Genomic DNA, 54,212 nt, shown 5'->3' with positions numbered 1-54,212 from the left:
AACGGGAGACTGCCTGCCTCTTCCAGTGGGCACCAAGGGTAGTGGAGAGTGCCTTTCCAGAAAGAGAGATGCGGGAAGACCCTTCATACCCAGAAACGCACCGGAGGTCTTCAACAGAGGGCATAAAGATTGGAAGACAATGTTCTGGGATGCAAGGGTAGAGCTTAAAAACGGGCAGTTGCGTACTCCCGCAGGCAGTCAATTACCTCAAGGTCTGGAGAACGTCCTTCAGGCACAGGCTATCTTTCCCATCACCTCAAGGGATGAGATGAGAGGTAGGAAGGGAGACATAGCCTCGGACGGGAGTGTGAACGATCTTGCCCTTATTGACGATGACCAGTACGCACAGATATGGCAGGCTGTTATGAACCGTGTCTTATCCATCCCTGAATACAGGGATATGTTCAAAAAGGCTTTCGGTGATAGAAACTACACTATCGTGGACTTCGGGAAAGCTATAGCTGAATTTGAAACGGAAGCTTTCACGCTTACCGATAGCCCCTGGGACAGGTATTTGAGAGGAGATAAAGGTGCTCTATCCTACGAGGCAAAGCGGGGAGCCCTTCTCTTTTACGGAAAAGCAAAGTGCTATACCTGCCACAGCGGAACGCTTTTCACAGACCAGAAGTTTCACAACATAGGAGTCCCCCAGTTTGGACCCGGAAAGAATGCAAACGGGCTTGACCTTGGCAGGTACAACGTGAGTGGTAAGGAAGAAGACAAGTTCAAGTTCAGGACACCTCCTCTCAGGAACGTGGCAGTCACATCACCCTACTTCCACAACGGAGCCTACAGAGACCTTAAAAAGGTGGTTCTTCACCACCTTAACCCTGAAAAGTATTTAAGAAATTACGACCCTACAGCCAACGGACTACCTCCGGAGCTCGCCTCAACTCTAAAAAATGATGAAAGCACCATAAATCAGATACTCTCAACCCTTGATATAGAGCCGGTTCACCTGACCGAAGAAGAGGTAGATTATCTAATAGCCTTCCTGAAATCACTGACCAGCCCTCAGGTTTATACCCTTCACAAGGTAATACCTGATAGAGTCCCGAGTGGACTGCCGGTAAAATGACTCCCATGCCTTACCTCCTCTTTCTCCTCGTCTTCACACTCTCCTGTTCTCCCAAGACCTTCAACCCACCCTCCGCAGAGGGATACCGCCTTGAGATAAAGACCCTTCAAACGAGAGGAACTCAGATGGACTACCTCCTCGCCCGCAGGGAGGGAGTCGTCAGGTTCAAGAAGGTACTCATCCTATTTCCCGGAGGTGACGGGACTTGTCACTTCGGCGATCACCATAGCCTCTGCCAGAAGAGGAGAAACTACCTGAACGGCGTATGGGTCAGCAACAACTTCCTCGCAAGGAATATTCTACGCTTTGCCCGAAGAGGAGACCTCGTAGTCCTTGTGGATATGCCGAGAGACGTAAAGAGGATCTTTGCGGACGGAAACTCTAAGCTCCTCGCCAGCGCCCACAGGGTATCGGAAAGGCATCTGGAGGACATAAGGAATTTGGTTTTTAAGTTGAAGTACGCCTTCGGCGTGGAGGAGTTCTACCTCATAGGAACGAGCAGAGGGACTCTCTCGGTTGCGTACCTCACAGACAGAATACCGGAGGTCAAGGGATCGGTCCTGACCGCCACCCTCTCCTCAGACCCGCACTTTGCCGAATACTGCCGAGGTGGTGACTTCCTAAAATGCACAGGCTTTGAAGGGACGGACAAGAGGGTTTTATTTCTACACCACAGGTTGGACGGGTGCGTATCCTCAAGTTATTCTCTCACCCGAAGGGTCTTTCAAAAAATAAAATCTAAAGAAAAGGAGTTTATAACCTTGCAGGAAGGTTCTGAGCCTGCGGACAACCCTTGCTCCGGGCTCACCTACCACGGCTTTTTCGGAAAGGACAGAGAGGCGGTGGAGAGGATACTCTCTTGGATTCACTCGGGAGGGTAAAGCGCCCGCCGAGAGGATATAATCATATCCCATGGGTTACAGGGTAGCGATAGTCGGTGCCACAGGAGAGGTTGGAAGGACTTTTCTCAAGGTTTTTGAAGAGAGGGACTTTCCCATAGACGATCTGATACTCTTTGCCTCCGAGCGTTCGGAAGGGACTAAGCTTACCTTCAAAGGGCAGGAGCACGAGGTAAGAGCCCTCAACAAACAGCCCAACTTCAAGGGCATAGACATAGCCCTCTTCTCCGCGGGAGGGTCTATAAGCAAGGAGTTTGCTCCCAAGTTCGCTCAGGACGGAGTGGTGGTGGTGGACAACTCCTCCGCTTGGAGGATGGATCCTGAAGTTCCTCTCGTGGTGCCCGAGGTCAACCCTGAAGACGTAAAGATGTTCAAGAACAAGGGCATAATTGCCAATCCCAACTGCTCCACTATACAGATGGTCGTCGCCCTCAAGCCCATATACGACACCGCAGGCATAAACAGGGTGGTAGTCGCCACCTATCAGTCCGTATCCGGTGCGGGTGCAAAGGCTATAAGGGAGTTAGAAGACCAGACCAGGGCATGGTGCGAGGGAAGAGAAATACCTCAGCCCAAACACATAGCCAAGCGGATAGCCTTCAACGCTGTTCCCCACATAGACGTCTTCATGGAAAACGACTACACGAGGGAAGAGCTCAAGATGCTCAACGAGACCAGAAAGATAATGCACGATGAGAACATAAAAGTCTCCGCAACCGCTGTCAGAGTCCCAGTCTTTTACTCCCACGCTGAGGCTGTTCACATAGAGACCCAGAAGCCCATACCTCCCCAGAAAGCTCGTGAGGTGTTATCGGAGGCTCCCGGAGTGGTCGTGGTTGACGACCCGAAAAATGCTGAGTATCCTCTTCCCATAGACGCTCAGGGCAGGGACGAGGTCTTCGTGGGAAGGATAAGGGAGGATATAGCCTTCTCGCCGGGTCTCGCCATGTGGGTGGTGGCGGACAATATAAGGAAGGGCGCAGCGACCAACACGGTTCAGATAGCTGAACTCCTTGTGAAGGAAGGACTTGTGTAAGATATAATTTATCTTATGATCTCTCAAAGGGTATCCCAGTTAAAGCCCTCCGCCACACTCACCATAACCGCCAAGGCTAAGGAACTCCGTGCCAAGGGCATAGACGTCATAGGATTCGGTGCGGGAGAGCCGGACTTTGACACGCCGGACTTCGTAAAGGAAGCCTGCGCAAAGGCTCTCATGGAGGGCAGAACCAAATATGCTCCCTCCGCAGGGATACCGGAACTTAGAGAGGCTCTGGCGGAGAAACTGCTCAAAGAGAACAAGGTGGAGTACAAACCCTCCGAGATAGTGGTCTCCACGGGCGCCAAGATGGTGCTCTTTCTGATATTCATGAGCATACTCAACGAGGGAGACGAGGTCTTACTGCCCTCACCCTACTGGGTGACCTATCCCGAGCAGATAAAACTCCTCGGCGGCGTGCCCGTTGAGGTGCCTCTGAAAGAAGAGGAGGGCTTCTCGCCCACCGCAGAGCTCATAGAAAGGTACATAACACCCAAGACAAAGGCTCTTGTGATCAACTCTCCCAACAACCCTACGGGTGCGGTGTATCCCACACAAGATCTGAAGCGCATAGCCGAGCTGTGCGTTGAGAGGAACATCTTCATAATCACCGACGAGTGCTACGAGGCTTTCCTCTACGAGGAGGACTTCACGAGTGTGGCTTCCTTCTCAGAAGAGGTTAAGAAGATAACCTTCACCGTAAACGCCTTCTCCAAGACCTTCTCAATGACCGGGTGGAGGGTGGGCTACGTTGCCTGTCCGGAGGAATACGCAAAGGTCATAGCCAGTATAAACAGCCAGACGGTCTCCAACGTGACCACTTTCGCCCAGTACGGAGCCTTAGAAGCCCTCAAGAACCCACAGGCTAAGGACTACGTCCTGAAGATGAAGGGAGAGTTCAAGAAGAGGAGAGACAGGGCTCACGAACTCCTCTCCTCAATACCGGAGGTGAAGGTCTTCAAGCCCGGAGGTGCCTTCTACATATTCCCCAACTTCTCCTACTACTCGGAGAAGATCGGCGGTGATCTCAAGCTCGCCCAGTACTTGTTAGAGGAGGGTAAGGTCGCCTGCGTTCCGGGTTCGCCCTTCGGTGCGGAGGGTTATCTGAGACTCTCCTACGCCACCAGCATGGAGAACATAGAGAGAGGGATAGAGAGAATTTCCCATACCCTTGAGAAGTTGGGTCTCACGACCTAAATCTTAATTTAGTCAGGAGGAATGCGCTGATGAGAACCCTTTTAAGCCTTGTTGTCCTGCTTGGAGTTATGGGGCTCCTTTCCTGTGAAGGTCAGAAGGGTGCTTCCGTCCCTGAGGCTCCGACTACGGAGAACCGTGTGGAGAAGAAGAGCCTTATACCCAAGAAGGAGTATGCGCTCCTTATAGTTGAGAGCAAGAGCTGTATATACTGCAAGCAGCTGGACAGGGATATAAAGAAAGAGAAGAGCCTCCAGGAAGCCCTCAAGGACATAGACCTTTACAAGGTTCTCTACGAGAGCTACACACCTGTGGAGGCTAACTTCGGCGGCAAGATCGTGGAGATGTCCGAGAACGAACTCGCCAAGACGCTGAACGCCCTATCCTTCCCCAACCTCATATTCTATGACAAGCAAGGGAACATAATTCTTCAGATACCCGGTTACGTCTATCCCACCCAGCTCGTCTGCATAATTGATTACGTGAAGACGGGGGCTTACAAGGAGGAAGACGTAAACACCTACGTAAAGAAGAAAGGCTGTGCATGAAGGCTGTCCTCTTTGACCTTGACGGAACTCTCATAGACTCAGCCGACGACATAGCCCTTGCCCTTCGTCTTACCCTTGAGGAGCTCGGAATGGAGGAAAAAATGCCGCCGAGTGTCAGGAGTTTGATAGGGGGAGGTGTCAAGGCGCTCCTTGAGAGGGTGCTCGGTGATGACTTCAGAGAGCAACACGTCAAGGTCTTCAGGAGGCATTACATAGGTAATCCGGTCGTCAATACGACGCCCTATCCGGGCGTAATGGAAACACTCAGAGCTCTGAGAGGTAGGGGGATAAACCTTGTGGTAGTTACAAACAAGCTTGAGGAGCTCTCGGTGGAGATACTGAAGAGGCTCGGTATGCTGGAGTTCTTTGACCTCGTCGTGGGGGGCGATACTTTTCCTGAGAAGAAGCCGTCGCCCTTGCCTGTACTGAAGTCCCTTGAATTCGTTGGGGTTGAGAGTAGTCAAGCTTTGATGGTGGGGGATACCTCGGCGGACATAGAGGCGGGTAAGAGGGCGGGTGTCAGGACAGCCCTTGCCGCGTGGGGATATGTCAAACTCAACTCCGTCAAACCGGACTACATCTTCAATTCGCCTGCAGACATCCTCAGTTTAGCATCCCAAGTATCTGGTGCCTGAGGACGTGGGCTGGTTTGTATTCTGGGTCTATCTTGAGGGCTTCCTCTACCTCTCTTAGGGCATCGTAGAGCTTGCCCATGGCGGTGTATATCCTTGCGAGGTTTATCCTGGGAAAGTGCCTCGGTTCATAGTTCTTTGCGACTATAGCCTGTTTCAGCCAGGGGATAGCTTCTTCAAACCTGCCCTGTTCAATCAGGTATGCGCCTATGTCGTTATAGGGGTTTCCGAAGTCCGGGTCTATCTCTATAGCTTTCTTGCAGTACTCTATAGCCTTGTCGTAGTCCTTCTTCATGCTGTAAGCCCAGCCGAGGAAGGTGTAGGCTTTGGCGGTAGGCTGAACCTCTATGGACTGTTTGTAGAGCTCTATAGCCTTATCTATATCTCCCAACATGTGATGGGTGTAGGCTTCCTCAAAGAGCCTCTCGGCTTCCTTTTCCGTGTACTCCATGTCTCTATCCTCCACGCTATTAATATAATCCCGCTTATATAACTTGACAACAAAACACTCAATCTGTGTCTTTTCTCCCTCTGATGTATAATTAACGGACTCTGAGGAGATTATTGAAATGTATTACGAATATGAGAAAAAACTCCTGGAGCTTAAGGAGAAGATAGACAACCTCCGCGCCCTCTACAGAGCTGGCAACCGTGAGGTGGAGAGGGAGCTACGGGAGCTTCAGAGGGAGTTCAGGGAGAAGGCGAAGAAGACCTACGCTAACCTGTCCCCCTGGGAACGTGTCCAGCTGGCGAGACACCCAAAAAGACCCCACACCTCGGATTACATAAAGCTCCTCATAAAGGACTTCGTTGAACTGCACGGGGACAGGAGGTTCGGGGATGACAAAGCTGTCATAGCAGGTATGGGATACCTCAAGGGGCAGCCCGTTTGCGTTATAGGACACGAGAAGGGTAAGGGCACCCAGGAAAAGATAGAGAGGAACTTCGGAATGCCCCACCCGGAGGGTTACAGGAAGGCTATAAGGGTAATGAAGCTCGCCGAAAGGTTCAGGATGCCTGTCGTAACCTTCATAGATACACCGGGAGCTTTCCCGGGTATAGGTGCAGAGGAGAGGGGTCAGTCGGAGGCTATAGCAGAGAGTATGCTCACCATGGGTTACTTGAAGGTTCCCACGGTAGCTGTGGTGATAGGTGAGGGCGGAAGCGGTGGTGCCTTGGCGCTGGGTGTGGCAGATAGGGTCTGCATAATGGAGAACGCCTACTACTCGGTTATATCACCCGAAGGATGTGCAGCGATACTCTGGAAGGAGCAGGACAGGGTGAAGGATGCTGCAAGGGCTCTCAGGCTAACGGCGGCAGACCTTAAAGAGCTCGGTGTGGTTGACTGCGTCATAAGGGAACCCTTCGGGGCTGCCCACTGGGACTACCGAAGGAGTGCTTACGTTCTCGGTTATCACTTAAGGAAGTGTTTGGGTGAACTCTGCTCAAAGGACGTAGAAACCCTCCTGAGCGAGAGGCTGGGCAAGTTTAAGAACTTGGGGGCTTACGTGGAAGGTTGAGCCTTCTCCCTGCACTGGGGGCATAGTCCATACACGTTCACAGAGTAACCTGCCGTCTCAAAACCCTCAAGTTCCTGAGGTATGTCTATCTTCTTGTCCATGTATATATCCCGTATAGCACCACAGCTCACGCATATAAGGTGATGGTGGTCGTCCGTGTTGGCATCGTATCTGGCGGAGCTTCCCCAGTAGCAGACCTTCTTGGCAAGACCCATCTGCTCAAGGGTCTCTACGGTTCTGTAAACGGTGGCGAGGGACACGAAGGGATACCTCTTCTTGACCTCCTCGTATATCTCCTCAACGGTGGGGTGGTTGTGTGAGTTCAGGAGTATTTCATAGACCGCAACCCTCTGGGGAGTTATCTTAAGTCCAGCCTCACGGCACCTCTCTATAAAACTTTCAAGCATACTCTCTCTGAGCTCCATAGCAATTAATATAACAGAACAGTCTTATTTTTCAATAATGCTTTTCAAGTGGTATTCAATATATAGTTGTAATCTTCCCGCTCTCTTATCAACCTGTAGGAACCATTCTCAACGAGAACCTCCGCCGGACGAGGTCTTACATTGTAGTGGGAAGCCATCGCAAAGCCATAAGCTCCTGCTGAGAGAACGGCTATGTAGTCTCCCCTCTCAAGGAACTCTATCCTCCTGTCCTTGGCGAGGAAGTCTCCCGTCTCGCATATAGGTCCCACTATGTCCGCTATGATGTGTTCCCTTCCCTTACTCTCCACCGGGACGACGTGGTGGTAAGCGTCGTATATTGCCGGTCTAACGAGGTCGTTCATGCCCGCGTCAACTATTATGAAGTGCTTGATCTCCTTGTCCTTTAAGAACTGAACCTGTGCTATTAAAAGACCGGCGTTGCCGGTTATTGACCTTCCCGGCTCAAGTATTATCTGGGCGGACACTCCTTCAAGCAGAGGCAGGACTTCCCTGGCAAGCTCCTCCGGAGAGGGTTCCCTGTCCTCGGGCTTGTACTTTATCCCCAAACCACCACCTATGTCCAGGTAATTTATCTCAAAACCCTCGTCCGTAAGGTCTCTGTAAAGCTCAACAACCTTCTGAACAGCCTCTCTGTAAGGTGAAACGTCAAGGAGTTGTGAACCTATGTGGCAGTGTATACCGACGACCTCAAGGTTCTTCAGCTCCCTGGCGAGCCTGTACTCCTCCCTTGCGGTCTCAAAGTCAACCCCGAACTTACTCTTCTTCATACCTGTTGATATGTAGGGGTGGGTCTTGGGATCAACGTCAGGGTTTACCCTTATGGCTATGCGTGCCCTCTTGCCGAGCCTTCCCGCTATCTCGTCCAGGACGTAAAGCTCGTCTCTGGACTCCACGTTGAACATGAGTATCTCTTTCTCTATCGCAAGCTCAAGCTCTGGAACGGTCTTCCCCACTCCCGCGTAGACTATCCTGGAAGGGTCTATGCCTCCCTTTAGGGCTGCCACAAGCTCTCCGCCGGAGACTATGTCCGCTCCCGCGCCTTCCTCACCCGCTACCCTGACCACCTCCGGGTTGAAGTTCGCCTTGACCGCGTAGCAAACGAGCGCGCCCGGGAAAGCCTTTTGATAGGCTCTTATCCTCTCCCTTATATAGGAGGCGCTGTAAACGTATAGGGGTGTTCCGAACTCCTGGGCAAGCTCCTTCAGGGACAGTCCCTCAAGGTGAAGTTTGCCGTTTTTGACCCCTATATACGGGTTGAACTCTTTGAGAAGTTCAGCCTGTGTGCTGTCCATCCGAACCTCCTTTTATAGGGAGGAATATTTTAAGGTAAGAACCATGTCCTGTGAGCTTGAAGGTTTGGGACTGCGCGGTAAATATCCTTTCGTGTTCTTGCTGTACCTTATCCCTCCGCTCGCCCTGAGCTACACACTTCTTCCCTCCTTGGCGCTGGGTTTCATAATGTCCAAGAGCTCTACAAACTATATTGCCAGTGTGAGTTTCTTCCTCGTATTCTTCTTAGCGGGTTTCCTTTTCTTCAACCGTCTCCACAGGTACTATTACGGGGTAGGCGCTTTTAAACTCGCAGGCGTCTTGCTGAAGGGAGTGCGCTCAGCCTTCTCACGGATATACCTTGAGAAAGACCGCCTCGTTCAGGAATATCCTACGAGCGTTAGAGAGGTTGAGTTGAGAGGAGGAAAGATACTTTTGTTATGGACGGTGTCGCCCGTTCTGCTCTTTCTGGAAGGAGGCTCGTCCCTGAATGGTGGAATAGTGCTGTTAAGGGCTGGTTTCGGGAAGAGGGAGCTTGAGGAGTTTATGTCCTGCTTGTCCCGGGAACTCGGAATTCCAGAGGAGAAGATAAACTTGAGTTACTTCAGGGGCTTTATACTTTCGGGGTTTAGCTACAGAAGGGAGATAAAACTCTCTGGAGAATTTGATAAAGACGAACTTCTTCCTTAAATTATTACATTCGGAGGTTGGAAGATGGCAGGACACAGTCACTGGGCTCAGATAAAGCACAAGAAGGCTAAGGTTGACGCTCAGAGAGGAAAACTCTTCAGCAAGCTGATAAGGGAGATAACCGTTGCGGCGAGGCTTGGCGGTTCAAACCCCGAGTTCAATCCGAGGCTCAGGACAGCGATAGAGCAGGCTAAGAAGGCTAACATGCCCCTTGAGACCATAGAGAGGGCTATAAAGAAGGGAAGCGGAGAGCTTGAGGGCGAGACCTACGAGGAGGTTATCTACGAAGGCTATGCTCCTGGCGGGGTGGCGGTTATGGTGCTTGCCACCACCGACAACAGGAACAGAACCTCCGCCGAGGTCAAGCACGCCTTCTCAAAGCATGGGGGAAGTCTCGGCTCTTCTGGGTGCGTTTCCTACCTCTTTGAGAGGAAAGGTGCCATAGAAGTCCCTGCCTCCGAGGTGTCCGAGGATGAGCTCTTTGAAAAGGCGGTGGAGGCGGGCGCAGAGGATATCCAGAGCGGTAGCGAGGTTCACCTCGTTTACACGTCCCCCGAGGAGCTGTATCAGGTAAAGGAAGGTTTGGAGAAAGCAGGTGTCCCCGTTGAGAAGGCTCACATAACTTGGATACCAGTTTCAACGGTATCCGTGGAAGATGCGGAAACCGCAAAGAAGGTTCTGAGGCTGATAGACGCCCTTGATGATCTGGAGGATGTGCAGCAGGTCATAGCGAACTTTGAGATACCCGAGGAGGTTCTCCAGAAGGTAGAAGCCTGATGCTGGGAGAGCTCTTCAAGGTATTCTTTCACTACGTTGCCGATATACTGCCCTATTTCTTTATAGCCTCCTTTCTTGGGGCTACTCTGCAGGTTCTTATGGGGCGCAGGTTGATGAAGAGATCCTTCATGTCCAGACCTTACGCTCCCCTGATCACAGCTACTCTCGGCGCGAGTGTTCCCGTGTGCTCCTGTTCCATGATACCCGTTGCTAGAACCCTTGACAGCTTTTCACCCCGCAGTTACGCCCCGGTTATGGCGTTCCTCGTTACGGCTCCGGTGCTATCTCCTGTGGTGGTGGTCTTGACCTTCGGTATGCTGGGATACGAGCTGACGGTGATGAGGGTTTTATCATCCTTGGCGTTTGCCCTGGTGGTCGCCTACCTTTCCTCCTTTATCTTTGTGAAAAGGGCTACCCTTCCCCTCGTGCAGGGTGCATCTTCCGCGCGCCAGAGCTGGCTCAAAGAGTTCACTCAGAACTTTCTCAGCCTCCTTACCACAACGGGTAAGTACGTTCTCCTCGGGCTGTTCATAGCTTCCCTCGTCAAGGTTCTGGTTCCGGAAGGTCTCATAGTCTCCTTCTCCTCAAGCCCCCTGTCTTACCCACTGATAAGCCTCCTTTCCATACCGGTGTACGTCTGCTCGGGTGAGGAGGTTCCCATAGCGAGATCACTGCAGGAGCTCGGTTTTACACAGGGTCAAGTCCTCACCTTCATGCTCGCCTCCTCGGGTATATGTGTGCCTACTATAACCGCCCTATTCAGCTTTCTGCCCAAAGGTCTCATCCTTATGTACGTTGTCGGGTGGTTCCTGTTCGCTACCCTCTCGGGTGTGTTTATGGACCTTCTTGTAGTAACTTGAATACTTGGTATGTTCGTGAAGATACTCCCGCACCAGGTAAGGAGCAAGATCGCAGCTGGGGAGGTAATTGAATCACCAGCCGATGTGGTCAAGGAGCTCGTGGAGAACTCGCTTGATGCCAACGCTACAAGGGTAGAGGTAGACATATCCAAAGGGGGCAAGAGGCTTATCCTTGTCAGGGACAACGGGACGGGGATACATCCCGAGGATATAGATAAGGTCGTCCTTGAAGGGGCAACCAGCAAGATAGGTAGTGAAAAAGACCTGATGAACATATCAAGCTACGGCTTCAGAGGAGAGGCTCTCTACTCCATAGCGAGCGTGAGCAGGCTTACCATAAGGTCAAGGTACTTTCAGGAGAAGGAGGGCTACGAGGTAGAGGTTGAGGGAGGGGAGGTTGTATCCAAGAGTAAGGTCGGTATGCCCGTGGGTACGGAGGTAGAGGTCAGAGACCTCTTTTTCAACCTCCCAGCCCGCAGGAAGTTCCTCAAGAGGGAGGACACGGAGAGGCGCAGGGTTATAAACCTCATCAGAGAGTATGCCCTGGCAAACCCCGATGTTGGATTCATTCTCTTTTCCAACGCACGGGAGGTTCTCAACCTGCGCCCGGCTTCCGAAAGGGAGCGCGCTGAAGATGTCCTGGGGGAAAGGCTTGAGCCTATAAGAGGGGAGAGGGAGTTCTTGAGGCTGAGGGCTTATGTAAAGAGGAACGTCTCCAGGGGGGAATTCCACCTCTTTGTGAACTCAAGACCCGTGAGCTCTAAGGGCATGAAGGACTTCCTGAGGAAAACTCTCGGCTACAAGACCCTCGGAGTTGTGTTCTTGGAACTCCCACCCTTCATGGTTGACTTCAACGTCCACCCTAAGAAGAGGGAGGTTAAGTTCCTCAAGGAGAGAAAGGTCCTTGCACTGATGAGGAGTATGCTCGGCGGAAGGGAGACGGAGTTCTTCACCCTTGAACAGGAGATAGCACCTTACGAAACGGAGTTCAGGATACTCGGGCAGCTCAACGACACAGTCATATTAGCCCAAAGGGGTGACTACCTTTACTTCTTTGACCAGCACCTCATATCTGAGAGGGCTAACTACGAGAAGCTTAAGGGTAAGCCCGAGGCGGATCAGATAGCCTGCAGGTCTGCCATAAAGTCTGGAGAGAAACTGAGCGAGAAGGAGATGAAGGAGCTCGTGGAGCTATGGAAAGGTCTTGAAAACCCACACGTGTGCCCTCACGGGAGACCCATATACTACAGGCTTCACATCAAGGATATTTACGAGAAGCTGGGGAGGAGTTTTTAGAGTTATATTTATTAATCATGGTAGACAGGGATTGGGTAAAGAAGATAGCCCTTCTGGCGAGGTTGGAGCTTACCGAGGAGGAGGTAGAACTGTTCAGCAGACAGCTGGGCGATATACTGGGCTTCGTTGAACAGCTTGGTGAGCTTGACACCACCGGAGTGGAGCCTTACATTCAAAACATTGAAGAGACCCCCATGAGAGAGGATAAACCGGGAGAGTCTCTCACCCAGGAAGAAGCCTTGAAAAACGCGCCCGAGAGGGAAAACGGCTTCTTCGTGGTTCCGAGAATTGTGGAGGTTTAATTTATGGCTCAAGAGACAGCTGAGAAGGTTTTGAACGAGAAGAAGAAAGCCCTTGAGGCTTCCATAGCCAACATTGAGAAGAGGTTCGGCAAGGGCTCCATAATGCCCCTGCACGCCGCGGAAACCGTCAAGGTTGATGTAATACCTACGGGTTCCCTTGCTCTGGACATAGCAACCGGTATAGGAGGCATACCGAGGGGCAGGATAATAGAGGTGTTCGGTGTGGAGTCCTCGGGTAAGACAACCCTCGCCCTTCATGTAATAGCTCAAGCCCAGAAGAAGGGCGGTGTGGCGGTCTTTATAGACGCTGAGCACGCCTTAGACCCCAAGTACGCCAAGAACCTCGGTGTTGATGTGGAGAACCTTTACATATCCCAGCCCGACTACGGAGAGCAGGCTCTTGAGATAGCCGAGAGCTTGATAAACAGCGGTGCGGTTGACGTGATAGTGGTGGACTCGGTCGCAGCCCTCGTCCCGAGAGACGAGCTGGAAGGTGAGATGGGGGAAGCCCAGGTTGGCAAGCAGGCGAGGCTCATGTCCCAGGCTCTTAGAAAGCTGAAGGGTATAGTCCACAAGAGCAACACCTCACTGATATTCATAAACCAGATAAGGGAGAAGATAGGGGTAATGTTCGGAAACCCTGAAACTACGCCCGGAGGGCGTGCTTTAAAGTTCTTCTCCGACATGAGGCTTGAGGTTAGAAGGATAGGAGACATAAAGGAGGGCAACGAGAAGGTAGGCTACCGCGTGAGGGTCAGGGTTGTGAAGAACAAGCTCGCCCCTCCCTTCCAGGAGGCTGAGTTTGACATGATATACGGGGAGGGTATATGCAAGCTCTGTGACCTGATAGACGTGGCTACCGACAAGGGTGTGCTCACCAAGAGCGGTTCGTGGTACAGCTACGGTGATCAGAGGATAGGACAGGGTAAGGAGCAGGTTAAGAGGTACCTTAAAGAAAACCCCGAGCTCGCTCGGGAGATAGAGGAAAAAGTGAGGGAGGTAGCAGGACTTGTTACAGCTGATACTGAAGAAGGCTCTTGACCTTGATGCCTCCGACATACACATAAAGGTCGGGGCGAAGCCCGTTTACAGAATTCACAAGAAGCTCCACGTTGACGAGGAGTTCCCTGTCATAACCGACGAGCACTTCTCTCTCTTCCTGAACGAGGTCATCGGTAAGAGCGAGAAAAAGAAGAAGGAGTTTGAGGAGCTGGGAGAGATAGACCTCTCCTACTCTCTGCCCAAGGTCTCCCGTTTCAGGGTCAACGTTTACAAACAGCGCGGCACGAGCGGTATGGCGTTCAGGGTGATTCCCTTCCAGATACCCCCCTTCAAGACTCTCAACCTGCCTGAGGTAATGCTGAAGACCTCACTATCGCACAGCAAGGGGCTGATACTCGTTACGGGACCAACCGGCTCCGGTAAGTCAACAACCCTCGCCTCCATAATAGAGGAGATAAACAAGAACTTCAGGAGGGTCATAGTTACCATAGAAGACCCGATAGAGTATTTGCTCAGGGACAAGAACTGCTTTATAGTCCAGAGGGAGGTGGGTATAGACACCCAGAGCTTCGCGAGGGGTCTCAGGGCTGCCTTGAGGGAAGACCCGGACGTGATAATGGTCGGTGAGATAAGGGATACGGAGACCGCAGAGATAGCCCTGCAGGCTGCAGAAACGGGTCACCTCGTCTTCTCAACACTGCACACCCTTGATGCCAAGGAGACGGTGAACAGGCTCATAGGGATGTTCAAGCTTGAGGTTAGAGACCAGGTAAGGCAGATGCTCGCCGGAGTTCTGGTAGCCGTATTCTCCCAGAGGCTGCTGCCGAGAGCTGATAAGAAGGGTTCCATACCTGCCGTTGAGGTGATGCTCAACACCGGTGCAATAAAGGAAGCCCTCTTAGACCCGACGAGGATAGACGAGATACCAGACCTCGTCGCCAAGGGTAAGGCGGCTTACGGAACCCAGACCTTTGACCAGCACCTTGAGGAGCTTTACAGGAACGGTCAAATAGACTTCCACACGGCTATACTTTACGCAACGAAGCCCTCAGACCTTGAGCTCAAGCTCAGGGGTATATCTTCGGGTGCGGAGTTTTAAGATATACCCTTATGAAGATCGCCATAGACGGTCCTGCAGGAAGCGGTAAGAGCACCATAGCGCGGAAGCTCTCGGTAAGGCTCGGAATTCCATACCTTGAGACGGGTCTTGCCTACAGGGCAGCTGGATTTCTCGTTCTGAAGCACCTTGGAGCCGTGTCCGAACTTAGCTGGAAAGAGATAGAGCCTCTGCTCCACCGGCTTGAGATAGAGCCTCGTGTGGGGAAAACGGTTGTTCGGGTGGACGGTGAGGAGCTGGGAGAAGAGCTCAAGGGTGAGGACGTAGGCAGGGTCGCTTCCCTGGTCGGGACTGTAGGTAGGTTCAGGGAGTTTATAAACGAGTACTTCAGGAGCTTACTGAAGGGACGTCAGGCTGTAGTTGAGGGTAGGGACGCAGGGACAAACATAATTCCGGACGCGGAGTTAAAGCTCTTCATAACGGCTTCACCAGAAGAGAGGGCTGAGAGAAGGTTCCGGCAGTTGAAGAGAGCGGGAGTTGAAGTCAGCTACGAGGAAATACTGCGTGGCATAGTTGAGAGGGACGAGAGGGACTCTCAGAGGAAAGATTATCCCTTCAAGCCTGCACCGGACGCGGTTATTGTGGACACCACAGGTAAGAGTGTTGATGAGGTTATTCGGGAGATAATATCTATGGTGGAAAGGGTTAGGGAATGAAAAACCTGCCCAACTTTATTACCCTGCTTAGACTTGTGCTGTCACCTTACGTCCTGCTACTCGCCTACAGGGGGCAGGAGAAAGAGTCGGCGGTTCTGTTTCTCATACTTGCACTGAGCGACGCGGTGGACGGTGCTATAGCGAGGATGTTCAGGGCACAGACCACCCTGGGCAAGCTCTTAGACCCTCTGGCGGACAAGCTGCTTCTCTTCTTCGGACTACTGTCTATAACCATATACACCGACATAAAGGCGAGCTTAGTTCTCCTCCAGGCTCTCGTGGTCAGGGACATCTTCCTCGTGGCGGGCTCTCTGTTCCTGAAGAGGTTCGGGTTCATGCCGGAGCCGTCCCTGTTCGGTAAAGCCACCACCTTCTTCCTGTCCCTTACCGTGTTCACGGGTTTCCTTGTTAACCTATACAGGAGTGAACTCTTGCTGAGCGTTTTTGATATGTCCCAGGCTGTATCCCTTGCTCTCGTCGCGGTCTCTGGTGTGGACTACGCCCTAAAGGGCGTGAACTTCCTCGTGAGTAAACTTATAATTGAGAAGCGATGAAAGGCATCTCCGGTAAGGAATGGCAGGTGTTGAGCCATTCTATAGAACCACCCCCGGAACTTGTGGATATATACGGAAGGCTTCTCGCGCAGTTGATAGTGAACAGAGGTTACGAGGACTCCCACGAGGAGCTCTTTGAGTTAAAGCTCAAGTACCTGCTGCCCTATAACCTTCTTCCGAACGTTGAGGAGGGTATTGAGAGGATAGTTGAGTCTGTCCGGAGGGGGGAGAGGATCATCATATTCGGTGATTACGACGTTGACGGAATAACGGGGACTGCCATACTTTACGAAGTCCTCAGAGCTGCGGGTTCAAAGGTCACCCCCGTTCTCCCCAACAGGGGTACAGGTTACGGGCTCAACAGACGACTTATAGAGGTCTTCTCAAGGTATGCGGAGCTTCTAATAACGGTGGACAACGGAACCTCTGCGGTGAGCGAGATAGATAACTCGGGTATGGACGTTGTGGTCATAGATCACCATAACGTTCCTGAGGAGGTTCCCAGAAGGGCTGTCCTGATAAACCCAAAGCTCTCCAACGGAGTTCCCAAAGATATGAAGGAGCTGTCCTCCTCCGCCATGTGCTTTTATATGGCTGCCGTCTTAGTGAGGCGCCTCGGTCTTGATATGGACGTAAGGACGTTACTTGACCTTGCCGCTATGGGTACCGTTGGGGACGTCATGCCCATGAACAGAACCAACAGGATTCTTGTAAGTAAGGGTCTCTCCCTTCTGGAGGGTATCGCCTCGGGGGCTGTGGATAAACCTGGTGTAAGAGCCCTGCTGAGGGTGGCACGGGTCGGTGAACGCATATCCGCAAAGGACATAGCCTACTCAATAGCCCCCAGGATAAACGCACCCGGAAGGGTAAGTAATCCTAAGCTCTCCCTTGAGCTCCTGACGGAGAAAGACCCCAAGAGGGCTGAACTTCTGGCGAGGAAGATAGAGTCCCTGAACATAAAGAGGAGAGCCATAACGGACAACGTTTACAGGGAGGCTTACAGGAAGGTGATGGAGTCTTCCAGCAGGAACTTTATATCTGTCTGGAGTGAGGGCTGGCACGTGGGCGTGCTAGGTATAGTTGCCGGCAGACTCTCCAGCCAGATGGGCAAGCCTGTCGCCGTATTCTCCAGGGGTGCTAACCACTCCGTTGGCTCGGTCAGGTCGGTTGAGGGTATAGACGTCTATGAAGGTCTGAGTAAGCTATCTCACATGTTCCTCAAATGGGGTGGGCATATGCAGGCTGCAGGTCTCACCCTTGAGAGCAGACTTCTGGAAGCCTTCAGCGAAGAGGTTGATGAGCTGTTCAGCCACGTGCCCAAAGAGTTGCCTCCTCTCTATATAGACATGGAACTGCCCCTGTCGGGTGTAACCCCGGACGTGCTCCGGAGTGTGAGCAGGCTTGAACCCTTTGGAGAGAAGAACCCCGTCCCCGTATTCCTCTCGGAGGAGGTTGAGGTAAAGGGAGTTCAGCTCAGGGGTAGCAGGGCGAAGCTCAAGCTGGGTGACCGTGAGGCTGTTTGCTGGGAGCCGTTGCTCTTTAAGTCTCTGAAGACAGGAAACAGGTTTAGGGTTGCCTACTCGCTCGTGGACGGAGACATAAACGTTGTGGACGTAGAGGACAGAGATGGCACTCGGTAGAACCCACGACCTCGTGAACCTCATAGCCCTTCCGGGCTTTCTCTACTTCCTGCCTAAGGAGTTTTATATAACCTTCGGTGCTGGGTACATAGTTGGAACCTTCTTTCTTTCTCCAGACGTTGACCTGCCCAACTCAAAACCGACCCGCAGGTGGAGCTTTCTCAGGTGCCTGTGGTTTCCCTACCAGAGCTTCACCCAGCACAGGGGGGTTTCCCATGTCCCCATAATAGGGAGTCTCCTGAGACTTCTTTATCTGGTGCTTGTGGTCACCTTCCTCTACTTCGTTGCCTTGGGGGTGGTCTCGGTTCTTGATAGGGGGCTCGCCCTGACCCTGACCGGCTTCAACCCCTTCACTTACCTGAACGAACTGTTCAGGAGCGAGGGGAGTCTGTACTTTGTCGCTGGTATAGTTTGTGCGGACGTGGTTCACATAATCCTTGACGGCGTGTCAAGTGCTCTCAAGAGGATCACCTGAGCTTCAGCATCGCCACTGACACTATGGCGAGCAGGGCTGAAACTATCCACATCCTCACCACTATCTTGGGTTCGTCCAGCCCCTTCTCCTCAAGGTGGTGGTGGAAGGGAGCCTTTCTGAAGAGCCTCTTCCCTCCTGTGGCTCTGAAGTAGATTATCTGAAGTATCACGGTTACCGTCTCAAATACGAACACACCTCCGGCAACGGCGAGCAGGAACTCTGACTTGGTCATAATTGAAACCGTGGCGAGGGCAGCCCCGAGACCCAGAGCTCCCACGTCTCCCATGAACACCTGAGCCGGGTAAGTGTTGAACCACAAAAAGCCAAGCCCTGCACCTATTATCGCGAAGCAGAACACCGTTATCTCACCTGCGTAGGGAACGTGCGGGACTCCCAAGTACTGGGCTATCTTTGAGTGACCCACCACGTAGGCTATCACGCCGAAGGCTGTTGCTGTGGTCATTGAAGGACCTATGGCGAGTCCGTCCAGACCGTCGGTAAGGTTCACCGCGTTAGCGGTCCCTACTATGATGAACATTGAGAAGGGTATATATAACCAGCCCAGATCTACGGTGAGCTCCTTGAAGAAGGGAAAGTATAGCTTTGTCTCCAGACCAACCCAGTAAAAGATGAGCAGGGATACGGCTAAAGCGAAGGACATCTGGAAGGCGAGCTTCGCCTTTATTGAGAGACCCTTTTTATTCTTGAGTTTTATCCAGTCGTCCACGAACCCTATGAGGGCAAAGGACAGCGTTGAAAAGACGAGAACCCACGTGTACCTGATATCAAGGCGCATGAGAAGGACTGAGGTTATCAGTATGACCGTTACTATCACAACCCCGCCCATGGTTGGTGTGTACTTCTTGCTCTCGTGGTGTTCGGGTGTGTACTCTCTGACGTACCCTCCGAAGAGTCTCTGTATCTTCGCAAACTTCTTCATGAAGGTGGGGGAAAGTATCAGAGTTATAAAGAAGGCGAGGAGTATTGCCGTGAAAGAACGGAAGGTTATGTACTTGAGCACGTTGAAGGCGAAGAAGTGCTCCCTCAGGAGTATGGCAAGATGGTATATCATCTCTCAACACCTGTTCCTGCTGAACAGTCTGTCCAGTATTATAGCTACGGCGTTCCTGACCGACAGGTGGTTCCAGTCCCCCGCTCCGTATACGGGCTCCAAGATGTAGTCAAAGGTTCTCATCATGTCCGGCGGCAGCCCGTAACCCGTCCCGAAGACGAGGAGGTACTCCCTCTCTCTGCGGGCAATCTCCCTGCTCAGCTCTTCGTAGCCTACCGTGTTTGGGTACTTCCTGGCGTCTGTACCAACGATTATGGGTCTCTTGCCCTTCTCCCTCTCTACGTCCTCAACGACCTCGTCAAGGGTGTACTTCAAACTGACGAGCTGGACTATCTCGTACCTCGTGGGGTTAGACCTCCTTCCCTCTTCCGAGAGCCAGTAGTCTATCTGCCTCTTTATCACGAGCCTCTGAGCGTCTATGGGCTGGACTATGTAAAACTTACGGACATCGTAGGCTCTTGCCGGTCTTGCTATGTCGTGGAGGTCCATCGTGGTGAAGGAGGTAACTATGAGCTTCCCTTCCCTGTCCATCGCCGGGTAGTGGACAAGGGCTATGGAAACGTTTTCGTTTATCATCCGTAAGGATTTTAGCCTATTTGATGGAAAGTGAGCCGGCCGGGGATCGAACCCGGGACCCACGGCTTAAAAGGCCGTTGCTCTACCGACTGAGCTACCGGCTCTTAGAACCAGCCCCTGGTGGAGCCGACGGGACTTGAACCCGTGACCTCCGACATGCCATATCGGCGCTCTCCCAGCTGAGCTACGGCCCCTGCTGGTTGAATTATAAATTTTACACCAGCCCGTCCCTTCTTTCAAGCCCACCTCTTAAGTGCTTTCCCTTCTTTGGGAGAATGAGCCTGACCTTCAAGCCTTCCTTTCTGCGTTTCCTCTCCTCCTTCATCCTGTTGATAGCCTCAACCCTTATAACCTCTAAAAGGTCTCTGATTCCCATATCCCACCTCAGTTCTTAATCTATTCGTGCCGGTGGAAGTAGACAACACTAACTCTTACATTCGTCAGCTTCAGAGGCAAACTTGTAGTGGCAGTGAGGGCACACCTTAGCCTTTCTGTAAGCCTCTTCACAGCACATGGGACACCTCTTCTTTCCTTTGAGCAGTAGAACCACGTTCAGATTGAATATGTACTTGAGCAGAAGGACTACGGCAAATACCGTCAGAACCACCAGCCATGCCTTCAGAGCCACCTTGGGGTCCTGACTCTTCACCCAGAAGTAGGTCGCCCCCACGGAGGATATCCAGAAGGAGAGCCTCCTGTCCACGAATATGCTCGCTATGACGAATATGACCGCAACCCAGAGGAAGAACTGTATGAGAGGTTCGTTTATCAGGGTAAGTATGCTGTTTAGCGCCTCCACCTTAATATCTTACAACTACACGGCTTCTGAGCAAAGTATGAAGCAAGCGGGCGAGTACGTTACCTCCCAGAAAGGGTAGCAGTGCGTTGGCTCCGAACCTGTCAACAACTATAAGGGCTACAGCTCCCGTGAATAGGAGCCTGATAAAGAAGCCCTGCATCGGTCTGCTGTGTGGGAACTTCCGTGACTGCCTGTAAACCTGCTCGTTGTTCACAACGCCGGTTATACAGCCTACTATAAATGAAAGGGCAAGCTCCATGTCCTATAATTTAATCACATGGCTAACTTCATGACCTTCCTGCGCATACTTATCGTTATTCCCATAGTTGCGAGTATACTCAATGGGCAGTTCGGGGTTGCGGTCGTCCTGACTGTACTGGGAGCCGTTACAGACCTCGTGGACGGACGGGTTGCGAGGAAGCAGGGAGGTGGAAAAAACTTTGGAAAACTCTTAGACCCTTTGGCGGACAAGGTTTTTGTTCTCTCCATACTCACGGCACTGGTTGAGGTCGGTAGGGTCGGCTCCGTGCCCGTCATACTCCTAATGCTCCGTGAGTTCAGCGTCTCCTTCCTCAGAAGCCTCTCCGCTTCTCAGGGAACCGTCTTTGGAGCGTCCCAGCTGGGGAAGATCAAAACCCTGACGGAGTTCCTCGCCATAGTTTTCATACTCGCAGGGTACGGCGTGGGCACGCTCTTACTCTGGCTTTCCATCCTCGTTGCCTACGTTTCCTTTTACGAGTACCTTAAGGTCTATCTAAAATCTTCCGCCGGCTTAAATTATCCTTGATGGAAAAGGTCTGCTCTCTGTGCGGTGGAACCGGTTTCGTTAAAGAAGACAGTGGAGTAAAGCTCTGTGAGTGCAGGTTTACCAAGGACGATGTGAACAAACTCCTCAGGATACCCAGACGTTTCTGGAACGCAGAGCTTGACAACTACGAGAGTGAGAACCCCTCCGAGAGCGAAGCCTACAAGGAAGCCTACATATTCGCCTCTTCCTTTGATCCCGAAGAGGGCTTTGGGCTTACCCTCGTGGGACCCCCCGGTGTTGGAAAGACCCACCTTGCGGTGGGTGTTCTCAAAAAGATTTACAGGGAGAAGGGTATAAAGGGCATCTTCTTTGACACTAAGGACTTGATATACAAGCTCAAGTCCCTGATGGAGGAGGGTAAGACCGGCAGGGCTATAAAAGCCATATTAAACAGACCCCTGATAGTGCTGGACGACCTCGGGAGTGAAAGGCTCTCCGAGTGGCAGAGGGAGCTCATATCCTACATAATCTCGTACAGGTATAACAACCTCAAGAGCACCATAATAACCACCAACTTCTCTCTATCGGGTGAGGAGAAGAAGGACAGGAAGATAAAGAAGCTCGCGGAGGGCATAGACCTGCCGAAAGCTCTCATGTCCGAAAGGCTCGGTCAGAGCACCGTTTCAAGGATATATGAGATGTCAAAAGTCGTATATATAAAGGGCAGAGACAGAAGAAGGCTGTAGTAAAATTGTGGAAATGAAAGAGGTTGAGAGCTTAGTAAAGAAGTTCATAAAGCCCGACTACGAGTACGAGATATTCCTCCAGCGAACCAAGAAGATAAAGGTGGAAGTGTCCGACGAGAAGCTTGAGAACCTGTCCTCCTCAGAGGAGTTCGGCGTTGGACTCAGGGTTTTGAAAGAGGAGAGGATGGGGTTCTCCTACACCACGCAGATAGATGAGCCGAGCGTAAAGGACATAGTTGAGAAGGCTATGCAGGTCAGCGAACTCCAGAACCCGGACAGGGGAAATCGCTTCCTTAAAGAGCTTAAAATTTCCAGCGCAGAGTCCGTATTTGATAAAGAGGGGGTAGAGCTTTCCTTGGAGGATAAGATAGATTTCACCCTTGACCTTGAGAGGAGAGCTAAATCCATTGACAGCAGGATAAAGGGTGTGAGAAAGGCGGGCTTTACCGAGGGTGTATTCTCTGTGGAGGTAACAAACTCCTTTGGAGTTGAGTTTGGATATGAGGGTACTTACTTCACGGCCATGATCGCGGCGCTCGCCCAGGAGGGTGAGGATTCGGCTATATCCTGGGAGTTCAGGGGTGAGAGGAGGTTTTCACGGCTTGATGCAGACGACATAGCGAGGGACGTGGTCTTTAAGAGCACATCTCTGCTCAACCCCAGTCCGATTGATACGAGGGTGATGCCCGTTGTCTTCTTCAGGGAGAGCTTTGCTATGCTCATGGAGGCTTTCTCAAGCCTGTTCTTGGGGGACGCTCTTGTGAAGGGTAAAACGCTCCTCAAGGGGCACCTCGGGGAGAGCGTGGCGAGCGAAGAGCTTACCCTTATAGATGACGGTACCCTTGAGGAAGGGTTTCTGACCACCCCCTACGATGCGGAGGGTGTTCCCAGAAGGAAGAACATAGTTATAGACAGGGGAGAGTTCAAGGGCTTCCTGCACAGCCTTTACACCGCTACATTGGCTGGGGAGGAGCCGACGGGAAACTCTGAGAGGAGTGGCTTCAGGTCACTGCCTTCCTCCGGCGTAACGAACCTCTACGTTAAGCCTGGGGACAGAGGACTTGAGGAGCTCCTGTCCGCTGAGAAGGAGGTTTTCCTCGTCATAGACCTGATGGGGCTCCACACGGCAGACCCCGTTTCCGGTGAGTTCTCCCTCGGAGCTTCGGGAGTGCTTTTCAGGGAGGGAAAGCCCGTCCACGCAGTTAGGGGTGTTACGGTAGCTGGAAATATACTTGACCTCTGGAATAAAATAGTTGCCGTGGGAAGCGATCTGAAGTTCTACGGCAACGTAGGATCACCTTCTGTGCTCGTTGCAGATATAACGGTGGGGGGAAGCTGATATGAGAAAGCCCTTTATATTCTTTCTGTGGTTGTTCCTCCTTGTCTTCGTCCTTTCGTCCATATACATATCCTTTACCGCATACCTTTACGACAGGGATGCAAAGATACTTGCGAACGTGAGCTCCTTTTTCCTCGGAGTTAAGGGTGGTGTGGACAGGGTGAGCATCCCCTACCCCAAGTACACGGTGATAATGTATGCGAAGGAACCCTCCGGTAAGTTCGTCAGTTCCAACGTTGGCTCTCCCATAGATAGGGACAAGTACGTGCACGTGGTTATGCCCGTCAAGGACGGGACGGTTTACATGTACGTCAGGAAGGTGCAGCTCCTGGAGTACCTCGCCTTCGTTGGGCAGCACAACCTTTACACGGGGCTCCTCGTGGCGAGCGTCCTTCTCTACTTCAGCATATTCTATTTCACTCTCAAGGAGTTTGAGCTCGCAGAGAGGGGAGGACTTACCGAGGAGCTCCTTAACAGGCTCAAGGCTCTCCGTCTCACTATGGCGACCCTCAAGATAATTCCCGAGGAGAGCATAGACGAGATGAAGAAGTTGGTTGATAACATCCTTAAGCATAGATTAAGCAAGAGGTGAGGTGTGGGGATATGAAGGTATTGATAGTTTCCTTTGACAAGACCCTTACGGAAGACCTTAAGAAAGCCCTCTCCGACCACGAGGTCTATGTAGCCAAGAACAGCGAGGAAGCCATAAAGATGATCCCTTCGGACATAGAGGGAGTTATATACGACGCCATATCCGGTGCCATATCGGAAGAGGATATAAACACCCTCTACACCAAGAAGTTTAGCAACGCAAGGTACGTGGTTCTGTACGACGAGCTCTTCCCCGTTGATGAGAACAACATAATAGTTCCGAGCAAGCTGCTCGTTCCCAGGGATGAGTCTCCGAAGGAGATAGTCAACAAGCTCCTGGAGTTCCCCGTTGAGGAGGCGCCTCCCGCCGTGGAGACCGTCACGGAGGAGATCCCTGAGATTGAGGAGCAGCCCGTTGAGGAGCTCGTTGAGGGCATATCCGAGGAGTCTCCCGAGTTTGAGATAGAGACAACCGCTTACGAGACACCCTCTTACGAGGAGCAGACTCCAGAGGAGCTGGTTGAGGAACCGGTTACAGGCAGCGTTGAGGAGGCTCTACAGGAGCTTGAAGCTACAGGGTTTGAAGCTCCGGAGGAGATAGAGGTTGAGGAACCGGTTTTGGAGGCAGAGGAGAAAGTTGAGGAAGAAAAGGTTGAAGTTGAAGAGCCTGAAGTGAAGGCTGAAGCCCCGGCACCCGCACCAGCAGCTACCACAGGAACCGGTAAGATCCTGATCGTTTCCTTTGACCAGACCCTGATAGACTCCATCAAGGCAGCCTTCGGGCAGAAGTACGGCGTTGAGAGCGTCAAAACGGTAAAACAGGCGATAGAGCACGGTAGGGACGCCTCCGTGGTTGTGTTTGACGCTATATCGGGTGTCATAGCGGAGAAGGGGCTCATAGAGCTCTCCAACGACCAGAGCATGGCGGCAAAGAGTTACGTCATCCTGGTTGATGATCTCTTTCCCATAAACGTTGATGGCATACCCCTTGAGAAAAAAGTCTCCGTATCCAGGGATACAGACCCGAACAGGATAAAGGAGATAATTGAGGAACAGCTCGCCTCCGCCCCAGTCCAACCTGTTGAGGAGGTGCCCGTTGAGGAAGCCCAGCCTCAAGAGGTGGTTGAGGAGGTTCAGGAAGAGGTTCAGGAGCTTGAAGATGTAGAAGTATCCCCTGTGGAGGAGGTTGAGCTTCCCGAAACCGTTGAGGAAGTCCAGCCTGAGGAGACTGTGGAGGCTCTGGAAACTCCCGAGGAGGCACCTCCACCGCCACCAGAAACCGCGGAAGAGGAGCGCATACCTGCTCTGGAAGCCCTTGAGAAGGTCATGGAGGAGCAGGAGATAGAGATTGAGGAGAGCCCCCCGGTGGAAGAGCTTGTTGAGGAGGTTTCCAAAGAGGAAGTTCCCGCTGAACCAGTTGAAGAGGTTTCTGCAGGGGTTCCTGCCTCCGTATCCGTCTCAGGGGAGGAGCTTGACAGGCTCGTTGAGAGCGCCGTTATGAAGGCGCTTTCCGAGGACAGGATCAGGGAGGCTGTGGCAAAAGCCCTTGAGGACAGGATGCTGGACATAAGGGACATGGTGGCGGACGTTGTCAGGAAGGAAGTTGAGAAGGTTTTTGAGGAGCTGGATATAAGGAACCTTATAAGGCAGGCTACCTACCAAGCTCTCAGAGAGCGCCTTGAGGAACTCATAACTTAACCAAATACCTTTGCGAATACGTAGTCCCTGTGTTTCAGGAACTCCCAGGGGTCAAATATACTTTCAAGCTCTTTCCTTGAAAGGAGCTTTGTGACTTCAGGGTCTTCAAGGAGAACTTCCTTAAAACTTTTGTCCGAGTTCCAGCTCTCCATGGCGCACCTCTGAACCAGGTCGTAGGCTCTGTCCCTCGTCATACCTTTTTCTGTTAGAGCAACCAGAACCTTTGAGGAGAAGTAAAGACCTTTGGAGAGTTCCATGTTCTTCAACATCCTCTCCTTGTTAACGACCAGGCCCCTTAGTATCTCGTGGAACAGGTGGAGTATGTAGTCTAAGGCTATGGAAGAGTCCGGCAGTATGACCCTCTCAACCGATGAATGGGATATGTCCCTCTCGTGCCAGAGGACTATGTTTTCAAGGGCTGGAATCAGGTTGGAGCGTATTACCCTGGCGAGACCGCATATCCTCTCGGAGTGTATGGGGTTCTTCTTGTGGGGCATGGCCGAGGAGCCCCTCTGCCCCTTGGTGAAGGGCTCCTGCACCTCAAGGACTTCGGTTCTCTGTAGGTGTCTTATCTCGGTGGCGAACTTGTCAAGGGAGGAGGCGGTTATAGCCATGGCAGCCATGAACTCGGCGTGCCTGTCCCTGTGGACTACCTGGGTGGACGCAGGCTCTATCCTGAGCCCGAGCTCTTCAAGGGCTATCCTTTCAACCTCCGGGGGTACGTTAGAGTAAGTTCCCACCGCACCGGATATCTTTCCGTAAGACACCCTCTCCTTAGCCTGCACAAGCCTCTCTCTGTTCCTCCTCATCTCGTTGTACCACACGGCGAGCTTTATGCCGAAGGTGGTTGGCTCAGCATGGACGCCGTGGGTTCTGCCTATCATCAGGGTATCCTTGTGCTCGTGAGCGAGTTTTTTCAGCTCCTCCAGTACGAGGTCAACGTCCCCGATCAGTATCTCAAGGGCTTCCCTCATCAGGAGGGCGAGGGCGGTGTCTATGACGTCCGAAGAGGTGAGCCCGAGGTGTATGAACCTTCCGTCCTCACCGACCTGTTCTGACACGGCCGAGACGAAGGCGAGGACGTCGTGCTTGTAAACCCTGTCGTACTCCCTTATCTTCTCAAGGGTTTCATCGTCTATGCGTGTGTTCTCCTCAATCCTCCTGAGAGCGTCTCTGGGTATCCTGCCGAGCTCAGCCCAGGCTCTGCAGACGGCTATCTCCACGTCAAGCCACTTCTGAAACTTGTTCTTCTCCGACCATACCTCTCCTATCTCCCTGCGGGTGTACCTCTCTATCATGGCTTTTACATTATACTCATTAGGAAAATGAGATATACCCTGATACTTCTATTTTTCCTCTCAGTAGCCTTTCCAAAGGTGTACATAGAGTCAAACTATCCCCTTAGGGCTAACAACCTCTCGGCTCTGAAGGAAGAGGACATGTTCCTGATACTCTGGGCTCTTCAAAGGCTCAAGGACGTCAGGGACATAAAGATCAGTACCGTTGGGGAGGATACGGTTGTGTACGTTGAGCGCTACCCCATAGTGAGGGAGGTTGATATAGAGGGGAACTGGTTCGTTGACGATGAGGAGGTTAAGAACATAATCCTCGTGAGGGAAGGTGAGCCCCTCGTTGATTTTGACCCGCAGGGTGCAGAAGAAACCCTGCGCCTCTTCTACGCCAGGAAGGGTTTCCTTGATGCCAGGGTTAAGGTAAGTCTGCAAGTGAATGAGGAGGGCTACGCCTATGTGAGACTGAAAATTGAGGAGGGCGACGTTTACTTTACGGGAGGGGCGGAGTTTAAAGGTGCTAAGAGCTTTGACGAAAAGGTGCTCATATACGAGACAGGGCTCAGCATAGGTGATGTCTTCAACGAGGAGGTTGCGAGGAGAGGTGTGCGGAAGATATACTCCTTCTACCGCGGACAGGGCTTCCTTGAGAGCTCCGTTTACTTTGAGGGTGTGAAGAGGAAACGGCTCGCCTCACCCTTCTTCAGGGTTCTCTTCCCGGGTATAGAGGGGGCGGAGAGAAGTCTTCTGCGCACAGTAGTCCCCTTCTTCAGGGGCATATCTAACTTCCTATCCCACCCCATAGCTGTGACGAAGGCGCTCTTCGGTTACGGTTCTGTTGCAGTTCCAAGCTACACGGTGTACGAAGGCAAGAAATACACCATCGCCTTTGAGGGCAATCTTCATTTCGGGAGCGAGAAACTCATGTCACTCATAGACCTGGACACTCCTGGAGTTGATGTGTTCTTTCTTGAGAAGAGCAGGGAGAGCCTGGAGGTTTTTTACAGGGAGAAGGGCTTCTTTGATGTTAAGGTCAGCTACAGGTTTGAGGGTGACAGGATAACCTTTCTGATAGAGGAAGGAGATAGGTACTCCCTCAGAGTTCTCGGTTTTAAAGGTATAAAGCTCCCGAAAGACTACGATAGGAGCCTGATAGAGGAGCGGGTGGATGAGTTCCTTGAAGCTGTCCGCAGGGAAGGGTACATAACCGCGAGGGTTGAGCTCCTTGAGGAGATAGACAGGAGAAAGAAGCTCGTCTACCTGGTGGTTGAGTATATCCCCGGAAAGAGACTCTGGATCAGGGACGTATCTTACAGGGGGGACGATGAGGACTTCAAAGAACTCTTTGAGAGATACCGAGCCAGGATGCCCCTAATATTCAACGAGGGTTTCATAGAGAACCTCAACAGGGACATTAAGAGCTTCCTCAGGGAGAAAGGGTACTTAGACGGGGACTTTTCCGTGAACATAGAGGTTACGGAGGACGAGGATAACATGTTCCTTAGGTACTTTTACTCCGTTGAGAAGGGGGAGCGTTACCGCTACGGTGAGTTGCTCGTGTATGGGAACGACAAGACCCGCTGGCGTGAGATCTACTTCACGGTCGTTAAAGAGGAGTTTTACTCAGCTCTCGCCGAGGAGGAGAGCCTGTGGAACCTCATACAGAGTGAGAACTACACAGGGGTGAGGATTGAGAACTTCGTGGACAGAGAGAGCAAGAAGGTGCACAGGCTCGTGGAGGTCAGGGAGGATAAAAGGGGTGTTCTGGAACTGTCCGCCGGTTACAACACGGAGGAGAAGTTCAAGGTTGAGGGCGGCGTGAAGTTGAAGAACCTCTTCGGTGTGGGTGTGATGCTCAGGCTAAGAGGCTCCAAGAGTCAGAAGTACGAGACCTACGAGGTTGGTCTGTCGGACAAGTTCCTGTTCTCCCGTAAGTACTTCACCGATATGTCTGTGTTCAGGAGGCTGGAGTTCCACAACAGCTACGACTTGGAGAGCGAAGGGTACCTCCTGTCCTTCGGGTACAGGTTGAGCAGGTGGTTCTCCGCCAGCGTGTTCTACTCGGATACGAAGAACAAGGTCTCCGGAGCCGAGGAGGGAACTTTATCGCTGAGGAGGTTCGGCTTCTTTCTTCTGAGGGAAGTAAGGGACGACCCTGTAAACCCAAGAAACCTGACCCACAACAGCCTGCGGGTGTCCAGGGCTGGGGGGGACAGGAGCTATTACAGGGTTGAGGTCAACAACTTTATTCTGAGGGAGCTCGTGAAGGGTCTCTCCTTTGATGCGAAGCTGTCCGGCGGGTGGTCTGGAGAGGGGGCACCGATCTTTGACCGGTTCTTCCTGGGTGGTCTCAAGGATATGAGAGGTTACGACTTTGAGTCCATAGGGGCACCCCTTGGGGGCAGGACTTTTATCTTCGGGCGGCTTGAGCTTCTCCTTGAGGTAAGGGAGCCTCTATGGGTGGGTCTTTATACGGACGTCGGAGGCGTGGCTGACAGGTTCTCTGATTCGGTCAGACAGCTAAAGTACGACCTCGGGACAGCGGTAGGCGTGAACACGCCCGCCGGATTTATCAGGCTTGACGTGGCTAAGCCCTTGAGCAAGCTGGAAGAGCCCACCTCAAGATTCAAGGTCTATCTATCAATTGGTTTTGTGTACTGAGCAGGTTAGCTATGAACTCCCTGAGCTCTGCCCCTATGTCCTCCCTTTTAAGGGCGAACTCAAAGACCGTCTTCAGGTAGTCCAGGGGATTACCCGTGTCGTAAACCTTCCCTTCTATTTGGTATGCATATATTTCCTCTTCTTCAAGGAGGAGTTTCATTGCGTCCGTAAGCTGTATCTCGCCACCCTTACCCGGCTTAGTTTTCCTGAGCTTTTCAAATATCCCGGGGGTGAATATGTACCTGCCCACTATGGCGAGGTTTGAAGGAGCTTCATCGGGGGAGGGCTTCTCCACGAGTTCCTTAACCTTGAGCACCCCCTCCTCCGTCTCCTCCACGTCAACTATGCCGTACTTGTTCACTTCCTCTTCTGGGACTTCAAAGAGGGCTATGACGCTCCTGCCGTATCTGTTGTAAATGTCAAGCATCTTGGAGAGGTTATCGCTCCCCTTCTCTAAGATTATGTCTCCTAAGGAAACTATGAAGGGCTCTTGTCCGACAGCCGGTTCTGCAGTCAGGACTGCGTGTCCGAGCCCGAGCTGGCGTTTCTGTCTGACGTATATGGGGTTTACCATGTGGCTTATCTCTCTGATATTTTTGAGAACCTCGTTCTTGCCAGCTTCCTCAAGGTGTCTCTCAAGGTCTGTGTTTATGTCAAAGTGGTGCTCTATGGGTCTCTTGTGCCTTCCCGTTACGAATATGGCGTTCTCTATGCCGGCCTCAAGGAGCTCCTCAACTATGAACTGAATGACAGGTTTGTCTATTATGGGGAACATCTCCTTGGGCATAGCCTTTGTGGCGGGTAAAAATCTCGTCCCCCAGCCTGCCACGGGTAGAACGGCTTTCCTGACTTTCTGTCTATCCATTATCTTCTCCCCTCATGAGGTTCAGCATCTCCTTTACAGCCCTCTCAAGCCCGAATATTACAGAGTTTGCTATTATGGAGTGCCCTATGTTCAGCTCCTCAATTATACCCGACAGCTCCAGGACACCTTTGACGTTTTGATAGGTGAGCCCGTGTCCGGCGTACACCTTCATGCCGAGCTCCTTTGCGAGCTCTCCTGCCCTCTTGAGCCTTTCTATCTCAACCTCAGCCTCTTCAAAGCGGTGCTCGTTCCACAGGTTTGCGTAGGTGCCTGTATGGAGCTCTATCGCATCGGCTCCGACCTCGGCGCTCGCCCTTACCTGACTCTCCTCGGGGTCTATGAAGAGGGAGACCTCAATACCTACGCTTTTAAAGGGTTCTATGTACTCTCGCAGGTAGCCTTTCATTCCCGCCACGTCAAGACCTCCCTCGGTGGTGATCTCCTCCCTCTTCTCCGGAACGAGGGTTACCCTGTCGGGCTTGACCCTGAGGGCTATACTCCTCATCTCCTCTACGGGAGCCATCTCAAGGTTCACGGGCAGTATGACGAGCTCCTTTATGAGCTCAAGGTCTCTGTCCTGTATGTGTCTCCTGTCCTCTCGCAGGTGAAGCGTTATCTGGTCGGCTCCCGCCTGCTGGACTATCAGAGCTGCAAAAACGGGGCTCGGTTCAAAGGTTCTTCGTGCCTGCCTAACCGTGGCTACATGGTCTATGTTAACCCCCAACCTCATAGGGGCTTATTTTAACCCCTCAACGTTTTCTTTCAAAGCGTTGCCCTTTCTGCACTCCTTTTTTATGACTTCCGCCATCATGTTTGCCTCGTACAGGCTCTCCGACATGCACCCGTAGGCACACGCCTTATCGTAAAGGTTTTTGAACTCTTTTCTGTTTGTCATGAGTGTCCTACACCTGTTGGCAACTCCTCGGGACTTTTCCCTGTAGCATTCCACCGCCAGCCTGGACACTTCTACGCACCTGTCCTCCGGATAGGAGGACGGTGAAGATGCCAGAAGAAATATGAGAAGAATTCCTATCATTCCTTCGGTTTCACGAGGTTTATGTATATCTCAACCCTGTTGTTCCTCTCCATGAGTATGGGCTGCCTCCAGGTATAAAGGGGCTTTATATCCCCGTAGCCGGCTGCGGAAAGCTTTGTGGGTTCAACCCCCTGAGCCTGCAGGAACCTGACCACCTCTGTCGCTCTCCTCACGGACAGTTCCCACTTGTCTCTGACGACCCTGCCTCTGACCTCAACGAGACTGCTCACGTGTCCCTCAACCCTTATAAAGGAGTTTTCCGGGAGCTTCTTCAACACGTTCGCAACCTCTACCAGCGCTTCCCTCGCCTTGGGCGTCAACTGGTACGTTCCGTCCTCAAAGAAGACCTTATCAAAGAGCCTAAGCTTCACGAAGTCTGCGGTTATGACTATCTGAAAAGCCCAGGGTGGAAGTACCTTTTGAACTCTCCTCTTTATCTTTAGAGCGACCTCCTTCGGAGGTGGTGCTATGGGAGGAAGTATTGATGTCTTCCTTACGAACATCTTTCTTTCGGGCTGGAAGTAGGATATGAACTTCTCAAGCTGGGCAACGTCAAGGCTGCTCATGGCGTATATGAGTATGAAGAAGGTGAGAAGTAGAGACATGAGGTCACTGAAAGAGGTGAGCCACGCTGGAGGCTTTGGACACTCTTCCTTCTTCTTAAAAGCCATCTCTCACCTCACGGGTTCAGCTTTATGCAGAACTCTATACGCCTGTTCCTTTCCCTGTTAGCCGGCGTGTCGTTGGGTGCTATGGGATGGTGCTCTCCGTAACCTACCGCCGAGAGAAGCTCCTGGGGATAACCGCAGGTTATAAACAGCCTTAGCACGCTCACAGCCCTCATGGCGGATAGTTCCCAGTTGGAGGGGAACCTTGGGTTTGATATGGGCATGTTGTCCGTGTACCCCTCAAAGGTTATCGGAAGGGAGAAGGGCTTGAGCCTGCTACACATGTTCAGGAAGAGCTCTTTAGCCTGAGGGTAAGGCTCCTCACTGCCGAGGGGGTAGAGCCTGTTGGTGTTTACCCTGAGCTTCATGCAGGTGCCGGTGACGAGGTAGTCTGCCTCTATACCCATACTCAGGAGCTCTTCTTTTATCTTGGTTATCTCCTTCTTTAGCTCTGCGAACTTCTTGACCCTCATGTGCATGTTCTCAAACTGGATCGGTATCCTGGACGCCTTAAGGGCACCTCCCTCTGAGAAAATGACCTGTTTACCGCCGAAAGCCTCTATGAGTCCCTTCAGGACTTGGTAGAACTTCTCAAGGGAGATTATGCTCATGGAGTAGAGGAGTATGAAGAAGGTGAGGAGCAGAGACATGAGGTCTCCGAAGGAGGTTAACCAGGCTGGGGCTTTCGGACATTCCTCTTCCTTCTTCTTTATAGCCATCAGGCTTCCTCTGCAACCTCAACCCCGAGCATTATGGAGAGCTCCTGCCTGAGTATGTTGGGGTTCACACCCTTCTGTATTCCCTCAATAGCCATCAGGTATATGTTTTTGAATAGAACCTCTGTATCCTTTATCTTCTTAAGCTTGTTGGATATCGGTATGGCGAAGGCGTTGGCGAGTATCGCCCCGTAAAGGGTGGTTATCAAGGCGACCGCCATACCGGGACCGAGGGCTGATGGGTCGTTCAGGTTCTTCAGCATCTGTATGAGACCGACCAGAGTTCCTATCATACCGAAGGCGGGGAAGAGGTCTGCGAGCTTCTCCCACACGGCGACGTTCGTTCCGAGCTTGTCGTCAACCTGAGCTATGGCACCTTCCGCGCTTATCTTTATCTCTTCAAGCTCAAGCCCGTCAACGAGCATCCTTATCATGTCTCCCAGCAGAGGGTCTCTCTCATAGTAGAGCTCAATCTCCGATTCAAGGGCGAGTATACCTTCTCTCCTCACCTTGGTAGCTATCTCCGAGAGGAACTCAACCGTCTCTAAGGCGTCCGGGGGCTTCCACAGGAAGGCGTCCTTTATGGAGCTTACCCCCCTTATGAAGTCCTTTAAGGGGAACCCTCCTAAGGCGGCTGCCATCCCTCCACCCACCACTATGAACAGGGAAGGTATGTTTATGAAGGCAGCCGGACTACCGCCAACCACTATGGCGATAATGATCATCAAGAAAGCGCCGCCTATTCCTATTAGTGCACCTGGGTCCATCTCACTGAGTTAATAAATCGGAATATAACCTATAATTTAAAGCACATGGCGGATAAAGAAAAGAGTGTGAGCGAGAGGGAAGTAATCAACCTACTAAAGGGCAAAAAGAAACCCGTCTCCTTTATGCAGATTGCCAGAACCCTCGGCGTTGACAAGAAGGGTATGAAGAAGCTCAAGAAGCTCCTCAAAAACCTGAAGAAGGCGGGCAAGGTAAAGGTCGTCCGCGGGAAGTTCCTCTTCAGCGAGGAGGAGGTAGTCGTCGGTAAGGTCATACCTTATCCTGCGGGCTTCGGCTTCCTTGAGGTTGAGGGGAGGGACAAGGACATATACATACCCCACTTTGAGCTCCAGAAGGTTCTCGGCGGTGACGTGGTGAAGGCTAAGGTTGTAGAGTTTAAGGGCAAGAAAGAGGTCAGGATAGAGAGGGTCTTAAAGAGGGCTAAGCACGAGATAGTGGGCAAGGTCAAGAGGGAGAAGAAGCAGTGTCTCCTGGAGCCGCTGGACGAGAACACCCATATAACCTTCCTGCTATCCAACAGAGACTGCTCAAAGTTGAAAGAGGGCAGCGTGGTAGTAGCTAAGATTACTAACTTTCCTAAGGACAAAACGCCCGCCCGGGCTAAGGTCAAGGAAGTTATAGGTCACCCTGAGGACAAGTTCCTCGCCATAGACCTGCTGATAAAGAAGTACAACCTCCCTACGGAGTATCCCACCGAGGTGCTTGAGGAGGTTGAGGCTATACCCGAGGAGCTGCCTGCCGAAGAAGTGAAGAGACGCAAAGACTTGCGTGCTCAGTGGTGTTTTACCATAGACCCCGAGAAGGCGAGGGACTTTGACGACGCCGTTTTTGTAGAGCGGACCCCCGAGGGTAACTACAGGCTCTTCGTCCATATAGCGGACGTCTCCTACTACGTCAGACCGGGGACAGCGTTAGACGAAGAGGCGTACAAGAGAGGCTTCACCTTCTACCTGCCGGACAGAGCCCTCCACATGCTCCCCGAAAAGCTCTCTGCCAACCTCTGCAGCCTCAGACCCGATGAAGACAGGTTCGCCTTCACCTGCGAGATGGTATTTGACGAAAGGGGGGAGCTCCTCTTCTACGATGTGTACGAGAGTGTCGTAAGGAGCAAGGCTCGGCTCACCTACAACGAAGCCCTTTCCATAATAGTGGGTGACCCTGCCCTTGAGGAGAAGTTTCCAGAAGTTGTTGCGCCCCTCCGCATGATGGAGGACCTCTACAGGATACTGAGCAGGAGGAGGTGGGAGAAGGGGAGCATAGACTTTGACCTCCCCGAGGCTGAGGTGATAGTGGACGAGTACGGGGAGCCCACGGCGGTAGTTCCATACGAGAGGCACATAGCCCACAAGATAATAGAGCAGTTCATGATATCTGCCAACGAGACCGTTGCCCTCCACCTGGAGAACACAGGGTACCCCTGCCTCTACAGGGTTCACGAGCCGCCCGACGAGGAGAGGGTTGAGAACCTCCTGGAGATACTCAACGGTCTCGGCTATCAGGTTAAGAAGCCAAAGGAGCTGACCTCCAAGTTCTTCCAGAAGATAATAGAGGACTTTGAGGGCAAGCCCGAGGAACAGCTGGTAAGGTTCTTAACCCTGAGGTCTATGAGCAGGGCAAAGTACAGCCCCCACAACTTGGGGCACTTCGGACTTGCGTCAGAACATTACGCTCACTTTACCTCCCCCATAAGGAGGTATCCCGATCTTATAGTCCACAGGCTCCTCAAGAGCTCGCTGAGGGGGGAAGAGATGGACTACGATGAGGTAGTAGCCTACCTGGAGGAGGCTGGAGAACACCTCTCTGCCCAGGAGAGACTTGCCGACGAGGTGGAGTGGGAGGCTATAGACATCCTCAAGGCACGCTACATGCGCTCAAGGCTGGGAGAGGTCTTTGAGGGGATAATAACGGGTGTAGTTCAGTTCGGTTTCTTCGTTGAGCTGAAAGAGACCCTCGTAGAGGGTCTGGTCAGGATAAACACCCTCACCGACGACGACTATGTCTTTGACGAGCCCGCCCACAGGTTCGTGGGTGTGAGAACGGGAAAGGTTTACAGACTCGGAGACACGGTCAGGGTGAAGGTTCTCGCGGTGGACGAGGAGAGGGGAAAAATAGAGCTCATGCTCGCCGAAGAAAGTCAAGAATGATCCTCTTGTGGTCAAAGACGAGCCTGTCTAAGGGTATATCCTCAAGACTGAACACCCTAACCTCTTTTGCGTCCGATCCGGCCTTTGGCTCACCTTCAGCATCACCCACAAAGACTACCGATACAACGTGAAACCTGGGATCCCTCCTTGGATCGGAGTAAACCCCCAGAAGTCCGGAGAGCTCAACCTCAAGACCCGTTTCCTCCCTCATCTCCCTCACGGCAGCGGACTCCACGTTCTCTCCCACCTCCACGAAGCCCCCGGGAAGGGCAAGACCCACGGGAGGGTTCTTCCTCTCTATGAGGACTATTCCCCTTAAACTGTCTCCCTTCCAGAGTCTAATTATCACGTCCGTGGCGAGGTAGGGTGTTCTCAAACTCATAGCAGTTATATACTTTAAACGACACACGTGTGTCCTGTAAGGACGTTTTGGGGTTGCACGCACCAGAAAAAAAAGGCTAAAATGCTGTGCGTAGGTGGAGAGTCATAGAGTTTTAATGCTAGCCTCCACCTTGGTGATAGAAAGTCGGGAGGTGGTTAGGAGCAGAAAAATTTAGGGCTCACCCACCTGACGGGTGGTAGGGTTGGGGATACCCGAACTCACGCCTGTGGAGAGGACAAAGAGCCCTCGCTGAAGCAGGAATCCCCACGCAAGTTCTCTGGGAGGGATTATATTCCCTGCCGGAAGCTCAGTAATTTAAGGGGGGTTGGAAATGAGAGGTTTAATCCTGTCATCCCTTAGTCTAGTTTTAAGTGCAAGCACCGTATTCTCGGCTATTTACTACGTATCATCCACAGGTTCTGGAACTGCCTGTTCGTCGACTAGTCCGTGTGACTTTCAAACAGCTCTGACCAACGCTCAATCCGACGGACAGGACTCTACAATAATAGTTCAGTCCGGAACCTACGACATAACCCAGACATTAACCTACTCAACAGCCAATGGTGATAATAAGCTTATCATTGAAGGTGATATAAACAATAAACCCGTTCTTGATGCGAGAACCAACAACATACCAATACTGGACATAAACAATGACAGTGACGGTGGCAACTATGGAGACTCACCTAATACGCACGATATCTTTGTGAGGAACATAATCTTTAAAAATGGGAAAAGCGCTACCAAGGCGGGAGGCCTTTCAATAATAGTCGGACAAGCTAATATAGAGGTTAAAGGTTGTGAGTTTTACAGCAATCAGGGAGCCAAAGGGGGAGCCCTTTATATATCAATCGGAGCGGCAAATATTAGCACATCTGTGATAAATAACGTATTCTACAGCAACTCATCAACTACAGACGGTGGAGCCGGCTATTTTGATACTTCCTCCGGTGGAGTCGGCTACTTCTACAATAACACCGTTTACTCAAATACGGCCCAACAAAAGGGAGGAGGCTTTTATCACTATTATATACAAGGTTCGTACTACTACTATAACAACATCTTCTGGAGCAACTTGGCTTCCGCGGGAGGATTTGATGGAGACGACCTTTACGTAAACAATAATGTCTCGGGTGCTACCGGGGCGCTTGAATTGAAAAATAACAACTTCTCCGTAAACGCAGCCTTTGACCCGGCTTCGGATTCAGGAACAAACGACAACGTGCTTGAGTCCGAGGATCTGTATATAAGAGATCTCTCAAGCAACGGTGTGTCGTCTTACGTCCAGAGCGGAAACTTGAAGCAGGACCCTAATCTGGTCAACCCTGCGGGAGGGGACTTTCATCTCCAGTCAGGCTCCCCTATGATAGACAAAGGGACAAATATCAACTCGGTAACCACCGACTTTGAGGGGAATGCAAGACCCTTTGATGGCGACAACGACGGAACTGCCACCCACGACATAGGTGCGGATGAGTACATAGTTGTGTCAGGCAACCTACCGCCCGTAATAAATTCCTTCGGCGCAAACCCGGATAAGGGGAACATCCCCTTAACGACTAACTTTAACTGGAACATCTCAGACCCGAATGTAGACCCTCTTACCTGTAAGCTTGATGTAGATAACGACGGAACTACTGATTACACCATATCCCCCTGCACCAACTCCTCTACTCAGAATCACACGTATAACGTCGCAGGCACTTACACCGCTACGCTTACAGTTGAAGATGGTAATGGGGGTAGCACGTCAAATCAGATTCAAATTAAGGCAAATACTTCCCCTGTGATAAACTCCTTTACCGCTTCACCGACCAGTGGCACAGCACCTCTTAATGTCCGTTTTGATTGGAACGTCTCTGATCCAGATGGAGATACACTCACTTGTTATCTTGATAAGGATAATAATGGAACGGCAGATTATATCCTAAACAATTGCTCTACAAGTAATGTTTCCTTAAGCTATAACTCTCCAGGAACTTACACTGCTAAGCTTACGGCTGATGACGGAATTACTAAGGTATCAGAAACAATTACCATAAATGTCAATGCTTCCGGCGGTGGGGGTTCAGGTGGCGGCTCAGGTGGTTCCGGCGGCAGTGGGGGAGGCTCTGGTAGTGGTTCTGGTGTCTCCACTAGTTCTGGCGGTGGTGGGGGTTGTAACACTGGTAGCTCCTCATTACTCCTATCTCTGCTTGTATTTGCAATTCCGTTCTTCAGAAAGATCAGGGGCTAATTTTGGTCCCTTTTCTTTTATACTTTTTCTGAGCCATGTATTCAGAGGTCTTCGGCGTAGAGATAAATCCACTGGTGGCATTCCTCTGGAGCGTTTTCGTCGGTCTCGTATTCTCCACGGTGGGAGCGGCTGGAGGGATACTCGCCGGGGTCGGACACATATCGGTCTTCGGCATACCTCAGGCTAACAACATAAAGCTGATGAACCAGATACTCATATTCACCTCAACGCTCATATCCGTTCCCTCTTACTGGAGACAGAGGAGGGTTATAGTCATACTGGGAGTCCTTCTCGGCGTGGGCAGCATAGCGGGAGCCCTCATAGGCTCTACCCTTTCCTACAAATTCCTGCCGGACCTGAAGAGCTACAAGCCCCTCTTTGGCATATTCACTTTAATAGTTGCCCTCAAGATCTTCTACGACACCTTCCACAAGAAGAAGAAGGAGCAAATAAAAGACATAGAGGAGAGCATAAAGGAGAGGGGAGCTTCGGATCTGACCACCAAGAAGGTATCCCTCACAAGCATAGAGCTGGAGTTCTTGGGAAAGACATACTCCTTCAACCCCTTAGTCCCCGTGCTCGCAGGGTTTGTGGTAGCTATAGTGTCCTCTGCCCTCGGGGTCGGCGGAGGGTTCCTCTTGGTTCCCTTCATGGTCTCGGTTATGGGGCTTCCCATGTTCCTCGTTCCAGGCACGAGCGCCCTGTCCATACTGATAACCATGCTCGTGAGCGCAGGAAACTACCTAAAACTCGGAGCTCAGATAGATATTCAGCTGCTTGGGATAGAGATAGTGGGTATAGTCATCGGTTCCTTCGTTGGTCCCCACCTTTCCAAGGTTCTCAAGGAGAAAAAGCTCCGCCTTATACTCGGCTTCCTGCTTCTCTACATAGGTATAGGCTACACGGTGGGAGGATGGGTAAAGAAGGTGTTCGGCATAAGGATAGTTTGAGGAGGTCGCTATGAAGGTTCACGTTGAGGTCGTGTCTAAGGCTCCCCCGGGAGGCAGGTGTGAGTTCTACGATAGGGTCTTCTTTGAACTGGTCAAGTCCTACGAGAACCTATACTACACACTGATACCCTCAAACCTGTACGAGGGCGATGTAGTGCCTCCGGCAGTCCTCGTAAACGGGGAGGTTGTGGAGCCCGAGGATGCGCTCCTCCTGACTCCAGAGGAGATAGTTGAAGTCCTTAGGAAGAAGGGGGCGAAACCGAGGATATCGGAGGAAGAGATAAAAGGTAGGCTCGAGAGAGCCTACGATGAGTTTATAGGGGGAGTCTGAAAGAACCCTCAGGGGTAGCCTGGACCAGACTTCACCTTAACGGGGGGATACTCCCTCGTGTTGTCTCCCGGTTTGAGCGGATAGCCCCTGTACATGTATATGGCGTAAGCCTCCAGAGCCTTCATCTCCTCGCTGTCCTCGGGGAGTTCCTTGCCTTCAAGGGGTCTCTTTATGCACCAGTTTATCATCTCCCTCAGCGTTGCCACCTTTCCCACGTTGTCCTGGAACTTGGGAAATGTATGGGGATTCGCGTTTGCGCCGTCAGGGTGGCAGTTGGCGCAGGTTAGACCGTTCTTTCCAAGCTTCGGGCTGTGCCATAGCTCGTCTCCCTTCTTTACGAGGGCTATGAGCTCCTCGTTCATGAGCTTCAAGTCTTCCTCAGCGAAGGGTTTTCTTGCCTCCGCCACGTTAAGGAAGAAGCCTATAGAGAGGCCGACAAAAACTCCCGCACCGAGAACTGCTCCCAGCTTAACTGCCTTCATATCACCACCTCCCTGAATTAAAGTGGAACACCCTTCTTAAACTCGTCCGGTATGAGCTCAGCCCATGTGTGGTACTCCATGGTTCCGAGAAAGGTTTCGTCTATGTACGTTCTGGCAAAGCCGAGCCCGTCGTATATATCTCCCGGGTCAACCCTGAACATCCTAACCTTGGGGTAGGGCAGCTCAACGGGTGGATAGGGCCAGGGCCATGCGGTTGCGAGGTTTCCTATGTGAACCATGTTCCCGGTTCTGTTGTAAACGACCTGATGGACGTGTCCGTGTATCGCTATCACCTTTTCAAACTTGGAGAGGATCCTCCTGACCTCCGGTGCGTCCTCCGTCTGGAAGTTCCATCTAGGATAGTAGTCCCATAGAGGTGAATGGGTGAATATGACAACCGGTGTGTCTGGAGAGAGCTTCTTTACGTCCCTTTCAAGCCACTCCAACTGCTTCTCCCTTACACCCCAGAGCCCGCATACGTGACACTCAAGTTCTGCAATGGCGAGCATCCTCTCCCATGGGGACATGTCCCTCGCAGTCCAGTAGTCCCGTACGAGTATGGAGTTCATACCTATGAAGTGGACGCCCTTATGGTCAAAGCTCCAGTAGGGTCTTCCGAACATCTTCTTCCAGGTCTTTCCCATGTCCAGGTACCAGTCGTGCTCTCCGGGGATTATGTGGTACTTGATTCCAGCCCTCGACAGCCTGTCTAAGAACTTCTTTCCCTTTTCAAGCTCCTTCACCTTGCCGAACTGGGCAAGGTCACCTATAAATAGTACGAAGTCAGGCTTCGGTCTGAGCTTCAGTATGTCCTCAATAGCCCTGGAGAAGGTCTTGTCAAATCTGTGGTTGGGCATTTCGTAAAGGTGCGTATCCCCAACCACGACAAAGTTGAAGGGTTGCAATTTACTCCTCTTGGAGCTCTTAGCCTCCGCCACGTTCACCACACCGAGCAGTGGAGATAGCGCGGAGGCTGTTATCGCCGCTACGCCCGCCTTTGCGGACACCTTGATGAGGTTACGCCTGCTTATCTTCATCTCAACCACCTCCCTTCACAGTTTCACCTTCAAAGGGCGGAAGCTCTGGCTCCTCAACGTAAGGCACGTTCTCACAGGTGAGAGCCTCCAGGAAAGCCACGAGAGCTTCCTTCTCTTCTTCCGTCAGGTTCAGGGGCTTTAGCCTCGGGTCTTTGTTGGGAACGTTCCCACCTCCCCTGTTGTAGAACTCAACTACTTCCCTCAGGCTCTTGAGCACTCCGTTGTGCATGTAAGGCGGGGTGAGGGCTACGTTCCTCAGGGTCGGTGTCTTGAAAGCTCCCCTGTCCTTCTCCTTCTTGGTTATGAAGTACAGTCCGAGGTCTCTGTCTATTGAGTCAGGATTCCTAAAACCGTGCTCTCTGAGGACGAAGTTCCTCGTTACCCTTACGAGGGCGTCGTCTTCCACCTTGTTCTTTGGAACGCCCGTCACGTGGAACTTGTCGTCGGTGAAGTTGGGTCCGTTGTGGCATTGGGCGCACCCAGCTTTGCCTATAAAGAGCTTCATACCCTTGACCTGTACCTCGTCCATGGCACTCTTCTCTCCACGCATGTACCTGTCAAAGGGAGAGTCGTTACACACTATCGTCCTCTCAAAGGCTGCTATCGCCTTGGCTATGTTCTTTATCGTTATGGGGTCTTTTTCTCTGGGGAAAGCCTTTGCAAAGAGCTCTCTGTACTTAGGTATCTTCTTGAGTCTCTCTTCAAGGAGTCCGTAGTTCATGTTCATCTCAAAGGGGGACTTTATGGGTCCCATAGCCTGTTCCTCAAGGGTCTTGACCCTTCCGTCCCAGAACATTAGGGTGTTGTAGGCGACGTTCAGAACGGTCGGTGAGTGTCTGAAATGCTTGTTCTCCGGGTAGGCTGGGGACATAAAGCGCTTCTTAGCCCACCCGTGGTTCGGGTCGTGACAGGTTGCGCAGGAAGTACTTCCGTCTCCCGATAGCCTTGGGTCAAAGTAAAGGAGCTTACCGAGTTCTACCTTTGCCGGAGTGGTCGGGTTGTCCTTAGGTTCCGGTGGTCTGTCCGGCAGGGGGGCTATGTTCGGTCTTTTGGCGGAGTCGGCGCTTCCCAGGAGCACGAATAGACCCGCCAAGCCGAGAACTAAACCTTTAGCCTTCATCTTTCCCCTCCTTATCTGAGCTCAAAGGTTACGGTGCTCGTCTTTCCTTCCTGAACCTTTACTCTGAGCTTCTTCTCTCCAAAGCCCTCATGCCACAATCTCAATGTGTGTGTTCCCGCTGGCACACCTTCTATGACGAAGTTTCCCCTTTCGTCCGTGACGGCGTGATAGGGTCCGGGGGCTACCACTACCCACCCCTTCATCCATCCGTGTATGTTGCAGGTGACCTCTACTACACCGGGCTTTTTCAGCTTAACCCTGTCAACCATGCCCTTCTTGTGTTGAGAGAGCTGAAATATGGTCTCAAAGTCCTGGACTCCGTTAGCCTCGTGCTTTACCTCGTCCTCGTTCACCACCTCAAGGGTGCCCCCTGCGGTCAGGGAAACCACCCGAGGGTGAAACTCACACTTCCTCTGAACCAGCCTTTCCGAGTCCTTCCCACCACCCGATATGTTCAGGAAGACGACGGCGTTCTTAACACCCCCGTCCTTGGAGAGTTCGTAAACTCTGTCAATCTTGTAACCCCTCCCGCAGACCTCTTTGTCTTTGGTTATGAGCTTCTTCCTGTTCTTTAGCTTTCTCTTGCCAACGTAGACGACCCTGCCTTTGATGTTCCCAGTCCCAGAGCCCTTGGCAAAGCTCTGTGCAGGCAGGAAGTACTTTACGTACCTGTAGTTGTAGTGGCTTTCCTTTTCCATGGCGGTCGCTGTGCCTGTCAGCAAGAGGGAAGCTCCCACGACTGTTGCAAGCCCTTTCTTCATCTTTCCACCCTCCTGATATCTGTTCCTGTTATGTGAATATGAACAAATAAGAATTATTCGCAATAAAAATTAATTATGCCCTCCATAAGAGTGATTTATCTGTTATCAATTAGTATTAATTATCAATTAACGCCCGAAGGGCGTTCCTCTGATAAAATAACAACGCTATGCGTGTTCCCTTCTCGTGGCTTTCCCTGTTCGTTGATCTCGGTGAGCTCACCGCCGAAGAGGTGGCAGAGAGGCTCTCCCTCCAGAGTGTAGAGGCTGAGGTCAGCGTGTTCGGCACAGAGCTTGACGGGGTCGTATTCGGGAAGGTTCTTGTGGTCAGATCCCACCCGAAGAAGAAGGAGCTCAACGTCCTTGAGGTTGAGGTTGTCAGAGGTAAGAGCGTAACTATTGTCACTGCGGACAGAGGTGTGTCAAAGGGCGAAGTCGTGGTGGTAGCCCTGCCGAACTCTAAGGTGGGCGATAGGTGCGTAACTAAGAGGGAGTTTGATGGGATCGTCTCGGAGGGCATGCTCCTCTCTGCGCAGGAGATCGGTCTTGAGGAGCACAGCGAAGGAGTGCTCAGGTTTCACGAAGACATAACCCCCGGAACGGATGCGGGAGAGCTCCTCGGCTTTGGAGAGAAGCTCATAGAGCTGGATATAACCCCGAACAGGGGTGACGTCCTCAGCGTGAGGGGGCTCGCTAGGGAGATAGGCGCCATCTTCGGTCTTGAGAGGAGGGAACCCGAGGTAAGATCCCTTGAGGAAACAGGCGACCTCTCCATATCCATAGAGGACGGAGACTGTAGAAGGTACAGGGGTGTTGTCATAGAGGGTGTGAGTGTAAAGCCCTCGTCCCTTGAGGTGCGTAAACGCCTGTGGCAGTCCGGACTCAGACCTATAAACAACGTCGTGGACATAACCAACTACGTACTCCTTCAGGAGGGTCAGCCCCTTCACGCCTTTGACCTTGACAGGCTTGAAGGTGGTATAGTCGTCAGGAGTGCCAGAGAGGGTGAGAGGATAAGAACTCTGGACGGGGAGGAGAGGGAGCTTGATCCGGATGTGCTCGTTATAGCTGACCGGGAGAAGCCCGTCGCTGTGGCCGGTGTTATAGGTGGTCTTGATACAGGGGTTACAGAGAACACAAGGAACGTACTTCTTGAGGCTGCTTACTTTGAGCCTGCAAGGGTGAGGAGGTCTTCAAAGAAACTCGGAGTCCAGACGGAGAGCAGTTACAGGTTTGAGAGGAACGTTGACGTTGAGAGGGTTGATAGAGCTGAGGATTTGGCTGTCCAGTACATACTGGACGCAGCCGGGGGGAGCGTTAGAGCTGTAAGAGACCTGTATCCTAAGAAGTACGAACCCAAGAAGGTGTTCCTATCTATGGGGAAGTTCATGAGGTATGCTGGTGAGAGCTACAAGAACGAGGAGGCGAGCACCATACTGAGCGCTCTGGAGATACCCCACGAGATAAAGCGGTGCGGGATAGAGGTTTTAGTGCCCTCACATAGGAGCTTTGATATAAGCAGGGACGTGGACATCGTAGAGGAGCTTATGCGGGTGAAGGGCTACGACCACTACACCTCCGAAGCCCTAAAGTTGCCGGTTGTAGGTAGGCTCTGGAGAGACGAGCTCCTTGAGCTTAAGGAATACCTGCGAGATAAAGGTATAACGGAGGTCATAAACATATCCTATGAGGAGGAAGAGCTCTACGAGCTCTTGGGTCTTGAAAAACCGCAGGTGGAGGTTCTTAATCCTCTCGTGCCTACCCAGAGATTCATGAGGAGCTCCCTGCTGCCCTCCCTTTTGAGGACCGCCAAGTTCAACGAGAATCACTATAACTACGACATGGCTATCTTTGAGCTCGGCAAGGTGTTTTTCAAGGACGGTGAGGAAAACAGGCTCGGAATTCTCGTTAAGGGCGTGCTTGACCCACTCTCCGTTGAGGAGTGGACTCCTTACAGACTCTTGGGGGTAGTTCAGGGACTGCTTGAGCTCAGAGGCGTGAACTTTGAGCTTGAGTCTTCAAATAAGAGCTTTCTCCATCCCCACGTTCAGTCTCGTATCTTAGCGGAAGGTGAGGAGATCGGATTTATAGGTAGGCTCCACCCCAGCATGTCTCAGAGGTTTGAGTTTAAGGGAGAGCCGATCCTGTGCGAGCTTAAGGTTGATCCGCTGCTTGAAAGAACTCTACCCCACTACAGGGCTGTATCCAAATTTCCGCCTGTCATAAGGGACTTAGCCCTTATTGTGGACAAACACCTCTCAGTGAGTAAATTATTAAATGAGATTAAATCTCAGCTTACTGAGATGGTGGAAGATGCTATGGTGTTTGATGTTTACGCCGGAGAAAAGGTAGGGGAAGGCAAGAAGAGTGTAGGTGTTAGGATTAGTTTTAGGAGTTTGAGAGGAAGCCTCTCTGGTGAGGAGGTTAATGCCCTGGTTGATGAGCTGGTTAGGAGGTTAAGGGAGAAGCTGGGCGTTGAGATGAGATAAAAAAACCTCCTGCCCTGTGCGTGGCCCAGGGATCATCATTGGGGCCTACAAGTGGGCTGTAAGGGAACCCGCCTTCGGAAGGGTCCACGAGGGCTCTCCGAGAGGGTACCCACCTTAGGAAGAGAGGCCCACCGGTATCTCTGAAGGTCACGGCAGGGCGGGTCTTAACACCGCTTGCCTTCCCCTCCTGGAAACAGGAGGTGGAAGAAGGGTTGATAGTTGAGAAAGGCGAGATAAGAAAAGAGATCCTGAAGAGAAGGGTCAGTCTGCCTTACTCTCTGAGGTCTTCTTACGATGAGAGAATAAGGGAGAAGCTCGTATCCCTCCCCGAATTCTCTGGAGCACACAGAATCTTACTTTACTGTCCTGTAAAGGGTGAGCCTGACTTGAGCCCTCTCTTCGGTTTGCTTCTGGAGAGCGGCAAAAGACTCGTACTTCCAAAGGTTGATGGAGAAGAGCTATCGCTTATAGAGGTGGAAAGTCCCCTCTGCTTATCCAAGGGCACTTTTAACATCCCTGAACCTCAGGAAGGTGTAAAGATAGAACCTGAGATGCTTGAACTGGCTGTGGTACCGGGCGTAGCCTTTGACAGGGAAGGCTTCAGGCTTGGTTTTGGGAAGGGCTATTACGACAGGCTCCTGGAAAGAGTGAGAGCTCCTACGGTTGGGGTCGCTTACTCTTTTCAGGTGCTCAGCAGGGTGCCCAGAGACTCCTGGGACAGACCTGTTGACATCGTGGTTACAGAAAAAGAGGTGATAAGGAGGTACTGATATGGAACCGATGGTTTTGATAGGTATAGCGGTCGGAATTTTTGTAGGCAGCGTAGCTGTGTTTCTGCTCCTCAGGGGTAGGAAGGAGGCTCCGGTTGTTCAGCAGCCTGCCGTTGACCTTGAGAGTGAGATCCGGAAGGCTGAAGAAGAGGCTCTGAAGCTTATAAAGGAAGCCCAGGAGAGGTCTGAAAAGGCGCTTAAGGAGGCGGATGAAAAGGCTCAGAGGATAATAGAGCAGGCTCAGCGTGAGGCTGAGAGGTTGAGAAAGGAGCTTGAGGAGAAGAGGAAAGAGCTCAAGGAGTTTGAGGAGAACCTCCTTTCCAAGGAGAGACAGCTTGAGCGTAAGTGGGAGACCATAGAGAGGAGAGAAGAGGATATATACAGGCGTGAGAAGGAGGTCAGGGAGTTTGAGAGGCAGGTGGAAACCAAGAGGAAGGAAATACTGGAACTTGAAGAGAAGCTCGCCAAAGAACAGGAGGAGGTGAAGAAGCTTAAAGAGCAAGAAGTCCTTGAGCTACAGAGGATAGCCTCCATGACCGTTGAGGAAGCCCGTGAGGAGTTGCTCAAGAGGGTTGAGGAGGAGAGCAGGATAGAGGCTGTGAAGCTGATGAAGAGGATAGAGGAGGAAGCCAAGGAAAAGGCTGATCTGGAGGCTAAGAGGATAGTTACAACGGCAGTGCAGAGGATATCGCCTCAGATAGCGATAAACTACACTACGACCTCCGTTGAGCTGCCCAGCAACGAGTTCAAGGGCAGGATAATAGGTAGGGAAGGGAGGAACATAAGAACCTTTGAACTCCTTACGGGAGTTGACCTCATAATAGACGACACACCAGACGTGGTAACCATATCTTCCTTTGACCCACTGAGGAGGGAGATAGCGAAGGAGGCACTGGAGAGGCTCATAGAGGACGGAAGGATACACCCGGCGAGGATAGAGGAGATAGTTGACGAGGTCAAGAAGGAGATGGATGACAAGATCCGCAAGATGGGTGAGGAGACTGCCTTTGAGTTAGACCTTCACGACATAAACCCGGGTCTTTACTACTACATAGGCAAGCTGTACTTCAGGACAAGCTACTCCCAGAACGTTCTGCTCCACTCCAAGGAGGTTGCCTACCTTGCGGGACTCATGGCTGAGGAGCTTGGGCTTGATGCGAAGCTTGCCAAGAGGGCGGGACTCCTCCACGATATAGGTAAGGCTGTATCTCACGAGCTCGGAGGATCTCACACCGACATAGGTGTTGAGCTCTGCAGGAAGTATGGAGAGCCCGATGCGGTCATAAACGCCATAAAGGCTCACCACGAGGAAGAACCCGTTAAATACCCTGAGGTTGCCCTAGTCTGCGCTGCCGATGCCCTCTCGGCGGCGAGACCGGGTGCGAGACGTGAGACTCTGGAGGCATACCTTAAGAGACTTGAGAAGCTTGAGGAGATCGTGAAGTCCTTCAGCGGTGTCGCGAACGCCTACGCCGTCCAGGCTGGAAGGGAGATAAGGGTGATAGTGAATCCTGAGGAGATAGGGGACGAAGAGGCTTACATGCTTTCCAGGGACATAGCTAAGAAGATAGAAGAGGAGATGGACTACCCCGGACAGATAAAGGTTGTTGTTATAAGAGAGCTGAGACATGTAGAATATGCTAAATAATTAATACTTAGCGCGGGTGTGGCGGAACTGGCAGACGCGCCGGACTCAGGATCCGGTGCCCGCAAGGGCGTGAGGGTTCGACTCCCTCCACCCGCACCATAAATACGATGAGACTTCTGATAATAGGCGACATAATAGGCAGACCCGGCAGGAGGGCTGTTTACAGATTTCTTGAAGAGAAGGGTGGGGGCTTTGATGTGGTTCTGGCGAACGTTGAGAACGCTGCGGGGGGTTTTGGCGTAACCAAAAAGGTTTACGAAGAGCTGAAGTCCCACGGCATAGACGTTTTTACCTCTGGTAATCACATATGGGACAAGAAGGAGGTCTACGAGTTCATAGACAAGGTGGATGACCTTCTCCGGCCTGCTAACTACCCCGAGGGTGTTCCGGGCAATGGGTTCTGCGTCTGTGAGAAGGGAGGCGTTAAGCTCGGTGTGGTCAACCTAATGGGCAGGATATTTCTGGAGCCCAACCTTGACAACCCTTTCAGAACCTTTGACGTCATCTACGAGGAGCTTAAAGACAGAGTTGACGTGCTCGTGGTTGACTTTCATGCTGAGACTACCTCCGAGAAGTGGGCTTTCGGCATATACGCAGACGGTAGAGCCTCCGTGGTTTACGGCACCCATACCCACATACCTACAGCGGACGAGTTCATATTGAAAGGTGGGACAGCCTACGTAAGTGACGTCGGTATGACCGGGGCATGGTACTCCGTCATAGGTATGCACTACAAAGAACCTATTGACAGGTTCCTCTACGCCCTGCCGAGAAAGTTCAAGGTTGAGGATAAAGAGCCTGTCGTGTTCAACGCCATAGAGGTTGAGGTAGACCCGGACACAGGGAGAGCCTTGAAGATAAGCAGGATAAAGGAGATGTACGAGTGAGGGTTTTCGTTGGACTTCTTCTACTTCTCGGTTTGTCCTTCTCTCAGGCTCCGGCGGAGTATAAACTCCTCAAGCAGTTCAGAGAGGGAGGGGACGTAAAGGTCGGTCTCTTTCTCCTTGAGAACTACCCGGAGGCAGTTTTCAGGGACGAGCTCCGGATTGAGGTGGCTGACCTCCTGCTGAAAGAAGGGGACGAGGAGAGGGCACGCTTTGTCCTCATCGGTGTGAATCTTGATAACGTAAGGGACAGGTACAGCAAAACCGTAGCCCGGCTTTGGAAAACCCTCGGGCTTGAGAGCAAGCCCCTCGTGCTGAGGTTCCCCGAGGAGGCTGTAGAGCTAATTCAGAGCGTTAGCCTTGAAGAGGATGAGAAGGAAAGAGTTTACAGAAGACTTCTCCGAAAAAAGCTCTACAGAGAGCTCCTTGAGGTTTCCGACGGGTGTCTTTACAGGGGGATAGCCCTATTCAGATTGAAGGAGTATGAGAGGAGCGGAGATGAACTCTTCTCCTGTGAGGGAGATAGGGCGGGCGTTTACGCTCTGTTCTCCTACATAAAGCTCGGGAAGTACGATAGGGTTGAGGAGCTGCTGAGCTCAAGGGACAGCGAGAGGCTTTACTACAAGTATGCATGGCACCTGCTTTCAAAGGGAGACTACGAAGGTGCAAGAAAGTTCTTCCTGAAGTCTGGGTATAGCTTTGAGCCCCTATTCTACGTGGGTCTTATGGACTACATCAAGGGCAGGTACATGCTGGCTTACGAGAACTTTTCGGAAGCCGAGAGGATCGCCGCGGGCAACATAAACAGGGCGAGGACAAACTTCTGGAAGGCTAAAGCCCTCATCAGGGCAGGGGTGAAAGACCTGCCGGTTCACTACATTAAAAAGGCTGCCGGGCAGATGGGGCTCTATTCGGTGGTGTCCCTGAAAATGCTGGGCAAACCCGTTTACGAAGAGGTGAGGTTTAAACTCGCCGAGGAACCTTCCCCCTTCGGCAGGAGGTTGATGGGTATACTGGAGCTTGGGTTCGTCCACTACGCGAGACTGGAAGCCTTTGACAAGCTTGGAGAGCTTCAGCCTCAGGACATATTCGCCCTTCTCAAGGTTGATCCTTATCTGGCTATAAAGCTGGCTGTCAGGGCTTACGGGGCTAACTCGGACGTTTACAGGAGCGTGGCTTACCCAACGCCCTTCAGCGCGTTCGTTGAGAGGGCATCGGAGAGATTTCGCGTTGACAGAGCCCTCATATACGCTGTTATGAGACAGGAGAGCCTCTTTGACGTTGAAGCCCTGTCCACATCTGACGCGAAGGGGCTCATGCAACTGATAGACAGCACCGCAAAGTGGACGGGCAAGCGCGTAGGTATAGATCACAGGGACGTCTACGACGTGGAAACGAACATAAACCTCGGGACAGCTTACCTCCGCTTCCTCATGGACTTCTGGAAGGGTGACCTCCTTAGGGTGATAGCCTCCTACAACGCAGGTCAGGGAGCTGTTAAGAGGTGGAAGCGCTTTGAGGACGACTTTCTCTTCATAGAGACCATACCTTACGATGAGACAAGAAAGTACGTTAGACGGGTGTTGTGGTTCTACTACGTCTATTCAGAAAAGCTCTCATATAAAGCTTTCTGAGCCCTTCAGGTAGTCCACAGGCTTCCTTCCCGAGAAGCCGTCGTTGAGCTCGTGCCAGAACATTATGGTTTCCTCGTCCTCCTTCCAGCACAGCCAGATGTACCTGTCCTCGTGATAGGAGAGGAAGTCCACAAGGATAGGCTCAACGCCCTTTATGACACCGCCGAGCTCTTCTATTCTCAGGAAGCCCTGCTTTATAAGGCTTTCAAGCTCCTTTACCTTCGTCTGGTAGTACATCTTCTCAAGTTCGTCCTGTTCCTCTTCAAGGCGTGAGTATATCTCAAAGAGCTCTGACTTCTTTAGGTTTATGTCCTCAACTATGGGCTTTATCTTTATCAGCAGATTTCTCGCTTCGTCCAGTGTAAAGACCTTCATGCTCTTTAATATGTGGTGGGGGGTGTGGTTGTCAATTGATTGTTTTGCTATTGACTTCCAGCAAACTGGAAGGTTTATACTTAAATCCAGACTCTATGGAGGTGTGAGATGGGTCTTATAGCTCTTTTGACCTTGGTCGTTGCAGGGTTCTCCTTCTCAATGCCCAAGCTTGTGTCTGTGGACTGGTTGAATAAGCATTTAGGAGATAAAGAGCTCGTCATACTTGAGTTCTCCGACTCGCAGAGCTACCTTGTGGGGGGGCACATACCCGGGGCGAGGCTCACCGAGAAGGAAGACTGGAGGATCATGGACGAGAAAACGGGGGCTCTGGTGAAAAAGCCCCTTAAGGAGTACGAGAAACTCTTCAGGAAATGGGGCATAAACAACAACTCTAAGGTAGTCCTTTACTACAAAGGCAACAAGATGAACGAGATCCTCGGGACGGTTTACGCCTACTGGATGTTCCATCTGCTCGGGCACGAGAGTGTGGCTCTCTTAGACGGGGGCTGGTCTGCGTGGGTAAGTAAGGGCTACGAGGTAAGCTACGACGAACCGGAGGTTAAAGAGGGTAACTTCGTCGTCAGGTACAACCCCGAGAAAGAGATAACGGGCGAATACCTGCTCAAGAACATAGGCAAGAAGCCCATAATTGATGGCAGACCTGCCGGGCACTACTTCGGTGTATCCAAGTTCCCTGCGGCTAAGAAGTATGGACACGTCCCCTGCTCTGTACCCTTTTCATGGGAGTGGTGGGTTCACAGGGACGATGAGAGCGGTAAGCTCGTCATAAGAGTCCCGGACTACGTGGAGGAGTTTATGGAGAACCAAGGTATAGGGAAGGACGACGAGGTGCTTCTCTTCTGCTTCGGTGGAACGGGTGCAGCCTTCGTTTATATGGTCATGGACTTTAACGGTTATAAGAACATGAGGGTTTACGACGCCTCAAAGAGGGAGTGGGAGTACAAGAACTACCCTCTGAACAGGTACGTGTGGGAGACCTTCAAGGACTGTAGAGCTCCTAATAGATGAGCTTGAAGACCTTCTTTACAGGGTCAAACCTTATCAGGTGGGTTATGAAACCCACCTCCTCTTCCATCTTCTCTATGTCCACATCCGGGAATCTGTCGGCGAGCTCCGCCCTTCTGAGCTTCCATCTGGCATAGAACTCCTTTTTGACCCCTTCTACAAATGGAGCTATCTCGTTCTTCCACACGAAGGCGAGAGGATTTTCCCAGTCCTTTTTACATAGGGAGCTATCCTCGTAAACCATTAATCTGCACATGTCCGGTCTCGCCTCGTACACGACGCACTCTCCCGACTCATTCAGAAATGGGCAGGGAACTTCGTTCATTCCGAGACCGCCTATAACCCCGAGCTTTTCAACGTCAAGCTCTTTTTCCCTTATGGGGTGTGTCGGCAGGTAGCCCACCCTTCTTGCCTCCTCCTCGTAGAGTCTTGCGTATTTCTTTATCCTGTCCCAGAGGTTTTTTCTCTCCTTCAGGGGGAGGCTGTTGAGAAAGTCTATCAGGAGCAGAGCCTCAGCCCTCTTTATCCAGAGGGTAACTCCATAACAGCAGTAGACACAGCCCTTGTGGCAGTCAACCTTTATCTTTTCTGTGACCTCTTCCAATATCTCCTTTAGCAGAGACGCCCGTTCCCGGGCGTAGCCTATCTCTGGGTTCATGAGTCTATTTTATGCTTTTAAGCACCTTAGACACCAGGTTGTCAAGGGACAGGGCTCCCGCACCGAACAGGAGTAAGAGGAGAGAGACGAATAGGAACGTAAAAGGTGGAGCTGTATAAAACTCATCAGGCTGGGAGAACGTGTTCAGGAGCTCACTCCTGTGGGCTACGAGGTAAGCCACGAACATCTCCCCCGCAAGGAAGGCACCGACGAATCTGGTTCCGAGACCGAGGCTCATGAGGAACCCACCTACCAGCTCCGTGAGCCCTATAAGGTGGGCGTTAAAGGTCGGGAAAGGCATCCCAAGACTCGTGAAGAACTGGGATGTTCTGTCTATGTGTAGGAGCTTGCCGTAGCCTGCCTGGGCGAAGAGCCAGCCCCAGTACAGCCTTACAAAGAGTAGAAATATTGACTGAGGTATGTTAAGGGCTCTTACGGCACTCTCATAAGCGTAAACTATCCCCTTTAAACTCAAGGTCATGTATTCTCCTTACGGCTGGAGAAGGCTGTTAAGACTCAGAACCTTCCTTGCTGGGTTTGCCTCCGCATCCCCCGGGTCCTGCGCAGGTCATCTCCTTCTGCTTCTTCTTGGCTTTATCCTTTTCCTCCTTCTTCATGCCACCGCAGGTCGCCTCCTTGGTCTGACCGCTCCCCTCTGTGTTCTTCATGCCGGCGCACTTTCCCTCGCCTGCGTGAGCCTGGGTCATGCCCTCTGCTCCCAGTCCCAGTATGACCGCCGAGCCCAGAAGGCTCATAAGCCTGTGTTTCTTGTCCATGATTCTCACACCTCCGTGTCTTAATCATAGGTTTACCGAAGGTGGCTTCTGTAATCCAAATCACCATAAAGTTTCAGAGAAGGATTTAAGTTCATACTCAGCATGGACTTGAGAGTTCCCGAAGGTTTTGGGCTTGGTCTGAGGTACTCCTTTGCGGAGGATGCCCTCGGTAGCTCCAGAGCCCCTGACTGGTTTGAGCTTGCTCCTGAAAACTGGATGGGGAGGGGCGGGTTTTTCAGACGCATAATGGAGGGCGTTAGGGAGCGTTTCCCCGTCGTGTGCCACGGATTATCCCTCTCCATAGGCTCTCCCGACGAGCTCAACTACGAGTTCCTAAGGGAGCTCAAAGGCTTTCTTGACGAGTACGAGGTGGAAGTTTACTCTGAGCACCTGAGCTTCTCCTCAATAGGAGGGGACTACCTTCACGACCTCCTTCCCCTACCCTTCACCGAGAGGGTCGTTGAGTTCGTCTCTGAAAGGATCAGGGTGGTGCAGGACTATCTTGAGAGACCCCTTATCCTGGAGAATATCTCATACTACTACGTGCCCCTCAAAGATATGGAGGAGTGGGAGTTCATAACAGCTGTGCTTGAAGAGAGCGGAGCTTACCTACTCCTTGATGTGAACAACCTCTACGTGAACTCCGTAAACCACGGCTACGACCCCTACGGGTTTATAGACAGGCTGCCTCTGGACAGGGTGGCTTACGTCCACCTGGCGGGACATGAGAAGGGTGAGAGGCTGCTCATAGACACCCACGGGGAAAGCGTAGAGGTTGAGGTTCTCAACCTGATGAAGCACCTGTTGTCTAAGGGTGTTAAAGTTCCCGTCCTCCTTGAGAGGGACAACAACATTCCTCCCTACAACGAGCTGCTGGAGGAACTGGATCGCCTCAGGAGGTTCTGCGGTGCTTGAGGAATTTTCGGCG

The 54,212-nt window shown here is 51.9% G+C and carries 60 protein-coding genes, 3 tRNA genes and 1 other RNA gene (2 of these 64 cut by a window edge); 38 read left to right on the top strand and 26 right to left on the bottom strand.

Features of this window, described 5'->3' with window-relative positions:
* The 6 genes in view from HG1285_RS16490 to HG1285_RS16515 are tightly spaced (at most 31 nt apart) and all read left to right on the top strand, a layout consistent with a single transcriptional unit that may run on beyond the window.
* A protein-coding gene (locus tag HG1285_RS16490; protein WP_008285892.1) for a cytochrome c peroxidase crosses the window boundary here: on the top strand, positions 1-1,078 show its 3' portion. 239 nt of this gene lie to the left of the window's left edge; 1,078 of the gene's 1,317 nt are visible here — the last part of the coding sequence; its start codon lies beyond the left edge, outside the window; the stop codon is at positions 1,076-1,078.
* Between the two features lie 5 nt (positions 1,079-1,083).
* Positions 1,084-1,959, top strand: coding sequence for a hypothetical protein (locus HG1285_RS16495; protein ID WP_157560409.1), 876 nt, complete (start codon positions 1,084-1,086; stop codon positions 1,957-1,959).
* Between the two features lie 31 nt (positions 1,960-1,990).
* Positions 1,991-3,013 (top strand): aspartate-semialdehyde dehydrogenase, encoded by a 1,023-nt coding sequence (gene asd, locus HG1285_RS16500; RefSeq protein WP_008285890.1) that lies wholly within the window; start codon positions 1,991-1,993, stop codon positions 3,011-3,013.
* Between the two features lie 15 nt (positions 3,014-3,028).
* Positions 3,029-4,213, top strand: coding sequence for a pyridoxal phosphate-dependent aminotransferase (locus HG1285_RS16505; protein ID WP_008285889.1), 1,185 nt, complete (start codon positions 3,029-3,031; stop codon positions 4,211-4,213).
* 29 nt (positions 4,214-4,242) lie between these two features.
* Positions 4,243-4,758 carry a thioredoxin fold domain-containing protein gene (locus tag HG1285_RS16510; protein WP_008285888.1) on the top strand — a complete coding sequence of 172 codons (516 nt, stop codon included), beginning with the start codon at positions 4,243-4,245 and terminating at the stop codon, positions 4,756-4,758.
* Positions 4,755-5,393: an HAD-IA family hydrolase gene (locus HG1285_RS16515; RefSeq protein ID WP_008285887.1), complete on the top strand. Its 639-nt coding sequence runs from the start codon at positions 4,755-4,757 to the stop codon at positions 5,391-5,393. Before HG1285_RS16510 ends, HG1285_RS16515 begins: the two co-directional genes overlap by 4 nt.
* Here the strand turns inward: HG1285_RS16515 and HG1285_RS16520 are convergent.
* Positions 5,362-5,841: a tetratricopeptide repeat protein gene (locus HG1285_RS16520; protein WP_008285886.1), complete on the bottom strand. Its 480-nt coding sequence runs from the start codon at positions 5,839-5,841 to the stop codon at positions 5,362-5,364. The genes HG1285_RS16515 and HG1285_RS16520 overlap by 32 nt on opposite strands.
* Positions 5,842-5,959: 118 nt before the next feature.
* Between HG1285_RS16520 and HG1285_RS16525 the strand changes: the two genes are divergently transcribed.
* Positions 5,960-6,910, top strand: coding sequence for an acetyl-CoA carboxylase carboxyltransferase subunit alpha (locus HG1285_RS16525; protein WP_008285885.1), 951 nt, complete (start codon positions 5,960-5,962; stop codon positions 6,908-6,910).
* On the opposite strand, the gene HG1285_RS16530 is transcribed toward HG1285_RS16525, so the two are convergent.
* Positions 6,895-7,317 carry a Fur family transcriptional regulator gene (locus HG1285_RS16530; RefSeq protein WP_032496251.1) on the bottom strand — a complete coding sequence of 141 codons (423 nt, stop codon included), beginning with the start codon at positions 7,315-7,317 and terminating at the stop codon, positions 6,895-6,897. The two genes, HG1285_RS16525 and HG1285_RS16530, sit on opposite strands and share 16 nt — an antisense overlap.
* Positions 7,318-7,379: 62 nt before the next feature.
* Positions 7,380-8,648, bottom strand: a complete 1,269-nt coding sequence (gene lysA, locus HG1285_RS16535; protein WP_008285883.1) for a diaminopimelate decarboxylase — start codon at positions 8,646-8,648, stop codon at positions 7,380-7,382.
* A gap of 43 nt (positions 8,649-8,691) precedes the next feature.
* Here lysA and HG1285_RS16540 point away from each other — a divergent pair, with 43 nt between their 5' ends.
* Genes HG1285_RS16540 through HG1285_RS16590 form a run of 11 tightly spaced genes read left to right on the top strand, consistent with a single transcriptional unit; the run spans position 8,692 to position 17,994 of the window.
* A complete protein-coding gene (locus HG1285_RS16540) occupies positions 8,692-9,315 on the top strand; it encodes a hypothetical protein (RefSeq protein ID WP_008285882.1) in 624 nt (207 codons plus the stop codon).
* Positions 9,316-9,339: 24 nt separating this feature from the next.
* Positions 9,340-10,092: a YebC/PmpR family DNA-binding transcriptional regulator gene (locus tag HG1285_RS16545; RefSeq protein WP_008285881.1), complete on the top strand. Its 753-nt coding sequence runs from the start codon at positions 9,340-9,342 to the stop codon at positions 10,090-10,092.
* Positions 10,092-10,952, top strand: coding sequence for a permease (locus tag HG1285_RS16550; protein ID WP_008285880.1), 861 nt, complete (start codon positions 10,092-10,094; stop codon positions 10,950-10,952). The genes HG1285_RS16545 and HG1285_RS16550 overlap by 1 nt, the downstream gene beginning before the upstream one ends.
* Positions 10,953-10,961: 9 nt before the next feature.
* Positions 10,962-12,248 carry a DNA mismatch repair endonuclease MutL gene (mutL, locus tag HG1285_RS16555; RefSeq protein WP_008285879.1) on the top strand — a complete coding sequence of 429 codons (1,287 nt, stop codon included), beginning with the start codon at positions 10,962-10,964 and terminating at the stop codon, positions 12,246-12,248.
* A 17-nt stretch (positions 12,249-12,265) separates the two neighbouring features.
* Positions 12,266-12,550 (top strand): Asp-tRNA(Asn)/Glu-tRNA(Gln) amidotransferase subunit GatC, encoded by a 285-nt coding sequence (gatC, locus tag HG1285_RS16560; protein WP_008285878.1) that lies wholly within the window; start codon positions 12,266-12,268, stop codon positions 12,548-12,550.
* 3 nt (positions 12,551-12,553) lie between these two features.
* Complete coding sequence (recA, locus tag HG1285_RS16565; protein WP_008285877.1) at positions 12,554-13,591, top strand: recombinase RecA; 1,038 nt, start codon at positions 12,554-12,556, stop codon at positions 13,589-13,591.
* Positions 13,560-14,651: a PilT/PilU family type 4a pilus ATPase gene (locus HG1285_RS16570; RefSeq protein WP_008285876.1), complete on the top strand. Its 1,092-nt coding sequence runs from the start codon at positions 13,560-13,562 to the stop codon at positions 14,649-14,651. Before recA ends, HG1285_RS16570 begins: the two co-directional genes overlap by 32 nt.
* Before the next feature lie 11 nt (positions 14,652-14,662).
* Positions 14,663-15,325 carry a (d)CMP kinase gene (gene cmk / locus HG1285_RS16575; RefSeq protein ID WP_008285875.1) on the top strand — a complete coding sequence of 221 codons (663 nt, stop codon included), beginning with the start codon at positions 14,663-14,665 and terminating at the stop codon, positions 15,323-15,325.
* The gene (locus HG1285_RS16580; RefSeq protein ID WP_008285874.1) at positions 15,322-15,879 is read left to right on the top strand and encodes a CDP-alcohol phosphatidyltransferase family protein; all 558 of its coding nucleotides are present in this window, start codon (positions 15,322-15,324) and stop codon (positions 15,877-15,879) included. Before cmk ends, HG1285_RS16580 begins: the two co-directional genes overlap by 4 nt.
* Positions 15,876-17,519, top strand: a complete 1,644-nt coding sequence (gene recJ, locus HG1285_RS16585; RefSeq protein WP_008285873.1) for a single-stranded-DNA-specific exonuclease RecJ — start codon at positions 15,876-15,878, stop codon at positions 17,517-17,519. Before HG1285_RS16580 ends, recJ begins: the two co-directional genes overlap by 4 nt.
* Complete coding sequence (locus HG1285_RS16590; RefSeq protein ID WP_008285872.1) at positions 17,506-17,994, top strand: DUF2227 family putative metal-binding protein; 489 nt, start codon at positions 17,506-17,508, stop codon at positions 17,992-17,994. Before recJ ends, HG1285_RS16590 begins: the two co-directional genes overlap by 14 nt.
* On the opposite strand, the gene mraY is transcribed toward HG1285_RS16590, so the two are convergent.
* The 7 genes from mraY to HG1285_RS16620 form a co-directional block, all read right to left on the bottom strand.
* On the bottom strand, positions 17,987-19,066 hold the full coding sequence (gene mraY, locus HG1285_RS16595; protein WP_008285871.1) for a phospho-N-acetylmuramoyl-pentapeptide-transferase: 1,080 nt from the start codon (positions 19,064-19,066) through the stop codon (positions 17,987-17,989). The genes HG1285_RS16590 and mraY overlap by 8 nt on opposite strands.
* 3 nt (positions 19,067-19,069) lie before the next feature.
* On the bottom strand, positions 19,070-19,642 hold the full coding sequence (locus HG1285_RS16600; protein ID WP_008285870.1) for an RNA methyltransferase: 573 nt from the start codon (positions 19,640-19,642) through the stop codon (positions 19,070-19,072).
* Positions 19,643-19,673: 31 nt separating this feature from the next.
* A tRNA-Lys gene (locus HG1285_RS16605) sits at positions 19,674-19,746 on the bottom strand.
* A 14-nt stretch (positions 19,747-19,760) separates the two neighbouring features.
* Positions 19,761-19,836 (bottom strand) — tRNA-Ala (locus HG1285_RS16610).
* A gap of 20 nt (positions 19,837-19,856) precedes the next feature.
* Positions 19,857-20,018 (bottom strand): hypothetical protein, encoded by a 162-nt coding sequence (locus HG1285_RS19360; RefSeq protein ID WP_008285869.1) that lies wholly within the window; start codon positions 20,016-20,018, stop codon positions 19,857-19,859.
* A gap of 48 nt (positions 20,019-20,066) precedes the next feature.
* Positions 20,067-20,441, bottom strand: a complete 375-nt coding sequence (locus tag HG1285_RS16615; protein ID WP_008285868.1) for a hypothetical protein — start codon at positions 20,439-20,441, stop codon at positions 20,067-20,069.
* 1 nt (position 20,442) lies between these two features.
* Positions 20,443-20,700, bottom strand: coding sequence for a hypothetical protein (locus HG1285_RS16620; protein ID WP_008285867.1), 258 nt, complete (start codon positions 20,698-20,700; stop codon positions 20,443-20,445).
* Positions 20,701-20,718: 18 nt separating this feature from the next.
* Here HG1285_RS16620 and HG1285_RS16625 point away from each other — a divergent pair, with 18 nt between their 5' ends.
* From HG1285_RS16625 to HG1285_RS17080, 5 genes are read left to right on the top strand one after another with little or no spacing between them, the layout of a single operon-like run.
* The gene (locus HG1285_RS16625; RefSeq protein ID WP_008285866.1) at positions 20,719-21,228 is read left to right on the top strand and encodes a CDP-alcohol phosphatidyltransferase family protein; all 510 of its coding nucleotides are present in this window, start codon (positions 20,719-20,721) and stop codon (positions 21,226-21,228) included.
* Positions 21,228-21,935, top strand: coding sequence for an ATP-binding protein (locus HG1285_RS16630; RefSeq protein WP_008285865.1), 708 nt, complete (start codon positions 21,228-21,230; stop codon positions 21,933-21,935). The genes HG1285_RS16625 and HG1285_RS16630 overlap by 1 nt, the downstream gene beginning before the upstream one ends.
* Before the next feature lie 13 nt (positions 21,936-21,948).
* On the top strand, positions 21,949-23,274 hold the full coding sequence (locus tag HG1285_RS16635) for a TldD/PmbA family protein (protein WP_008285864.1): 1,326 nt from the start codon (positions 21,949-21,951) through the stop codon (positions 23,272-23,274).
* A gap of 1 nt (position 23,275) precedes the next feature.
* Positions 23,276-23,866, top strand: coding sequence for a hypothetical protein (locus tag HG1285_RS16640; protein WP_008285863.1), 591 nt, complete (start codon positions 23,276-23,278; stop codon positions 23,864-23,866).
* Positions 23,867-23,877: 11 nt separating this feature from the next.
* On the top strand, positions 23,878-25,563 hold the full coding sequence (locus tag HG1285_RS17080; RefSeq protein ID WP_008285862.1) for a hypothetical protein: 1,686 nt from the start codon (positions 23,878-23,880) through the stop codon (positions 25,561-25,563).
* Here HG1285_RS17080 and purB read toward each other — a convergent pair.
* Positions 25,560-26,861, bottom strand: a complete 1,302-nt coding sequence (gene purB, locus HG1285_RS16645; RefSeq protein ID WP_008285861.1) for an adenylosuccinate lyase — start codon at positions 26,859-26,861, stop codon at positions 25,560-25,562. The two genes, HG1285_RS17080 and purB, sit on opposite strands and share 4 nt — an antisense overlap.
* 27 nt (positions 26,862-26,888) lie before the next feature.
* On the opposite strand from purB, the gene HG1285_RS16650 reads away from it, so the two are divergent.
* Complete coding sequence (locus tag HG1285_RS16650; RefSeq protein ID WP_008285860.1) at positions 26,889-29,513, top strand: outer membrane protein assembly factor; 2,625 nt, start codon at positions 26,889-26,891, stop codon at positions 29,511-29,513.
* Here HG1285_RS16650 and galU read toward each other — a convergent pair.
* From galU to HG1285_RS16680, 6 genes are read right to left on the bottom strand one after another with little or no spacing between them, the layout of a single operon-like run.
* The gene (gene galU / locus HG1285_RS16655; RefSeq protein WP_008285859.1) at positions 29,479-30,378 is read right to left on the bottom strand and encodes a UTP--glucose-1-phosphate uridylyltransferase GalU; all 900 of its coding nucleotides are present in this window, start codon (positions 30,376-30,378) and stop codon (positions 29,479-29,481) included. The two genes, HG1285_RS16650 and galU, sit on opposite strands and share 35 nt — an antisense overlap.
* A complete protein-coding gene (gene pdxJ / locus HG1285_RS16660; RefSeq protein ID WP_008285858.1) occupies positions 30,371-31,108 on the bottom strand; it encodes a pyridoxine 5'-phosphate synthase in 738 nt (245 codons plus the stop codon). The genes galU and pdxJ overlap by 8 nt, the downstream gene beginning before the upstream one ends.
* 6 nt (positions 31,109-31,114) lie before the next feature.
* Positions 31,115-31,414, bottom strand: a complete 300-nt coding sequence (locus HG1285_RS16665; protein WP_008285857.1) for a hypothetical protein — start codon at positions 31,412-31,414, stop codon at positions 31,115-31,117.
* A complete protein-coding gene (locus HG1285_RS16670) occupies positions 31,411-32,085 on the bottom strand; it encodes a flagellar motor protein MotB (RefSeq protein ID WP_008285856.1) in 675 nt (224 codons plus the stop codon). Before HG1285_RS16670 ends, HG1285_RS16665 begins: the two co-directional genes overlap by 4 nt.
* An 8-nt stretch (positions 32,086-32,093) precedes the next feature.
* Positions 32,094-32,801 (bottom strand): flagellar motor protein MotB, encoded by a 708-nt coding sequence (locus HG1285_RS16675; protein WP_008285855.1) that lies wholly within the window; start codon positions 32,799-32,801, stop codon positions 32,094-32,096.
* Positions 32,801-33,565 (bottom strand): MotA/TolQ/ExbB proton channel family protein, encoded by a 765-nt coding sequence (locus HG1285_RS16680; RefSeq protein ID WP_032496250.1) that lies wholly within the window; start codon positions 33,563-33,565, stop codon positions 32,801-32,803. Before HG1285_RS16680 ends, HG1285_RS16675 begins: the two co-directional genes overlap by 1 nt.
* Positions 33,566-33,610: 45 nt before the next feature.
* Here HG1285_RS16680 and rnr point away from each other — a divergent pair, with 45 nt between their 5' ends.
* Complete coding sequence (gene rnr, locus HG1285_RS16685) at positions 33,611-35,728, top strand: ribonuclease R (RefSeq protein WP_008285853.1); 2,118 nt, start codon at positions 33,611-33,613, stop codon at positions 35,726-35,728.
* Here rnr and HG1285_RS16690 read toward each other — a convergent pair.
* Complete coding sequence (locus HG1285_RS16690; protein WP_032496249.1) at positions 35,700-36,110, bottom strand: NUDIX hydrolase; 411 nt, start codon at positions 36,108-36,110, stop codon at positions 35,700-35,702. The two genes, rnr and HG1285_RS16690, sit on opposite strands and share 29 nt — an antisense overlap.
* 331 nt (positions 36,111-36,441) lie before the next feature.
* Here HG1285_RS16690 and HG1285_RS19355 point away from each other — a divergent pair, with 331 nt between their 5' ends.
* From HG1285_RS19355 to HG1285_RS16705, 3 genes are read left to right on the top strand one after another with little or no spacing between them, the layout of a single operon-like run.
* Positions 36,442-38,346: a PKD domain-containing protein gene (locus HG1285_RS19355; protein WP_008285851.1), complete on the top strand. Its 1,905-nt coding sequence runs from the start codon at positions 36,442-36,444 to the stop codon at positions 38,344-38,346.
* A 35-nt stretch (positions 38,347-38,381) separates the two neighbouring features.
* Positions 38,382-39,296 carry a sulfite exporter TauE/SafE family protein gene (locus tag HG1285_RS16700; RefSeq protein WP_008285850.1) on the top strand — a complete coding sequence of 305 codons (915 nt, stop codon included), beginning with the start codon at positions 38,382-38,384 and terminating at the stop codon, positions 39,294-39,296.
* 10 nt (positions 39,297-39,306) lie between these two features.
* Positions 39,307-39,627, top strand: coding sequence for a hypothetical protein (locus tag HG1285_RS16705; RefSeq protein WP_008285849.1), 321 nt, complete (start codon positions 39,307-39,309; stop codon positions 39,625-39,627).
* An 8-nt stretch (positions 39,628-39,635) separates the two neighbouring features.
* Here the strand turns inward: HG1285_RS16705 and HG1285_RS16710 are convergent, their stop codons facing one another.
* Genes HG1285_RS16710 through HG1285_RS18630 form a run of 4 tightly spaced genes read right to left on the bottom strand, consistent with a single transcriptional unit; the run spans position 39,636 to position 43,027 of the window.
* Complete coding sequence (locus HG1285_RS16710; RefSeq protein ID WP_008285848.1) at positions 39,636-40,109, bottom strand: hypothetical protein; 474 nt, start codon at positions 40,107-40,109, stop codon at positions 39,636-39,638.
* 17 nt (positions 40,110-40,126) lie between these two features.
* On the bottom strand, positions 40,127-41,146 hold the full coding sequence (locus HG1285_RS16715) for a metallophosphoesterase (protein ID WP_008285847.1): 1,020 nt from the start codon (positions 41,144-41,146) through the stop codon (positions 40,127-40,129).
* A 1-nt stretch (position 41,147) separates the two neighbouring features.
* A complete protein-coding gene (locus HG1285_RS16720; protein ID WP_008285846.1) occupies positions 41,148-42,266 on the bottom strand; it encodes a cytochrome c peroxidase in 1,119 nt (372 codons plus the stop codon).
* 11 nt (positions 42,267-42,277) lie between these two features.
* The gene (locus HG1285_RS18630) at positions 42,278-43,027 is read right to left on the bottom strand and encodes a carboxypeptidase regulatory-like domain-containing protein (RefSeq protein WP_008285845.1); all 750 of its coding nucleotides are present in this window, start codon (positions 43,025-43,027) and stop codon (positions 42,278-42,280) included.
* Positions 43,028-43,194: 167 nt separating this feature from the next.
* On the opposite strand from HG1285_RS18630, the gene pheT reads away from it, so the two are divergent.
* From pheT to HG1285_RS18625, 7 genes are all read left to right on the top strand, one after another.
* Positions 43,195-45,513 (top strand): phenylalanine--tRNA ligase subunit beta, encoded by a 2,319-nt coding sequence (pheT, locus tag HG1285_RS16725; protein WP_008285844.1) that lies wholly within the window; start codon positions 43,195-43,197, stop codon positions 45,511-45,513.
* A gap of 3 nt (positions 45,514-45,516) precedes the next feature.
* A non-coding RNA gene (gene ssrS, locus HG1285_RS19005) (6S RNA) lies at positions 45,517-45,681 on the top strand.
* A 44-nt stretch (positions 45,682-45,725) separates the two neighbouring features.
* A complete protein-coding gene (locus HG1285_RS16730; protein WP_008285842.1) occupies positions 45,726-46,283 on the top strand; it encodes a 5-formyltetrahydrofolate cyclo-ligase in 558 nt (185 codons plus the stop codon).
* Between the two features lies 1 nt (position 46,284).
* Positions 46,285-47,931, top strand: a complete 1,647-nt coding sequence (rny, locus tag HG1285_RS16735) for a ribonuclease Y (RefSeq protein ID WP_008285841.1) — start codon at positions 46,285-46,287, stop codon at positions 47,929-47,931.
* Between the two features lie 12 nt (positions 47,932-47,943).
* Positions 47,944-48,030, top strand: a tRNA-Leu gene (locus HG1285_RS16740).
* 8 nt (positions 48,031-48,038) lie between these two features.
* Positions 48,039-48,818, top strand: coding sequence for a TIGR00282 family metallophosphoesterase (locus tag HG1285_RS16745; RefSeq protein ID WP_008285840.1), 780 nt, complete (start codon positions 48,039-48,041; stop codon positions 48,816-48,818).
* Positions 48,815-50,449, top strand: a complete 1,635-nt coding sequence (locus tag HG1285_RS18625) for a lytic transglycosylase domain-containing protein (protein ID WP_008285839.1) — start codon at positions 48,815-48,817, stop codon at positions 50,447-50,449. The genes HG1285_RS16745 and HG1285_RS18625 overlap by 4 nt, the downstream gene beginning before the upstream one ends.
* Here HG1285_RS18625 and HG1285_RS16750 read toward each other — a convergent pair.
* On the bottom strand, positions 50,432-50,824 hold the full coding sequence (locus HG1285_RS16750) for a DUF2203 domain-containing protein (RefSeq protein WP_008285838.1): 393 nt from the start codon (positions 50,822-50,824) through the stop codon (positions 50,432-50,434). The genes HG1285_RS18625 and HG1285_RS16750 overlap by 18 nt on opposite strands.
* Before the next feature lie 108 nt (positions 50,825-50,932).
* Between HG1285_RS16750 and HG1285_RS16755 the strand changes: the two genes are divergently transcribed.
* Positions 50,933-51,853, top strand: coding sequence for a sulfurtransferase (locus tag HG1285_RS16755; RefSeq protein WP_008285836.1), 921 nt, complete (start codon positions 50,933-50,935; stop codon positions 51,851-51,853).
* Here HG1285_RS16755 and HG1285_RS16760 read toward each other — a convergent pair.
* Genes HG1285_RS16760 through HG1285_RS16770 form a run of 3 tightly spaced genes read right to left on the bottom strand, consistent with a single transcriptional unit; the run spans position 51,843 to position 53,284 of the window.
* Positions 51,843-52,508: a YkgJ family cysteine cluster protein gene (locus HG1285_RS16760; RefSeq protein WP_008285835.1), complete on the bottom strand. Its 666-nt coding sequence runs from the start codon at positions 52,506-52,508 to the stop codon at positions 51,843-51,845. The genes HG1285_RS16755 and HG1285_RS16760 overlap by 11 nt on opposite strands.
* A gap of 4 nt (positions 52,509-52,512) precedes the next feature.
* The gene (locus HG1285_RS16765; protein ID WP_008285834.1) at positions 52,513-52,989 is read right to left on the bottom strand and encodes a DoxX family protein; all 477 of its coding nucleotides are present in this window, start codon (positions 52,987-52,989) and stop codon (positions 52,513-52,515) included.
* Positions 52,990-53,017: 28 nt separating this feature from the next.
* On the bottom strand, positions 53,018-53,284 hold the full coding sequence (locus HG1285_RS16770) for a hypothetical protein (protein ID WP_008285833.1): 267 nt from the start codon (positions 53,282-53,284) through the stop codon (positions 53,018-53,020).
* A gap of 102 nt (positions 53,285-53,386) precedes the next feature.
* On the opposite strand from HG1285_RS16770, the gene HG1285_RS16775 reads away from it, so the two are divergent.
* Positions 53,387-54,199 (top strand): DUF692 domain-containing protein, encoded by an 813-nt coding sequence (locus tag HG1285_RS16775; RefSeq protein ID WP_008285832.1) that lies wholly within the window; start codon positions 53,387-53,389, stop codon positions 54,197-54,199.
* Positions 54,192-54,212, top strand: the 5' portion of a protein-coding gene (locus HG1285_RS16780; protein WP_008285831.1) for a putative DNA-binding domain-containing protein. Its footprint extends 678 nt past the window's final position; 21 of the gene's 699 nt are visible here — the first part of the coding sequence; its start codon is at positions 54,192-54,194; the stop codon falls past the right edge of the window. The genes HG1285_RS16775 and HG1285_RS16780 overlap by 8 nt, the downstream gene beginning before the upstream one ends.

The organism is Hydrogenivirga sp. 128-5-R1-1, from assembly GCF_000171895.1.
Note: the sequence above shows the minus strand (reverse complement) of the source record. Positions and strands in the feature narration are given on the sequence as shown.

Excerpts from the sequence above, each read along its gene's own strand:
- HG1285_RS16495 (WP_157560409.1), top strand. The coding sequence starts at position 1,084 with ATGCCTTACCTCCTCTTTCTCCTCGTCTTCACACTCTCCTGTTCTCCC.
- asd (WP_008285890.1), top strand. The coding sequence starts at position 1,991 with ATGGGTTACAGGGTAGCGATAGTCGGTGCCACAGGAGAGGTTGGAAGG.
- HG1285_RS16505 (WP_008285889.1), top strand. The coding sequence starts at position 3,029 with ATGATCTCTCAAAGGGTATCCCAGTTAAAGCCCTCCGCCACACTCACC.
- HG1285_RS16510 (WP_008285888.1), top strand. The coding sequence starts at position 4,243 with ATGAGAACCCTTTTAAGCCTTGTTGTCCTGCTTGGAGTTATGGGGCTC.
- HG1285_RS16515 (WP_008285887.1), top strand. The coding sequence starts at position 4,755 with ATGAAGGCTGTCCTCTTTGACCTTGACGGAACTCTCATAGACTCAGCC.
- HG1285_RS16520 (WP_008285886.1), bottom strand. The coding sequence starts at position 5,841 with ATGGAGTACACGGAAAAGGAAGCCGAGAGGCTCTTTGAGGAAGCCTAC.
- HG1285_RS16525 (WP_008285885.1), top strand. The coding sequence starts at position 5,960 with ATGTATTACGAATATGAGAAAAAACTCCTGGAGCTTAAGGAGAAGATA.
- HG1285_RS16530 (WP_032496251.1), bottom strand. The coding sequence starts at position 7,317 with ATGCTTGAAAGTTTTATAGAGAGGTGCCGTGAGGCTGGACTTAAGATA.
- lysA (WP_008285883.1), bottom strand. The coding sequence starts at position 8,648 with ATGGACAGCACACAGGCTGAACTTCTCAAAGAGTTCAACCCGTATATA.
- HG1285_RS16540 (WP_008285882.1), top strand. The coding sequence starts at position 8,692 with ATGTCCTGTGAGCTTGAAGGTTTGGGACTGCGCGGTAAATATCCTTTC.
- HG1285_RS16545 (WP_008285881.1), top strand. The coding sequence starts at position 9,340 with ATGGCAGGACACAGTCACTGGGCTCAGATAAAGCACAAGAAGGCTAAG.
- HG1285_RS16550 (WP_008285880.1), top strand. The coding sequence starts at position 10,092 with ATGCTGGGAGAGCTCTTCAAGGTATTCTTTCACTACGTTGCCGATATA.
- mutL (WP_008285879.1), top strand. The coding sequence starts at position 10,962 with ATGTTCGTGAAGATACTCCCGCACCAGGTAAGGAGCAAGATCGCAGCT.
- gatC (WP_008285878.1), top strand. The coding sequence starts at position 12,266 with ATGGTAGACAGGGATTGGGTAAAGAAGATAGCCCTTCTGGCGAGGTTG.
- recA (WP_008285877.1), top strand. The coding sequence starts at position 12,554 with ATGGCTCAAGAGACAGCTGAGAAGGTTTTGAACGAGAAGAAGAAAGCC.
- cmk (WP_008285875.1), top strand. The coding sequence starts at position 14,663 with ATGAAGATCGCCATAGACGGTCCTGCAGGAAGCGGTAAGAGCACCATA.
- HG1285_RS16580 (WP_008285874.1), top strand. The coding sequence starts at position 15,322 with ATGAAAAACCTGCCCAACTTTATTACCCTGCTTAGACTTGTGCTGTCA.
- recJ (WP_008285873.1), top strand. The coding sequence starts at position 15,876 with ATGAAAGGCATCTCCGGTAAGGAATGGCAGGTGTTGAGCCATTCTATA.
- HG1285_RS16590 (WP_008285872.1), top strand. The coding sequence starts at position 17,506 with ATGGCACTCGGTAGAACCCACGACCTCGTGAACCTCATAGCCCTTCCG.
- mraY (WP_008285871.1), bottom strand. The coding sequence starts at position 19,066 with ATGATATACCATCTTGCCATACTCCTGAGGGAGCACTTCTTCGCCTTC.
- HG1285_RS16600 (WP_008285870.1), bottom strand. The coding sequence starts at position 19,642 with ATGATAAACGAAAACGTTTCCATAGCCCTTGTCCACTACCCGGCGATG.
- HG1285_RS19360 (WP_008285869.1), bottom strand. The coding sequence starts at position 20,018 with ATGGGAATCAGAGACCTTTTAGAGGTTATAAGGGTTGAGGCTATCAAC.
- HG1285_RS16620 (WP_008285867.1), bottom strand. The coding sequence starts at position 20,700 with ATGGAGCTTGCCCTTTCATTTATAGTAGGCTGTATAACCGGCGTTGTG.
- HG1285_RS16625 (WP_008285866.1), top strand. The coding sequence starts at position 20,719 with ATGGCTAACTTCATGACCTTCCTGCGCATACTTATCGTTATTCCCATA.
- HG1285_RS16630 (WP_008285865.1), top strand. The coding sequence starts at position 21,228 with ATGGAAAAGGTCTGCTCTCTGTGCGGTGGAACCGGTTTCGTTAAAGAA.
- HG1285_RS16635 (WP_008285864.1), top strand. The coding sequence starts at position 21,949 with ATGAAAGAGGTTGAGAGCTTAGTAAAGAAGTTCATAAAGCCCGACTAC.
- HG1285_RS16640 (WP_008285863.1), top strand. The coding sequence starts at position 23,276 with ATGAGAAAGCCCTTTATATTCTTTCTGTGGTTGTTCCTCCTTGTCTTC.
- HG1285_RS17080 (WP_008285862.1), top strand. The coding sequence starts at position 23,878 with ATGAAGGTATTGATAGTTTCCTTTGACAAGACCCTTACGGAAGACCTT.
- purB (WP_008285861.1), bottom strand. The coding sequence starts at position 26,861 with ATGATAGAGAGGTACACCCGCAGGGAGATAGGAGAGGTATGGTCGGAG.
- HG1285_RS16650 (WP_008285860.1), top strand. The coding sequence starts at position 26,889 with ATGAGATATACCCTGATACTTCTATTTTTCCTCTCAGTAGCCTTTCCA.
- galU (WP_008285859.1), bottom strand. The coding sequence starts at position 30,378 with ATGGATAGACAGAAAGTCAGGAAAGCCGTTCTACCCGTGGCAGGCTGG.
- pdxJ (WP_008285858.1), bottom strand. The coding sequence starts at position 31,108 with ATGAGGTTGGGGGTTAACATAGACCATGTAGCCACGGTTAGGCAGGCA.
- HG1285_RS16665 (WP_008285857.1), bottom strand. The coding sequence starts at position 31,414 with ATGATAGGAATTCTTCTCATATTTCTTCTGGCATCTTCACCGTCCTCC.
- HG1285_RS16670 (WP_008285856.1), bottom strand. The coding sequence starts at position 32,085 with ATGGCTTTTAAGAAGAAGGAAGAGTGTCCAAAGCCTCCAGCGTGGCTC.
- HG1285_RS16675 (WP_008285855.1), bottom strand. The coding sequence starts at position 32,801 with ATGGCTATAAAGAAGAAGGAAGAGGAATGTCCGAAAGCCCCAGCCTGG.
- HG1285_RS16680 (WP_032496250.1), bottom strand. The coding sequence starts at position 33,565 with ATGGACCCAGGTGCACTAATAGGAATAGGCGGCGCTTTCTTGATGATC.
- rnr (WP_008285853.1), top strand. The coding sequence starts at position 33,611 with ATGGCGGATAAAGAAAAGAGTGTGAGCGAGAGGGAAGTAATCAACCTA.
- HG1285_RS16690 (WP_032496249.1), bottom strand. The coding sequence starts at position 36,110 with ATGAGTTTGAGAACACCCTACCTCGCCACGGACGTGATAATTAGACTC.
- HG1285_RS19355 (WP_008285851.1), top strand. The coding sequence starts at position 36,442 with ATGAGAGGTTTAATCCTGTCATCCCTTAGTCTAGTTTTAAGTGCAAGC.
- HG1285_RS16700 (WP_008285850.1), top strand. The coding sequence starts at position 38,382 with ATGTATTCAGAGGTCTTCGGCGTAGAGATAAATCCACTGGTGGCATTC.
- HG1285_RS16705 (WP_008285849.1), top strand. The coding sequence starts at position 39,307 with ATGAAGGTTCACGTTGAGGTCGTGTCTAAGGCTCCCCCGGGAGGCAGG.
- HG1285_RS16710 (WP_008285848.1), bottom strand. The coding sequence starts at position 40,109 with ATGAAGGCAGTTAAGCTGGGAGCAGTTCTCGGTGCGGGAGTTTTTGTC.
- HG1285_RS16715 (WP_008285847.1), bottom strand. The coding sequence starts at position 41,146 with ATGAAGATAAGCAGGCGTAACCTCATCAAGGTGTCCGCAAAGGCGGGC.
- HG1285_RS16720 (WP_008285846.1), bottom strand. The coding sequence starts at position 42,266 with ATGAAGGCTAAAGGTTTAGTTCTCGGCTTGGCGGGTCTATTCGTGCTC.
- HG1285_RS18630 (WP_008285845.1), bottom strand. The coding sequence starts at position 43,027 with ATGAAGAAAGGGCTTGCAACAGTCGTGGGAGCTTCCCTCTTGCTGACA.
- pheT (WP_008285844.1), top strand. The coding sequence starts at position 43,195 with ATGCGTGTTCCCTTCTCGTGGCTTTCCCTGTTCGTTGATCTCGGTGAG.
- rny (WP_008285841.1), top strand. The coding sequence starts at position 46,285 with ATGGAACCGATGGTTTTGATAGGTATAGCGGTCGGAATTTTTGTAGGC.
- HG1285_RS16745 (WP_008285840.1), top strand. The coding sequence starts at position 48,039 with ATGAGACTTCTGATAATAGGCGACATAATAGGCAGACCCGGCAGGAGG.
- HG1285_RS16750 (WP_008285838.1), bottom strand. The coding sequence starts at position 50,824 with ATGAAGGTCTTTACACTGGACGAAGCGAGAAATCTGCTGATAAAGATA.
- HG1285_RS16755 (WP_008285836.1), top strand. The coding sequence starts at position 50,933 with ATGGGTCTTATAGCTCTTTTGACCTTGGTCGTTGCAGGGTTCTCCTTC.
- HG1285_RS16760 (WP_008285835.1), bottom strand. The coding sequence starts at position 52,508 with ATGAACCCAGAGATAGGCTACGCCCGGGAACGGGCGTCTCTGCTAAAG.
- HG1285_RS16765 (WP_008285834.1), bottom strand. The coding sequence starts at position 52,989 with ATGACCTTGAGTTTAAAGGGGATAGTTTACGCTTATGAGAGTGCCGTA.
- HG1285_RS16770 (WP_008285833.1), bottom strand. The coding sequence starts at position 53,284 with ATGGACAAGAAACACAGGCTTATGAGCCTTCTGGGCTCGGCGGTCATA.
- HG1285_RS16775 (WP_008285832.1), top strand. The coding sequence starts at position 53,387 with ATGGACTTGAGAGTTCCCGAAGGTTTTGGGCTTGGTCTGAGGTACTCC.